This window comes from Staphylococcus sp. EG-SA-17 (genome assembly GCF_017151845.1).
Classification (GTDB): domain Bacteria; phylum Bacillota; class Bacilli; order Staphylococcales; family Staphylococcaceae; genus Staphylococcus; species Staphylococcus aureus.
The window spans coordinates 1-48781 of record NZ_JACVZO010000020.1 but is presented as its reverse complement, the minus strand read 5'-3'; the positions used below and the strand labels follow the sequence as shown (position 1 = coordinate 48781).

Sequence of the window (48781 nt, the reverse complement as noted above, 5' to 3'; positions counted from 1 at the left end):
TTATTATAGGTTTAATAGTATTTTTACCACATTTTATAGCGTTATTTTAGGGAGGCATATATGAGTTATCAACCTCATTATTTTCAAGAAGTTAGAAAAGCACAACAAGAATCATATTCGCCATACAGTCAATTTAAAGTAGGGGCTTATTTAAAAACGAAAGACGGTAGAACTTTTTATGGTACCAATGTAGAAAATGCTTCTTATCCATTATCGATATGTGCTGAACGAGCTAGTTTGGTATCGGCAATTTCTCAAGGATACAGACCAGGTGATTTTGAATCAATAACTGTAACCGTAGATGCAGATAAACCGTCATCACCTTGTGGTGCATGTCGTCAAGTTTTGAAGGAATTATGTGATGATGATATGCCTGTGTATATGACAAATCATAAAGGAGATATGGTTATGATGACAGTCGCAGAGTTACTACCATTTGGATTTTCAGGAAAGGATTTAGAATAAATGACAGAACATAAATCAGGATTTGTTTCAATTATAGGTAGACCAAATGTAGGAAAGTCAACATTTGTTAATAGAGTGATCGGCCATAAAATAGCAATCATGTCCGATAAAGCTCAAACAACTAGAAATAAAATTCAAGGTGTTATGACAAGAGATGACGCGCAAATTATATTCATTGATACGCCAGGTATTCATAAACCTAAACACAAATTAGGTGACTATATGATGAAAGTCGCTAAAAATACATTATCTGAGATAGATGCAATCATGTTTATGGTTAATGCCAATGAGGAAATTGGACGAGGCGATGAATATATTATAGAAATGTTGAAAAATGTTAAGACACCAGTATTTTTAGTATTAAATAAAATAGATTTAGTGCATCCAGATGAATTAATGCCAAAGATTGAAGAATATCAAAGTTATATGGACTTTACAGAGATTGTACCTATTTCAGCATTAGAAGGGCTAAATGTCGATCATTTTATTGATGTTTTAAAGACGTATTTACCCGAAGGACCTAAATATTATCCAGATGATCAAATTTCAGACCATCCTGAACAATTTGTAGTGGGTGAAATCATTCGTGAAAAAATCCTTCATCTTACAAGTGAAGAAATCCCTCATGCGATTGGTGTTAATGTGGACCGTATGGTTAAAGAAAGCGAAGATCGCGTTCATATCGAAGCAACTATATATGTTGAAAGAGATTCGCAAAAAGGAATTGTCATTGGAAAAGGCGGTAAAAAGTTAAAAGAAGTAGGAAAACGTGCGAGACGTGATATAGAAATGCTTCTAGGCTCTAAAGTTTACTTAGAATTATGGGTCAAAGTTCAAAGAGACTGGCGAAACAAAGTTAACTTTATTCGCCAAATTGGTTATGTTGAAGACCAAGATTAATCTTAAAAGTGGTGAAGATAATTGTTAATGCGCCAAAAAGGGATTATCATCAAAGCAGTTGATTATGGTGAATCTGATAAAATTATCACGATTTTAAATGAGCATGGTGCAAAAGTACCACTTATGGCAAGGCGTGCTAAAAAAGTTAAGACGGGTTTACAAGCGCAAACGCAATTGTTTGTTTATGGTTTGTTTATTTACAATCAGTGGCGAGGTATGGGAACGTTAAATTCTGTAGATGTTATTAGTCAACATTATAAATTACAAATGGACCTTTACGTAAGCAGTTATGCCTCTCTGGCAGCTGAAACTATTGAGCGCTCAATGGATGAAGGTGACATTGCACCATATAACTATCAATTATTACAATTTGTTCTTGAAAAAATAGAATCAGGTACATCTGCACAGTTAATGTCAGTCGTAGTTATGTTAAAGTGTATGAAACGATTTGGTTTTACTGCATCATTTAATCGCTGTGCTGTGAGTGGTAATGACACACAAGCAGATTTAATAGGTTATAGTTTTAAGTTTGACGGTGCGATTTCAAGGCAAGAGGCTTCTAAAGATGTACATGCAGTTATATTATCGAATAAAACACTATATTTATTAGATGTATTACAAAAATTACCAATAGATAAAATGAATTCATTGAATATCCATCAAGAAATTATTGATGAAATGTCAGATATCATTTTAATGTTATATCGTGAATATGCAGGTATGTTTTTTAAAAGTCAGAAACTAATCAACCAATTAAAAAGATTGGAACAATAACATAAAATAATAAAAGGTATTCAAGTAGCCACATAGATGTGTTTATTTGAATACCTTTTTCGAATAGAAAAGAGATACTGGCAATTTTACTAACCAGTATCTCTTTTTATAAATTATATAGCCACCACATATGGTGGAGAGTCTTTTTAATTAGAATTTTGTTTTTTCAGTTAAGAAAGCTTCTAACTCTGAGATTGGCATACGAACTTGTTCCATTGAATCTCTGTCACGTACTGTAACTTGATTATCTTCTAATGAATCAAAGTCGAATGTTACACAATAAGGTGTACCGATTTCATCTTGACGACGGTATCTTTTACCGATAGATTGTGATTCATCGAAATCGATTGAGAATTTAGAACTTAATTGCTCAAAAATCTTAATCGCTTCGCCAGATAATTTCTTACTTAAAGGTAAAATCGCTGCTTTATATGGTGCTAATGCAGGATGGAAGTGTAAAACTGTACGTGCATCTTTACTACCTTCAACGCCTTCTTCATCATATGCATCACATAAGAAAGCTAATGTTACACGATCTGCACCAAGTGATGGCTCGATACAATATGGAATATATTTTTCATTCGTTTCTGGATCATGGTATCTGAAATCTTCACCAGAGTGTTCAGCATGTTTACGTAAGTCGAAGTCTGTACGACTTGCGATACCCCATAACTCACCCCAACCAAATGGGAATTTATATTCAATATCAGTTGTTGCATTTGAGTAATGAGATAATTCATCTTCATCATGATCACGTAAACGCATATTTTCACTGCTCATATTTAAGCTTGTTAACCAGTCACTTGCAAAAGTTTTCCAATAATTTTGCCATTCGATTTCTTCTCCAGGTTTACAGAAGAATTCAAGTTCCATTTGTTCAAATTCTCTTGTTCTGAAAATGAAGTTACCTGGAGTGATTTCATTACGGAATGATTTACCAATTTGACCGATACCAAATGGTAATTTTTTACGCATTGAACGTTGCACGTTTTTATAGTTTACAAAAATACCTTGTGCTGTTTCAGGACGTAAGAAAATTTCATTTGTAGAATCTTCAGTTACACCTTGGAATGTTTTAAACATTAAATTGAATTGGCGAATTTCAGTCCAGTTAGCAGTTTTACTTACAGGACAAACAATACCTTCATCGTCAATAATTTTTTTCATTTGTTCAAAACTTAAACCATCGGCAATGAAGTTTTCATCACCTTTAACATCCTGCATATAATCTTCAATTAATTTATCAGCGCGATATCGAATTTTACTATCTTTATTATCAATCATTGGGTCGTTGAAGTTGTTTAAGTGTCCTGAAGCTTCCCATACTTTTGGATTCATTAAGATTGCAGCATCGATACCAACGTTAAACGGTGATTGTGTAATGAATTTTTGCCACCAAGCTTTTTTAACATTATTCTTTAATTCAACACCTAAAGGACCATAATCCCATGTGTTTGATAAACCACCGTAAATATCACTACCAGGGAACACAAAACCTCTGTGTTTTGCTAATGAAACAATTGTATCCATATCTTTTGCCATAATTACCTCTCCTCATACATGAAAACGCCCCATGGAAAATAACAGCATAGTAAATATGCTTTACTTCCATGGGACGAGTTAATATTTTAAATTGTATATAATACAAAATAAGTTACGTATTTAACCCGCGGTTCCACCCAAATTAGTGTAGTCACTCGCTTTTATTTTAAAATGATTCGTTGCGCCAATCTTATTGTTAAGCTTACACTATCCTTAACTCGCTGTACGTTTATTCTAATTGATAGATTATTTAAAGGCAAGTAAAATTAATGTGTTTGTGACATGAAAGAAATATCGGTATAATAATAAGTGAATAAAAAAGGGGTGAAGACCTATAGAACTCAGTCAAAGACAAGAACGAATCATCGAAATTGTTAAAACTAAAGGACCCATTACTGGTGAACAAATAGCAGATAAGTTGAATTTAACAAGAGCAACGCTTAGACCAGATTTAGCGATATTAACAATGTCAGGTTTTTTAGAAGCGCGTCCCCGAGTTGGATATTATTATTCAGGTAAATCAAAAGGTAAATTTTTTAATGAAAAACTTCGACAATTTGAGGTTAAGGACTATATGTCTCAACCTGTTGTGCTAAGAGAGAATACAACAGTTTATGACGCTATTTGTACAATTTTTTTAGAAGATGTAAGTACATTATTTATTATTAATGAAGATAACGATTTTGTTGGTGTGTGTTCAAGAAAAGATTTATTAAGAGCTTCAATGATTGGAGCAGATATTCATACAGTACCTATCAGTGTAAATATGACACGTATGCCTAATGTCACTTATTTAGAGGAAAGCGAATTAGTCATATACGCAGCAGATAGAATGATTGAAAAAGAAATTGATTCGATTCCAATTGTAAGAAAAAAAGATAATCAAAAGTATGAAGTAATTGGAAGAATTTCCAAAACAACAATAGCTAAGTTATTAGTAGCATTATATAAAGAATAGGTGAGAAGTAATGGAAAAAATTAAAATTATCGTAGCTTCAGATTCTATAGGTGAAACGGCAGAGTTAGTTGCTAGGGCAGGTATTTCACAATTCAATCCTAAGCAATGTAAAAATGAATTATTAAGATATCCATATATTGAATCTTTTGAAGATGTTGATGAAGTGATTCAAGTTGCAAAAGATACAAATGCTATCATTGTTTATACACTTATTAAACCTGAAATGAAGCAATATATGAGTGAGAAAGTAGCAGAATTCCAATTGAAGTCTGTCGATATCATGGGGCCATTAATGGATTTATTATCAGCTTCGGTTGAAGAAAAACCTTATAATGAGCCAGGTATCGTTCATAGATTAGATGATGCATATTTCAAGAAAATTGATGCGATAGAGTTTGCAGTTAAATATGATGATGGTAAAGATCCTAAAGGATTACCTAAAGCTGATATTGTTTTACTTGGTATTTCGAGAACTTCAAAGACACCATTATCTCAGTATTTAGCGCATAAGAGTTACAAAGTTATGAATGTACCGATTGTACCAGAAGTGACACCGCCAGATGGCTTATATGATATTGATCCAAAGAAATGTATCGCACTTAAAATAAGTGAAGAAAAATTAAATCGCATTAGAAAAGAGCGACTAAAACAATTAGGACTAGGTGACACAGCTCGATATGCAACAGAAGCACGAATTCAAGAAGAATTGAATTACTTTGAAGAAATCGTAAGTGAAATTGGATGTCCTGTCATTGATGTTTCTCAAAAAGCAATCGAAGAAACAGCAAACGATATAATCCATTATATTGAACAAAATAAATCGAAATGATTTCATTTTTGTCGAAAATTAGGTATAATAGTATAACTAATGCTTAATAGGTGATTTAATTTGCGAATAGATCAATCGATCATTAATGAAATAAAAGATAAAACCGACATTTTAGACTTGGTAAGTGAATATGTAAAATTAGAAAAGAGAGGACGCAATTATATAGGTTTGTGTCCTTTTCATGATGAAAAGACACCTTCATTTACAGTTTCTGAAGATAAACAAATTTGTCATTGTTTTGGTTGTAAAAAAGGTGGCAATGTTTTTCAATTTACTCAAGAAATTAAAGACATATCATTTGTTGAAGCGGTTAAAGAATTAGGTGATAGAGTTAATGTTGCTGTAGATATTGAGGCAACACAATCTAACTCAAATGTTCAAATTGCTTCTGATGATTTACAAATGATTGAAATGCATGAGTTAATACAAGAATTTTATTATTACGCTTTAACAAAGACAGTCGAAGGCGAACAAGCATTAACATACTTACAAGAACGTGGTTTTACAGATGCGCTTATTAAAGAGCGAGGCATTGGCTTTGCACCCGACAGCTCACATTTTTGTCATGATTTTCTTCAAAAAAAGGGTTACGATATTGAATTAGCATATGAAGCCGGATTATTATCACGTAACGAAGAAAATTTCAGTTATTACGATAGATTTCGAAATCGAATTATGTTTCCTTTGAAAAATGCGCAAGGAAGAATTGTTGGATATTCAGGTCGAACATATACCGGTCAAGAACCAAAATACTTAAATAGTCCTGAAACGCCTATCTTTCAAAAAAGAAAGTTGTTATATAACTTAGATAAAGCACGTAAATCAATTAGAAAATTAGATGAAATTGTATTACTAGAAGGTTTTATGGATGTTATAAAATCTGATACTGCTGGCTTGAAAAACGTTGTTGCAACAATGGGTACACAGTTGTCAGATGAACATATCACCTTTATACGAAAGTTAACATCAAATATAACATTAATGTTTGATGGGGATTTTGCGGGTAGTGAAGCAACACTTAAAACAGGTCAACATTTGTTACAGCAAGGGCTAAATGTATTTGTTATACAATTGCCATCTGGCATGGATCCGGATGAATACATTGGTAAGTATGGCAACGACGCATTTACTACTTTTGTGAAAAATGACAAAAAGTCATTTGCACATTATAAAGTAAGTATATTAAAAGATGAAATTGCACATAATGACCTTTCATATGAACGTTATTTGAAAGAACTGAGTCATGACATTTCACTTATGAAGTCATCAATTCTGCAACAAAAGGCTATAAATGATGTTGCGCCATTTTTCAATGTTAGTCCTGAGCAGTTAGCTAACGAAATACAATTCAATCAAGCACCAGCCAATTATTATCCAGAAGATGAGTATGGCGGTTATGATGAGTATGGAGGTTACATTGAACCTGAGCCAATTGGTATGGCACAATTTGACAATTTGAGCCGTCAAGAAAAAGCGGAGCGAGCATTTTTAAAACATTTAATGAGAGATAAAGATACATTTTTAAATTATTATGAAAGTGTTGATAAGGATAACTTCACAAATCAGCATTTTAAATATGTATTCGAAGTCTTACATGATTTTTATGCGGAAAATGATCAATATAATATCAGTGATGCTGTACAGTATGTTAATTCAAATGAGTTGAGAGAAACACTAATTAGCTTAGAACAATATAATTTGAATGACGAACCATATGAAAATGAAATTGATGATTATGTCAATGTTATTAATGAAAAAGGACAAGAAACAATTGAGTCATTGAATCATAAATTAAGGGAAGCTACAAGGATTGGCGATGTAGAATTACAAAAATACTATTTACAGCAAATTGTTGCTAAGAATAAAGAACGCATGTAGCATGTGATTTTAAAGAATAATACGAATAATGATTATGTCAAAATGTATAAGGGTAAATGATAGTTACCGCATTTAAACAACACTATTGAAAAATAAATATTGGGATTAGTTCCAATTTGTAAAATAAAATTAAAAATATGGATGAATTAATTAAGAATTTAGTTTAAAATAGCAATATTGAATAAATTTCGAATGTTCATATTTAAAATCGGGAGGCCGTTTCATGTCTGATAACACAGTTAAAATTAAAAAACAAACAATTGATCCGACATTAACATTAGAAGATGTTAAGAAGCAATTAATTGAAAAAGGTAAAAAAGAGGGTCATTTAAGTCATGAAGAAATTGCTGAAAAACTTCAGAATTTTGATATCGACTCTGATCAAATGGATGATTTCTTTGATCAATTAAATGATAATGATATTTCACTAGTTAATGAAAAAGATAGTTCAGATACTGACGAGAAACTGAATCCAAGTGATCTTAGTGCCCCTCCAGGTGTTAAAATAAATGACCCAGTTCGTATGTACCTTAAAGAAATTGGGCGTGTTAACTTATTAAGTGCACAAGAAGAAATCGAATTAGCCAAACGTATTGAACAAGGTGATGAAGTAGCAAAATCAAGACTTGCAGAAGCGAACTTACGTTTAGTTGTAAGTATTGCTAAAAGATACGTAGGTCGTGGTATGTTATTCCTTGATTTAATCCAAGAAGGTAATATGGGTCTTATTAAAGCTGTTGAAAAATTTGACTTTAACAAAGGATTTAAGTTTTCAACATATGCAACATGGTGGATTAGACAAGCAATCACTCGTGCAATTGCTGACCAAGCACGTACGATTCGTATCCCTGTGCATATGGTAGAAACAATTAATAAATTAATTCGTGTTCAACGTCAATTATTACAGGACTTAGGTCGAGATCCAGCACCAGAAGAAATTGGTGAAGAAATGGATTTACCAGCAGAAAAAGTTCGTGAAATTTTAAAAATTGCGCAAGAACCTGTTTCATTAGAAACACCAATTGGTGAAGAAGATGATAGTCATTTAGGAGACTTTATTGAGGATCAGGAAGCACAAAGTCCTTCAGATCATGCTGCTTATGAATTATTAAAAGAGCAATTAGAAGATGTGCTTGATACATTAACTGATAGAGAAGAAAATGTATTACGATTAAGATTTGGTCTTGATGACGGCAGAACAAGAACACTTGAAGAAGTTGGTAAAGTTTTCGGTGTTACACGTGAACGTATTCGACAAATTGAAGCAAAAGCACTTAGAAAATTAAGACATCCAAGTCGTAGTAAACGTTTGAAAGACTTTATGGATTAATTTATATCAATTTTAATGATTGATACCAAGACATGAATAAGCGCTTATTTATTTTTAGATTAAGATTTAACTTGAGTGAGGTTGGTACATTGAATAATGTTCAACCTCTTTTTTCATAAAGGAGAATAAAATGATTTCGTTAAATAACCGATTAACGACGGTAAGTCGATTTTTAAAACAAGGTACAATCGCGGATATTGGCTCAGATCATGCTTATTTGCCAATCTATGCAATTCAAAACCATTTATGCGAATGCGGTATTGCAGGAGAAGTTATTCAAGGCCCCTTTCAAGCTGCAGTGAAAAATGTAGCTGCAAATCAATTAGAAGATAGAATTGATGTACGTTTAGGGGATGGCTTAAGTGTTATTCATCCCGAGGACGTAATCGATAATATCACAATTTGTGGTATGGGCGGACCACTTATTGCTAAAATTTTAAAAGATGGGCAAGATAAGTTAAGTCAACATCCAAGGTTGATTTTACAAAGTAATATCCAAACTGAAAATTTAAGACAAACATTACAACAATTGAATTATGAAATAATTGATGAAATAATAATGGAAGAAAAAGGCCATATTTATGAAATTGTTGTAGCAGAATATTCTACACAATTAATAGAGCTATCATCTGATGAATTGAAATTCGGACCAAAATTGCTGAACAACAAAAATGAATATTTTATAAAAAAATGGCAAAGAGAGTTAGAAGCACTTTATCATATTAAATCGAAACTCAATACTGAACAACATCATCAACGTTTAGCTCAAATTAATGACGAAATTGCTGTAATTGAAAGGGTGTTATAGTAATGAAAATAGCTGATTTAATGACATTGTTAGATCATCATGTGCCATTTAGTACTGCTGAATCTTGGGATAATGTAGGATTGTTAATAGGTGATGAAGATGTTGAAGTTACTGGTGTTTTAACAGCATTAGACTGTACGTTGGAAGTAGTAAATGAAGCAATCGAAAAAGGTTATAATACTATTATTAGTCATCATCCTCTAATCTTTAAAGGCGTAACATCATTAAAAGCTAATGGTTATGGTTTGATTATTAGAAAACTAATTCAACATGACATTAATTTAATAGCGATGCATACAAATTTAGATGTAAATCCGTATGGTGTCAATATGATGTTGGCGAAGGCGATGGGTTTGAAGAACATTTCAATAATCAATAATCAACAAGATGTATACTATAAAGTTCAAACATATATACCTAAGGATAATGTTGGACCATTTAAAGATAAGCTTAGTGAAAATGGATTAGCACAAGAAGGTAATTATGAATATTGTTTCTTTGAAAGTGAAGGAAGAGGGCAATTCAAACCAGTTGGTGAAGCTAATCCAACAATAGGACAAATTGATAAAATTGAATATGTAGATGAAGTTAAAATTGAATTTATGATAGATGCATATCAAAAGTCAAGGGCTGAGCAATTAATTAAACAATACCATCCATATGAAACACCGGTATTTGATTTTATTGAGATAAAACAAACATCCCTTTATGGACTTGGCGTTATGGCAGAAGTGGATAATCAAATGACATTGGAAGATTTCGCAGCTGATATTAAATCTAAATTAAATATCCCAAGTGTCCGTTTTGTTGGTAAGTCTAATCAGAAAATTAAACGTATTGCAATTATTGGTGGTTCAGGTATTGGATATGAATATCAAGCTGTCCAACAAGGCGCAGATGTCTTTGTTACAGGTGATATTAAACATCATGATGCCTTAGATGCTAAAATTCATGGTGTGAACTTAATTGATATTAATCATTACAGCGAATATGTGATGAAAGAAGGTTTAAAAACGTTACTAATGAATTGGTTCAATACAGAAAAAATAAATATAGATGTTGAAGCATCTACAATTAATACAGATCCATTTCAATATATTTAAACTAAAATCTCGGGATTTCTAAATTTTGAAATTTCGAGGTTTTAATATTTTTATTTAAAATAGCACATTTATACTTTATAATAGTAAAGATGAACATATAAGGAGGCCAAATCATGGCAAAACATCCATTCGAACAATTTAATCTAGAATCTAGTTTAATTGACGCTGTGAAAGACCTTAATTTTGAAAAACCAACTGAAATTCAGAATCGAATTATTCCAAGAATACTAAAGAGAACAAATTTAATTGGTCAATCTCAAACGGGTACAGGGAAATCTCATGCATTTTTATTACCATTAATGCAGTTAATTGATAGTGAAATAAAAGAACCACAAGCAATCGTAGTTGCACCAACAAGAGAACTTGCACAACAACTATACGATGCAGCGAACCATTTAAGCCAATTTAAAGCTGGCGTTTCAGTTAAAGTTTTTATTGGTGGTACAGATATAGAGAAAGATAGACAACGTTGTAATGCACAACCACAATTGATTATAGGCACCCCTACTAGAATTAATGACTTAGCTAAAACGGGACATTTACATGTGCACTTAGCATCATATTTAGTTATTGATGAAGCGGATCTTATGATTGACTTAGGATTAATTGAAGATGTAGATTACATTGCTGCAAGATTGGAAGATAATGCAAATATTGCGGTGTTTAGTGCTACAATTCCACAACAGTTACAACCATTTTTAAATAAATATTTAAGTCATCCAGAATATGTAGCTGTCGACAGTAAAAAACAAAATAAAAAGAACATCGAATTCTTTTTAATACCTACTAAAGGTGCAGCTAAAGTTGAAAAGACTTTAAATTTAATTGATATACTAAATCCATACTTATGTATTATTTTCTGTAATAGTAGAGATAATGCAAATGATTTAGCACGTTCACTAAATGAAGCTGGTATTAAAGTTGGTATGATTCATGGTGGTTTAACGCCACGTGAACGTAAACAACAAATGAAACGTATACGTAATTTAGAATTCCAATACGTTATTGCCAGCGATTTAGCATCTCGTGGTATTGATATTGAAGGTGTTAGTCATGTCATCAATTTTGATGTGCCAAATGATATTGACTTCTTTACACATAGAGTCGGACGAACTGGTCGTGGGAATTATAAAGGTGTAGCAATAACGCTTTATAGTCCTGATGAAGAACACAATATTTCATTAATAGAAAATCGCGGTTTTGTTTTCAATACTGTTGATATTAAAGATGGTGAGTTAAAAGAAGTTAAAGCGCACAATCAGCGTCAAGCAAGAATGCGCAAAGATGACCATTTAACTAATCAAGTGAAGAACAAAGTTCGAAGTAAAATTAAAAACAAAGTTAAACCAGGTTATAAGAAGAAATTTAAGCAAGAAGTTGAAAAAATGAAACGTCAAGAGCGTAAACAATTTAGTAAGCAGCAAAATAGACAAAAACGTAAGCAAAACAAAAAAGGTTAGGTGTGTTTTATGTTATTAGGATCACATGTTTCAATGAGTGGTAAAAAGATGTTAGAAGGTTCTGCTATAGAAGCGCATGAATATGGTGAAACAACATTTATGATTTATACTGGTGCACCTCAAAATACGCGCCGTAAAAGTATTGAAGATTTAAATATAACTAAAGGTCATGAAGTGATGGAAAAATATGGCTTATCTAATATTGTTGTTCATGCACCATACATCATTAATATTGCAAATACAACCAAACCAGAAACGTTTAATCTTGGTGTAGATTTCTTGCAACAAGAAATTGAAAGAACGCAAGCTATAGGCGCTAAAGATATTGTATTACATCCAGGTGCGCATGTTGGAGCTGGTGTTGATGCCGGAATTAATAAGATTATTGAAGGATTAAATGAAGTTTTAACGAATGACAATAATGTACGTATTGCGCTTGAAACGATGGCAGGTAAAGGTACTGAGATTGGTCGCTCGTTTGAAGAGTTAGCACGTATTATTGATGGAGTTCATAATAACGAACGTTTATCAGTATGTTTTGATACATGTCATACGCATGATGCTGGATATAATGTGAAAGAGGACTTTGATGGCGTATTAAATGAATTTGATAAAATCATTGGAGTCGACAGAATCAAAGTTGTTCATGTCAATGATTCTAAAAATGACCGTGGCGCTCAAAAAGACCGACATGAAAATATTGGCTTCGGTTACATTGGTTTTGATGCATTAAATTACATTGTGCATCATGATAGTTTTAAAGATATTCCGAAAATCTTAGAAACACCTTATGTTGGTGAAGATAAGAAAAATAAAAAACCGCCATATAAACTTGAAATTGAAATGTTGAAACAACAGCAATTTGACCCAGAATTAAAAAATAAGGTTATGCAACAATAAAATGATAATGCTCTCTTCAAGAAATGCGATAAATAAAACTTGAAGGGGGCATATCTCTTTATTTTGTCTTATTTTGAGTCGTAAACATTACTGTTTACATATGTTACTAGGAGTTGTATAGTTGAATGCGAGGTGAGAATACGATGACACCAGTCTTTGAATTGAAGAATGTCAATTACTACTATGATCATAAAAAAGTGTTAGAAAATATAAACATTAAAATAAATAAAGGTGAATTTTTAGCAATTGTTGGACCAAATGGTGCTGGTAAATCAACATTATTGAAGTTGATTCTAGGATTATTACCTTTACAAAGTGGTGAGATTTTTGTTGAAGGTATTGATTTTAAAAATAAGAAAACATCAATTAAATTAAGCTATGTATCACAAAAAGCAAATGCCTTTAATTCAGGTTTCCCAGCAAGTGTTAAAGAAGTTGTTTTAAGCGGATTAACAAAGACAAAACGTCTTTTCCAAACATTTAATAGCAAAGATAATGAAAAAGTGATTAAAGTACTAGAAAGACTGAATATAAGTGATTTAATTCATAAAAATATAGCAGAATTATCAGGTGGTCAACAACAACGTGTAATGATTGCTCGAGCATTGATTTCAGAACCTGCAGTATTAGTACTTGATGAACCGACGAATGGTATTGATGCAAAACATGTAAGTGAATTTTATAATACTTTAGATCAATTAAAACAAGAAGGTATCACTATTATCTTAGTTACTCATGATATTGGTGTTGTAGCAGATACTGCTACTGAAGTAGCATGTTTAAATAAGCATTTGCATTTCCATGGTACAACTGATGAGTTTAAATCACTTGATGAAGTTGAAATTTCAAAAATTTATGGACATCCTGTACGTTTTGTCGATCATCAGCATAATCGAGAATGTTGTAATTAATAAAGATTTGAGTTTATATAAAATGGAAAGGCGTGTCACAATTGATAGATGCATTATTGAATTTTGATTTTATGAGGTACTCTTTAATTAGTGGTATCTTGATAGGTTTTATTGCGCCTCTAATCGGTGCTTTTATCGTTGTTAGACGACTATCACTTATAGCTGATGCTCTAAGTCATGTAACTTTAGGTGGTATATCCTTCGGTATGTTTTTACTTACTATTATGCCAACACTAGTATTTATTAATCCAATGTGGTTTGGAATCTTATTCGCAATAGTAGGTGCGCTTCTAATTGAAAAATTAAGAACGTCATACACTGCTTACCAAGAAATTGCTATTCCAATTATAATGAGTGCTGGTATCGCCTTGAGTGCAATCTTCATTTCATTAGCTGATGGGTTCAATCAAGAAATTGTTGGATTGCTATTTGGCTCAATAAGCGCAGTGAATATAAGTGATTTAACAACGATTATTGTCATTGCCATCATAGTTGTTCTGTTTATTACATTGTTTTATAAAGAATTATTTATATTGTCATTTGATGAGGAATATAGTAAAGTCATTGGCATTCCTAAATGGATTCAATTTTTATTTATTGTTATTGTAGCGATGGTTATTTCTGCCTCAATGCGTGTTGTAGGGATACTGTTAGTAAGTGCGTTAATCACGTTACCAATTGCAATAAGTATGCGAATAACAAAAAGTTTTAAGCAATTGATATTACTAAGTGTATTTTTAGGTGAATTATCAGTAATATTAGGCTTAGTCCTAGCTTTCTATATGGACATTTCTCCGGGTGGTGTAATTGTAGTTCTACTGGTTATTTTACTTATGATTACAATGGCTTATCAGAAAATGCGAATGAAGTTTAAAAAGGGAGCTAATATCAATGAATACAAATGATGCTATTAAAATTTTAAAAGAGAACGGTTTAAAATATACAGATAAACGTAAAGATATGTTAGATATTTTTGTCGAAGAAGATAAGTATATAAACGCAAAGTATATACAACAAGTTATGGATGAAAATTATCCTGGAATTTCATTCGACACAATATATAGAAACCTGCACTTATTTAAAGATTTAGGGATTATTGAAAATACAGAACTTGATGGTGAAATGAAATTTAGAATCGCTTGTACAAACCATCATCATCATCATTTTATCTGTGAAAAGTGTGGAGATACAAAGGTAATAGATTATTGTCCAATAGATCAGATAAAATTATCACTACCTGGTGTTAATATTCACAAACACAAACTTGAAGTTTATGGTGTATGTGAGTCTTGCCAAGATTAATATAAAGAAATGAGATTTATACACATTAGGTCAGATGTATGCATAAATCTCATTTTTTAAATTATAGAAGATAAAGGTTCATTTCATACTCCGTTCGTATGATTTTATGGCAAATCTGTTAACTTTTTATATACAAAATGTTTAATTATTTTTGATTTGAGTTATATTAAATGAGTAGAGAAAATAATAAGTAGTAGTATTTAAGCAAATTCTTTGTTGAACCAGTCACTGCTTGTTATTATTTACTTACAGACATTTTAGGAGGATGATTATTTATGGCTTTTGAATTACCAAAATTACCATACGCATTTGATGCATTAGAACCACATTTTGACAAAGAAACTATGGAAATTCACCATGACAGACATCATAACACTTATGTTACGAAATTAAATGCTGCAGTAGAAGGTACAGATTTAGAATCTAAATCTATTGAAGAAATTGTTGCTAATTTAGACAGTGTACCAGCTAACATCCAAACTGCTGTACGTAATAATGGCGGTGGACATTTAAACCATTCATTATTCTGGGAGTTACTTTCACCAAACTCAGAAGAAAAAGGTACTGTTGTAGAAAAAATTAAAGAACAATGGGGTTCTTTAGAAGAATTTAAAAAAGAATTTGCTGACAAAGCAGCTGCACGCTTTGGTTCAGGTTGGGCTTGGTTAGTCGTAAACAATGGCCAGTTAGAAATTGTGACTACACCAAACCAAGATAATCCATTAACTGAGGGTAAAACACCTATTTTAGGTTTAGACGTATGGGAACACGCTTATTACCTAAAATATCAAAACAAACGCCCTGACTACATTGGCGCATTTTGGAATGTAGTTAACTGGGAAAAAGTTGACGAATTATATAATGCAACAAAATAAAGTATGATTACTTGTTCGGTCTCTTAAATGAGACCGTTATTTTTTTGTCAAAAAGATAGAAATAATTTCTAAATTCATATATGATTTAAAGTGAAAGACTTTGAATAGAGGTAGGTAGTTTTGTTAAAAAGACTAAAAGAAAAATCAAATGATGAAATCGTTCAAAATACAATTAACAAGAGAATTAACTTTATATTTGGTGTGATTGTATTTATTTTTGCAGTACTAGTACTACGTTTAGGTTATTTACAAATCGCACAAGGCTCACATTATAAACAAATTATAAAAAATGATGAAAACATTACAGTGAATGAGTCTGTGCCAAGAGGTCGTATTTTAGACAGAAATGGGAAAGTTTTAGTTGATAATGCTTCTAAAATGGCTATTACATATACTAGGGGTCGAAAAACAACACAATCGGAAATGTTGGATACGGCTGAAAAGTTATCAAAGCTAATCAAGATGGATACTAAGAAGATTACAGAACGTGATAAAAAAGATTTCTGGATTCAGTTGCATCCTAAAAAAGCAAAAGCAATGATGACAAAAGAACAAGCTATGTTAGCAGATGGAAGTATTAAACAAGATCAATATGATAAACAACTGTTATCGAAAATCGGAAAATCACAATTAGATGAATTGTCTTCTAAAGATTTACAAGTTTTAGCCATTTTTCGAGAGATGAATGCAGGAACAGTTTTAGATCCACAAATGATAAAAAATGAAGATGTCAGTGAAAAAGAGTATGCAGCAGTTTCTCAGCAACTTTCCAAATTACCAGGTGTTAACACGTCTATGGATTGGGATAGAAAATATCCATATGGCGACACATTAAGAGGTATATTCGGAGATGTATCGACACCTGCTGAAGGTATTCCAAAAGAATTGACAGAACATTACTTATCCAAAGGATATTCACGCAATGATCGTGTTGGAAAATCTTACCTAGAATATCAATATGAAGATGTATTGCGTGGTAAGAAGAAAGAAATGAAATACACAACGGACAAATCTGGTAAAGTTACATCTTCAGAAGTGTTAAATCCTGGCGCTCGCGGTCAAGATTTGAAATTAACGATCGATATAGATCTTCAAAAAGAAGTAGAAGCATTATTAGATAAACAAATTAAGAAGCTTCGCAGCCAAGGTGCAAAAGATATGGATAATGCTATGATGGTTGTACAAAATCCTAAAAATGGAGACATTCTTGCGCTTGCCGGAAAGCAGATTAATAAGAGTGGTAAAATGACTGATTATGACATTGGTACGTTTACTTCTCAATTTGCAGTTGGATCTTCTGTAAAAGGTGGAACATTATTAGCTGGTTATCAGAATAAAGCTATCAAAGTTGGAGAAACAATGGTCGATGAACCATTACATTTCCAAGGTGGTTTGACAAAACGATCATACTTTAATAAAAACGGGCATGTATCTATTAATGATAAGCAAGCTTTGATGCATTCATCAAACGTATATATGTTTAAAACAGCATTAAAATTAGCGGGAGACCCTTATTATTCTGGTATGGCTTTACCATCAGACATAAGTTCACCTGCCCAAAAGCTAAGAAGAGGATTGAATCAAGTAGGCTTAGGTGTGAAAACAGGTATAGATTTACCAAATGAAACAAAAGGTCAAATCGAACCATTAACAAATAATCCAGGTAATTATCTAGATTTATCAATTGGTCAATATGATACCTATACACCATTACAATTATCACAATATGTTTCAACTATAGCGAATGATGGTTATAGAATACAACCACACATTGGATTAACGATTCATGAATCAACTAATAAAGATGAGGTTGGTCCACTCAAGAAGAAAATTAATGGCACCGTCTTGAACAAAGTTAATAATACTGAAAATGAAATCAAACAAATTCAAGAAGGGTTCAAAATGGCGTTTAATGATAAAGATGGTACTGGATATGTTAGTTTTAAAGATACAGTAGTGCCTACTGCTGGTAAAACTGGTACCGCTGAAGTGTTCCAAAACGGAGAGCCAAGAGTTAACTCTACTTATATAGGATACGCGCCAATTGATGATCCAAAATTAGCGTTTTCAATTGTATATACAAATCAGCCTGTACCACCACCATGGTTAACAGGTGGAGACTTAGGTAGAGATGTAATTAACTACTACTTTAAGCAGTTAGGTAAAGATGATAAAAATAAAGATAAAGATAAATAAAATTTAACCTGACGATTGTGTAGCGCATGGTTGTAAAATTTTAACTTTGCAAATATTATAGATGTTGGTATAATAATAAAGTCGTATTTAGAAATGATAAGGAGGAATAACCATGCGCGTAAACGTAACTTTAGCTTGTACGGAATGTGGTGACAGAAACTACATTACAACTAAGAACAAAAGAAATAATCCAGAACGTGTTGAAATGAAGAAATTCTGTTCACGTGAAAACAAACAAACTTTACACCGTGAAACAAAATAATCATTAAAATTAAATTTAAATTAACAATAAAAAAGGTGAAATCTCAAAATAAGAGGTTTCACCTTTTTAATTGTGCACACGTATGAAATGATAAAAGATTTTCAATTGAAATAATAAATTTTAGAATTGTCGCATAATTCATCATGACAACATAATGACATGTATTGTTATTAACGATATAATAGAATTGAATAAAGTGGGTGATAATGTGACTAAAAATGAGATTAGAAAATACATTTTACATAAAATGAAGAATTTTAATAAGGCTGAAAAGCGAAAAGCAGACACATGGTTAAGAAATCAATTTTTTGCAACTGAAGAATATAAAGAAGCAAACGCAATTGCGCTAGTTCTTTCTTTTAATCATGAAGTAGATACTTTTTCTATTATTGAACAAGCCTTAATGGATCATAAACGTATTTTTGTACCGAAAATGGATTATTTAAATCATCAAATGACTTTTAAAGAGATATTTAATCTCAAAGATATTGATGTCGATAATAAGGGGGTTTACTATCCAACTTCAAAAGGTGAAACAACGAATAACCTAGATTTAATTGTTGTTCCTGGTGTTGGATTTCAAGACGATGGATATAGAATTGGGTATGGTGGTGGCTATTACGACAGGTTTTTAGCTAATTATCAGACAAAGACAATAAGCTTATTATACGATTTTCAAATAACATCATTTGAACCGGAATCATTCGATCAACCAGTCGATAAATTGATTATATATCAATCAGCATAGTGGAGGACTAAATGAACATAGACAAACAATTTTGGAAAACAATATATTATTGGATTAGGTACTTGAATTTTGATATTGTCAGTAGGGAAAAAGATGACCAAGAAATTTGGTTAGCCCATAAAAGAAAAAAACAAGTAGTCATTTTTAAACAACATATCAAGTCTACCCAAGAAATACGTTTTGACAAAGCGAAAGTGCTTGAACACAAAGATGAAATAGCAAATTTTATTTCTTTCGAACCACAAAGTTTTGAATTTTATTATTTTACAGAATCGGAATTTTCAGAAGAACAATTAAATGAAGTTTCGCCAATTAGAATTAAATTCAATGTTATAAGACACACAAAAGATTTGGTAAAGCATATGCCGAATATATTTTTGGCTAGACTTATTTCAGAAGATAATGATAAAAAGACATATATGTTCTATAAACGCAAAGTATTAACCGATAACTTTTTAGATAAATATATGCAGAAATTTTCACCGGCAACATACACAATAATATTTGTAAATGTCTTAATATGGTTATGTATGATTTTATATTTAAATAATTTTTCGGATGTAAAATTATTAGATGTTGGCGGGTTAGTGCATTTTAATGTCGTACATGGTGAATGGTATCGAATTGTTACATCGATGTTTTTACATTTTAGTTTTGAACATATACTTATGAATATGCTTTCATTATTTATTTTTGGTAAAATAGTCGAAGCAATTATTGGTTCATGGCGGATGTTAACTGTATACTTTATTGCAGGGTTGTTTGGAAACTTTGTATCACTATCATTTAATACGACTACAATTTCAGTTGGGGCTAGTGGTGCTATATTTGGTCTGATTGGATCAATTTTTGCGATGATGTATGTTTCAAAAACATTTAACAAAAAAATGTTAGGGCAGTTATTAATTGCATTAGTGATATTAGTTGGTGTTTCTCTGTTTATGTCAAATATAAATATTGTGGCGCATATTGGAGGATTCATTGGTGGTTTATTAATAACTTTAATTGGCTATTACTATAAAGTGAATCGTAATATTTTTTGGATTTTACTAATTGGTATGCTTGTTATATTTATTGCACTTCAAATTAGAATTTTTACAATTAAAGAAGATAATATTTATAATAAATTGATCAAAGATGATATGACTAGTGGTAATTATGATAATGCTCAAAATATTGTGAAGCAGACAATAAATAAAAATTATGCCGATGATCAAACATATTATTTAAGTGGTATGATTATGGCTACTATCAATTCTAAGTCTGAAGGTATGACAGAATGGGAGCGAGGACTTAGAATGTTTCCTAAATCAGGTTTATTAAATTTTGAGTTAGCGATAGCAAATCGTTCATTAAATGATGATGAAAAAGCATTAAAATATGTGCGTAAAGCATTAAATACAGACCCTAAAAATACAGATTATATTAACTTAGAAAAAGAGTTGACTAAATCAAATGAGTCGAAAAATAAATAACTTTTATGATGTACAACAGTTATTGAAAAGTTACGGTTTTCTAATATATTTTAAAAATCCAGAAGATATGTACGAAATGATTCAACAGGAGATTTCATCATTGTATCAATATGAACTGTTATCTAAGGAAGAATATTTGAAATGTACGTTGATAATTAATCAGAGAAGGAATGAACAGAAATGACAAAAATTATTTTAGCAGCTGATGTAGGCGGGACGACTTGTAAATTAGGTATTTTCACACCTGAATTAGAACAATTACATAAATGGTCTATTCACACTGATACATCTGATAGTACAGGATATACACTTTTGAAAGGAATTTATGATTCGTTTGTTGAAAAAGTAAATGAAAATAATTATAATTTTTCAAATGTACTTGGCGTAGGTATTGGTGTTCCAGGTCCTGTTGACTTTGAAAAAGGTACAGTAAATGGAGCAGTAAACTTATATTGGCCAGAAAAAGTTAATGTACGTGAGATTTTTGAACAATTCGTTGATTGTCCAGTGTATGTAGATAATGATGCTAACATAGCTGCTTTAGGGGAGAAACACAAAGGTGCTGGTGAAGGTGCCGATGATGTTGTTGCCATCACACTTGGTACAGGTCTAGGTGGAGGAATTATTTCAAATGGTGAAATCGTACATGGTCATAATGGCTCTGGCGCAGAAATAGGTCATTTTAGAGCAGACTTCGATCAACGATTTAAATGTAATTGTGGTCGTTCTGGATGTATTGAAACAGTTGCTTCAGCGACAGGCGTTGTTAACTTAGTTAACTTCTACTATCCGAAGTTGACGTTTAGATCTTCTATATTAGAATTGATTAAAGAAAATAAGGTTACAGCAAAAGCTGTTTTTGATGCGGCAAAAGCTGGTGACCAATTCTGTATTTTCATTACTGAAAAGGTTGCAAACTATATTGGATATTTATGTAGTATTATTAGTGTTACAAGTAATCCGAAATATATCGTTTTAGGTGGAGGAATGTCTACTGCAGGACCTATTTTAATTGAAAATATTAAAACAGAATATCATAATTTAACATTTACACCTGCTCAATTTGAAACTGAAATTGTTCAAGCGAAATTAGGTAATGATGCAGGTATTACAGGAGCAGCAGGATTAATCAAGACCTATGTATTAGATAAAGAGGGGGTAAAATAATGGCTATTGTTGATGTGGTTGTTATTCCAGTTGGAACGGAAGGTCCGAGTGTTAGTAAATATATTGCAGATATTCAGAAAAAACTTCAAGAATATAAAGCGATGGGTAAAATTGACTTTCAATTAACACCAATGAATACTCTAATTGAAGGTGAATTAAGCGATGTATTAGAAGTTGTGCAAGTGATACATGAATTACCTTTTGATAAAGGTTTAAGTAGAGTTTGTACAAATATCCGTATTGATGACCGACGAGACAAATCTAGAAAAATGAATGATAAACTAACATCAGTACAAAAACATTTAGAAAATAGTGGTGAAAACCTATGAGGATTTCAAGCTTAACTTTAGGCTTAGTTGATACTAATACGTATTTCATCGAAAATGACAAAGCTGTTATTCTGATTGACCCTTCAGGTGAAAGTGAAAAAATTATTAAAAAATTAAACCAAATAAATAAACCGTTAAAAGCTATTTTATTAACACATGCACACTTTGATCATATCGGAGCAGTCGATGATATAGTTGATCGATTCGATGTCCCGGTTTATATGCATGAAGCAGAGTTTGATTTTCTAAAAGATCCCGTTAAAAATGGGGCAGATAAATTTAAGCAATATGGATTACCAATTATTACAAGTAAGGTAACTCCTGAAAAGTTAAACGAAGGTAGCACAGAAATAGAAGGATTTAAGTTTAATGTGTTACACACACCTGGACATTCACCAGGAAGTTTAACATATGTGTTCGATGAATTCGCAGTTGTTGGAGATACATTATTTAATAATGGAATTGGACGTACAGATTTATATAAAGGTGATTATGAAACTCTAGTTGATTCTATTCTAGATAAAATATTTGAATTAGAAGGCGATTTACCTTTATTCCCTGGACATGGTCCATATACGACGGTTGATGATGAACAATTAAATCCATTTTTACATGGTTAAATTGAAGTAATAAAAACACCTCCTACGTGATTATATGTAGGAGGTGTTTTTTTGAAGATTCTATTTCAAGAAATAATTAATAAAGCGATAGAAATGAAAGCGAGTGATGTACATTTTATTCCAGTTAAAAATGAAGTAAGTATTAAATTTAGAATTAATGATAACTTGGAGCAGTATGAACAAATTGGGAATGGCATTTATCAAAAGTTATTAGTTTATATGAAGTTTCAAGCTGGGCTTGATGTTTCTACACAGCAAGTCGCACAGAGCGGTCGATATAGTTACCATTTCAATAAAATTTATTTTTTGAGAATATCAACATTACCATTGTCACTTGGCCAAGAAAGTTGTGTTATCAGAATTGTACCTCAATTTTTTCAACAACAGAAATCAACTTATAAATTCAATGATTTTAAACACCTCATGAACAAGAAACAAGGATTACTATTGTTTAGTGGACCAACTGGTTCAGGAAAGAGTACATTAATGTATCAAATGGTCTCATACGCGAATAAAGCCTTGAATTTAAATGTAATTTCTATAGAGGATCCTGTAGAGATGCAAATTCCTGGTATTGTTCAAATTAATGTGAATGATAAAGCTGGCATTAACTATGTAAATTCGTTTAAAGCTATTTTAAGATGTGATCCCGATGTTATTTTAATAGGTGAAATCAGAGATAAAGATGTTGCCAAGTGTGTTATACAGGCTAGTTTAAGTGGTCACCTTGTTCTGACTACATTGCATGCAACTGATTGTAAAGGTGCTATTTTAAGGCTATTAGAAATGGGTGTTTCTGTACAAGAATTGATACAGGCAACTAACTTAATTATAAACCAACGACTTGTAACTACTATTAAGCAACAGCGACAATTAGTATGTGAAATTCTATCTCAGCAACAACTCCGATATTTCTTTTCCCATAATCATTCATTACCATCATCATTTAAGAACTTAGAAGATAAACTTGATGATATGACAAAAGCAGGTGTCATTTGTGAAACTACAATGGATAAATACATTTAAACTACATTCTAAGAAGCGACAATTAAGTAAGGCCCAACAAATCGATTTACTTTTAAATTTATGTAATTTGTTGAAATATGGTTTCACTCTGTATCAAAGTTTTCAATTTTTAAATCTTCAAATGACATATAAAAATAAGCAATTAGGCACCACCATTCTAAGTGAAATTTCAAATGGTGCACCATGCAACCAGATATTATCACTGATAGGTTATAGCGATACTATCGTCATGCAAGTATATTTGGCAGAAAGATTTGGCAATATCATAGACGTTCTAGAAGAAACCGTAAATTATATGAAAGTGAATAGAAAGTCAGAACAACGATTGTTAAAGACACTGCAATACCCCTTAATACTAGTTTCGATTTTTATTGCTATGATTATTATATTAAACCTCACAGTAATTCCACAGTTTCAATAATTATATACTTCTATGAATATTCAACTATCTTCTTTTCAAAAAACATTGTCTTTTTTCATTACCAGCTTACCTACTATAATTGTAGTAATGCTCATAATAGTATCTATGTTGGCTATTATTATGAAATTAATTTATAACAAATTAAATATGCTCAATAAGATAAACTTTGTGATGAAACTACCGCTAATATCGGGCTATTTCCAATTATTTAAAACTTATTTTGTAACTAATGAATTAGTGTTATTTTATAAAAATGGTATTACACTTCAATCAATAGTAGACGTTTATATTAACCATAGTAGTGATCCATTTAGACAGTTTCTAGGTAAATACTTATTAACTTATTCAGAAATGGGATATGGTTTACCTCAAATTTTAGAAAAACTAAAATGCTTTAAGCCTCAATTAATTAAGTTTGTGCTACAAGGTGAAAAGAGAGGAAAGCTAGAAGTAGAACTAAAGTTATATTCGCAAATATTAGTAAAACAAATAGAAGATAAAGCGATAAAACAGACTCAGTTTTTACAGCCTATTTTATTTTTGATTTTAGGTTTATTTATTGTCGCAATTTATTTGGTAATTATGTTACCAATGTTTCAAATGATGCAAAGTATAAAATAATGGAGGTTAATATATGTTTAAATTTCTTAAGAAAACTCAAGCGTTTACATTGATAGAGATGCTATTAGTGTTATTAATCATCAGTTTATTATTAATTTTAATCATTCCAAATATTGCTAAACAAACTGCTCACATACAATCAACAGGTTGTAATGCACAGGTAAAAATGGTTAATAGTCAAATTGAAGCGTATGCATTGAAACATAATAGAAATCCATCGTCTATTGAAGACTTAATTGCAGATGGTTTTATAAAAGAAGCACAAAAGACATGTAAATCAGGAGAGACAATCACAATTAGTAATGGAGAAGCAGTTGCAAATTAGAAAGCAGTCAGCATTTACTATGATTGAGATACTTGTGGTAATGATGTTAATCAGTATATTTTTACTTTTGACAATGACATCTAAAGGATTAAGCAATCTTAGAGTAATAGATGACGAGGCAAATATCATTTCTCTTATTACTGAATTGAATTATATTAAATCGCAAGCTATAGCAAATCAAGGATATATCAATGTTAGATTTTATGAAAACAGTGACACTATTAAAGTAATAGAGAATAATAAAATACGATTTCTAAAATTAAAAGTAGGCAAAATAATTAATGTTGCAAAAGTTGATATTATTGCCTTTGATAAAAAAGGGAATATCAATAAATTTGGTAGCATAACAATTGACAATAACAATTCAATTTATAGAATAATATTCCATATTGAAAAAGGAAGAATTCGTTATGAAAAGCTATAAGTGTAAAGGATCATTCTTAATAGATAGTATGGCTGGATTTTTGCTAATTGGATTGATTACATTACTATTGATACCAATGATGAATCAAATGCAAGCGAGTATAAACCATAAACTACAAACAATTGATGCTTCTAAAGTAATTTTGACGACTGTATCTAAAATTAATAAAGAAGAACTTAAGAAGGGGGTAACTATAGGGAAATATGATATTAAGCAAAGTGACCAACAAATTTGTGCTATTTCAAAAAATACCACTTCTTATCAAAAGACATGTATACAGTATTAATGTCAAAGCTTTTTCGCTTATTGAAATGTTAGTAGCGATGATGGTTATAAGTATAACTTTACTAATTGTTCCAGACTTAATTAGACTTAGCAAAACTTTTCTAATTGAAAGTAGGGAATTAACAACTGTAGATTTCGAATTTTTCTCAAGAGATATTCTAGAGGATTTTAGAGGTGTAGATAGAAACGATATTGAAATTAGGCAACAGCGTATCATTTTACATAAAGGTGAAGAAATGATCGAATACAAATTAATAAATAATAAAATTATTAAAGTTGTAAATGACAGAGGAAATATAACAATGATTAATAATGTTACAGCATTTACTGCAAATATCTACTATAAATCTATTATTAAAATAACGATAACAGTTAAAGTCGGTACAAATGTGCAGACTAAAACTATTTATGTATAACTTACTAGAATTTAAATGAGTACTATTAAAAAGGATGTGAAATAATTTATTAATTTTGATTTATATAAAGAAAAAGGATATGTTACGCCGTTCTTATTGATGCTAACAGCAATTTATTTTTCCATTTTCACTTTTTATATCAGTCAATATAGTTTAAAATTAAAGACATTATATAATATTGAAACTGACTATAACTATAAGATTGTTTTGTTATTGAAAGAAGGGAAAACGCATGAATCATGATAAATCACCAATAATTTTAATTGGTTTCATGGGTACCGGTAAATCTACGATTGGTAAATACGTTGCAGATGAGCAAAATTTATCATTTATTGATATAGATTCATATATCGAAGAAAAGTATAAGTTAACAATACCAGAAATATTTAGTAAACATGGTGAACAATATTTCAGGAATTTAGAGTTCACATGTTTGCAAGAATGTATTAACACTGCAGATATAATTGCTACTGGTGGTGGTATTATTGAAAGTGAAGAGGCATTTAATTTTTTGAAAAATCAAAAAAACATTATTTGGTTAGATTGTAATATTGATATTATATATAGTCGAATCAATGATGACCCACATCGACCTAATGCAAATAATAAGACAATCATGCAGTTAAATGACTTGTATTGCTCGCGGATTTTAAGATATAATGAAATCGCATTCAAGAAATTTGATAGTCATTTGCTATCAATTTCAGAAATATATTATGAATTGCTAAATTTAATAAAAGCGAGTGATCAGTATTAGAGAGAATAGAGCGTTAAGACTCTATCGCCGAAGGTGCAAGTAATTTATTACGAAACTCTCAGGCAAAAGGATAATACTGTAACGCGTTCCTGAATTGGTGATTTATAAACAGGGTAGCGATTGCTATCCTGTTTTTATAATTTTAAGGGGGTATTTCAATGTCAAGTGATTTAAAACAAACACCTTTATATCAAAATTATGTTGATAGAGGTGCAAAAATTGTGGAATTCGGAGGATGGGCGATGCCTGTTCAATTTTCTAGTATTAAAGAGGAACATAATGCTGTTCGATACGAAATAGGCCTGTTTGATGTTAGTCATATGGGTGAAATTGAAGTAACAGGTAAAGATGCTAGTCAGTTTGTGCAATATTTATTATCAAATGATACTGATAATTTAACTACTTCAAAAGCATTATATACTGCTTTATGTAATGAAGAAGGCGGTATTATTGATGATTTAGTAATATATCAATTAGCTGACGACAATTATTTATTAGTTGTTAATGCTGCTAATACTGAAAAAGATTTTAATTGGATTTTAAAACACAAAGAGAAATTTGATGTTGAAGTACAAAATGTATCAAACCAATATGGTCAATTAGCAATACAAGGACCAAAAGCTAGAGATTTAATTAATCAATTAGTTGATGAAGATGTAACTGAAATGAAAATGTTTGAATTTAAACAGGGTGTCAAATTATTTGGAGCAAACGTCATTTTATCTCAGTCAGGTTACACAGGTGAAGATGGGTTTGAAATTTATTGTAATATCGATGATACTGAAAAAATTTGGGATGGTTTATTAGAGTATAATGTTATGCCATGTGGATTAGGCGCTCGTGATACATTAAGATTAGAGGCTGGATTGCCATTACATGGTCAAGATTTAACTGAATCAATTACACCATATGAAGGTGGTATCGCTTTTGCAAGTAAACCATTAATTGATGCTGATTTTATTGGTAAATCTGTATTAAAAGATCAAAAAGAAAATGGTGCACCAAGAAGAACAGTGGGATTAGAATTACTTGAAAAAGGAATTGCAAGAACTGGTTATGAAGTTATGGATTTAGATGGAAATATTATTGGAGAAGTAACTTCAGGAACACAGTCTCCATCATCAGGAAAATCAATTGCACTTGCAATGATAAAAAGAGATGAGTTTGAAATGGGTAAAGAGTTGCTTGTTCAAGTTCGTAAGCGTCAATTAAAAGCGAAAATTGTTAAGAAAAATCAAATTGATAAATAATTAAAAAGGGGTGTGCATTGTGAGTCATCGTTATATACCTTTAACTGAAAAAGACAAGCAAGAAATGTTACAAACAATTGGTGCAAAATCTATAGGAGAATTATTCGGTGATGTACCAAGTGACATTTTATTAAATAGAGATTTAAATATTGCTGAAGGCGAAGCGGAAACAACGTTACTTAGAAGATTAAATCGCATTGCAAGCAAGAATATCACTAAAGAAACGCATACATCATTTTTGGGTGCTGGTGTTTATGATCATTACGCGCCATCAGTTGTGGATGCTATGATTTCAAGATCAGAATTTTACACAGCATATACGCCATATCAACCGGAAATTTCTCAAGGTGAATTACAAGCCATTTTTGAGTTCCAAACTTTAATTTGTGAATTAACAGATATGGATGTAGCAAATTCTTCTATGTATGATGGGATGACTAGCTTTGCTGAAGCATGTATTTTAGCATTTAGTCAAACAAAGAAAAATAAAATTGTAGTCTCAAAAGGTTTACATTATCAAGCATTACAAGTACTTCATACTTATGCTAAGACACGCAAGGAATTCGAAGTAGTGGAAATCGATTTAGATGGCACTGTTACAGATTTAAAAAAATTAGAAGCAGCAGTGGATGATGAAACAGCAGCTGTTGCAGTACAATATCCAAACTTCTACGGTTCAATTGAAGATCTTGAAAAGATTCATAGCTTTATTGAAGATAAAAAAGCATTATTTATCGTATATGCAAATCCATTAGCATTGGGATTACTTACACCTCCAGGTTCATTTGGTGCAGATATTGTTGTAGGTGATACTCAGCCATTCGGAATTCCTGCTCAATTCGGTGGGCCACATTGTGGGTATTTTGCAACGACGAAAAAGTTAATGCGTAAAGTGCCAGGTAGATTAGTCGGTCAAACACAAGATGATGAAGGTAATCGTGGCTTTGTATTAACACTACAAGCACGTGAACAACATATTCGACGCGATAAAGCGACATCTAATATTTGTTCTAACCAAGCATTAAATGCTCTAGCGTCATCAATTGCAATGTCAGCACTTGGTAGACAAGGTATCTATGATATTGCAGTTCAAAATATAGAACATGCTAACTATGCTAAACAACAATTTATTAAAAAAGGTTTTGAAGTATTAGATGGTACATCTTTCAATGAGTTTGTAGTCAAATTTGACAAACCAATTCAACAAGTTAACGAGGAATTAGTGAAGTACAATATTATCGGTGGTTTTGATTTAGGTGTTGTTTCAGACGACTTTAAAAATCATATGTTAATAGCTGTAACTGAATTAAGAACAAAAGATGAAATCGATACATTTGTAGAAAAGGCTGGTGAGTTAAATGACTAGTAAATCAAGTCCATTAATTTTTGAAAGATCTCGTGAAGGCAGATATGCATATTCATTACCAAAAAGTGATATTAAAACAAATTCTGTTGAGTCATTGTTAGATGATAAATTTATTCGTAAAAACAAAGCGGAGTTTCCAGAAGTTGCTGAACTAGACTTAGTACGTCATTATACTGAACTTTCAAATAAAAATTTCGGTGTAGATAACGGATTTTATCCATTGGGTTCATGTACGATGAAGTATAACCCTAAAATTAATGAAAAGGTTGCTAGAATACCAGGATTCAGTGAATCACATCCATTACAAGATGAAGACCAAGTACAAGGTTCATTAGAAATTATTTATAGTTTGCAAGAAGAATTAAAAGAAATTACTGGTATGGATGAGGTAACATTACAACCAGCTGCTGGTGCACATGGTGAATGGACTGCATTGATGATATTTAAAGCTTATCATGAGAATAATGGTGAAGGTCATCGTGATGAAGTCATTGTGCCAGATTCTGCGCATGGTACGAATCCAGCCTCAGCTTCATTTGCAGGATTTAAATCAGTTACTGTAAAATCAAACGAACGTGGCGAAGTTGATATTGATGACTTGAAACGTGTTGTAAATGAAAATACAGCAGCTATTATGTTAACTAATCCAAACACTTTAGGTATTTTCGAAAAAAATATTATGGAAATCCGTGAAATCGTCCATAATGCTGGTGGTCTATTATATTATGATGGTGCGAATTTAAACGCTATTATGGACAAAGTTCGCCCAGGAGATATGGGATTTGATGCTGTTCATTTAAACTTGCATAAAACATTTACTGGTCCACATGGTGGTGGCGGTCCTGGTTCAGGTCCAGTCGGTGTAGTAAAAGAACTAGCAAGTTACTTACCAAAGCCAATGGTTATTAAAGATGGCAACAAATTTAAATATGATAATGACATTAAAAATTCTATCGGACGTGTAAAACCATTTTATGGTAACTTTGGTATTTACTTAAGAGCTTATACGTATATTAGAACTATGGGAGCAACTGGACTTAAAGAGGTTTCTGAAGCAGCGGTTCTTAATGCGAATTATATTAAAGCACGTTTATCTGAACACTTTGAAATACCTTATAAACAATATTGTAAACACGAGTTTGTGTTAAGTGGTGTGCGTCAAAAAGAATTTGGTGTACGTACTTTAGACATGGCTAAGCGATTATTAGATTTCGGTGTACATCCACCAACAATCTACTTCCCATTAAATGTTGAAGAAGGTATGATGATTGAACCGACTGAGACAGAGTCTAAAGAAACACTTGATTATTTTATCGATACATTAATTAGTATTGCTGAAGAAGCTAAAAATGATCCTGATAAAGTGTTAGAAGCACCACATACAACTGTGATTGATCGATTAGACGAAGCTACAGCTGCTCGTAAACCAATATTAAAATTTGAAAATCTTAAACAGGAAAAATAAAGTATTAAACACATATTCCGAGAATTATTATTCTAACTTTGTATGAAGATTTAAGGATAATGGTTTCAAAATCAATTGAAAAAGACAATTTCTATTTGAACAAGAAAACTAAACCGAAGTAATAACTCTTAGGGTTTGGTATTATTCTTTCATAGAAATTGTCTTTTCATTTTTTAGATTGCGGTAATTGAATCGTATTGAAAATGAGCTGAACTTTCTTTATTATGCTGAAACTAAGTTTAATGATCAGTGAAGCTAGAGAAATATAGTAACAGACTTTGTTAAAAAATTAAAATCTGAGTATTGTTATTGATGATCAATTAACACTCAGATTTTATTAAATCGTATATTAAATTTACAAAAACTATTTTTTAGACTTTATTTTTCCAGTCCATTTTTTATAGCCGCCTTTTAACATATAGATATCTGTATATCCATTCTTTTTCAAAATACGAGCGGCTCTATAGCTAGCAATCCCATTGGCATCACATAAGTATACCGGTTGGTCTTTTCTTAATCCTTGGAATCGTTGCCTGAACATTGTCATAGGAATATTGCGAGACCCATTAATGTGACCGTAGTCATAGTCAACTTTCTCTCTAACATCGATGACTTGAGCTTTTCTAATCCCATTATGGAATTCATTTTGATCTAATTCTTTAACAGCTCGCTTGTTAAGAATTTGTTGAACAATCATATAAGCAATAATTGCTATAACTAAAATTATTGCGATGTACAAACTAGCACTCATCTTGCATCCTCCCTAATTAAACGATAATATAATTATAAGACTGTTAGGTCAAATTATCAAAATATTTCACTAAAGAATTGCAATTATTATTCATTTAGTTAAATTGATTAATTAGCGAATCAAATATTATACATTTTGCTGATAGGAGTTCTTGAATATGACTGAAACTTGGAATTTTATTAATACAGGAAGTAAAGACCCATATTATAATATGGCAATGGATGAAGCGTTATTAAATTTTGTCTCTAGAGGTGAAATTGATCCAGTTATACGTTTTTACACATGGAATCCTGCAACATTATCAATAGGGTATTTCCAAAGGTTACAAAAGGAAATTGATATAGATAAGGTTAAAGAGAAAGGTTTTGGTCTCGTAAGGCGTCAAACTGGTGGCCGTGGGGTGCTACATGATAAAGAGTTAACTTACAGTGTGATTGTGCCTGAATCGCATCCGAATATGCCTTCTACAGTTACAGAAGCGTACAGAGTGATTTCACAAGGATTATTAGAAGGATTTAAAAACTTAGGATTTGATACTTATTTTGCGGTACCTAAAACGCCTGAAGAGCGTCAAAAATTAAAACAACCTCGAAGTTCAGTGTGTTTTGATGCACCAAGTTGGTATGAGCTAGTTGTTGAAGGCCGTAAGATTGCTGGGAGTGCTCAAACGAGACAAAAGGGCGTAATCCTCCAACACGGTTCGATTTTACAAGATATTGATATTGATGAACTGTTTGATATGTTTATTTATAAAAATGAAAGATTAAAATTAAAAATGAAAGAGGCATTCGTTGAAAAAGCAGTTGCCATCAATGATATTTCAGATAAACACATTACTATTAGTCAAATGGAAGAAGCTTTCGAGAAAGGTTTTAAGAAAGGTTTAAATATAGAATTAAAGCCACTTGAATTAACAGAAGCTCAATTGGCAGAAGTGGAAGAATTAACTGAAAAATATCGTTCAGATGAATGGATGTTTAGAAAGTAGTTTTTAGAATGAAAAATGGAAGCACGTAGACTATTTTACCTACAAGTGCTTCCATTTTTTTATCTATTTTCTTCTTTGATTTCTTTTATACTTACGCATTGCTTTACGGTATTTACGTTGATCTTCAGTTAAAATGAAGAAATAATATATAAGATAAATAATACCAGCTATTACAGCAAAGCTGACTAACATTCTGACGATTGAAAAAATAAAGGCATCTAGATTCATTACTAATCCAATCGCAGCAATAATAAGTACAAGATAAAATATTATATTACGCATTAACAGACTCCTATCATGATTTTGCATTTAAGTTTAATTTTGACAACGCTTGTTGTCCTTTTGTAAGTTGTTTTTTATCTTTATTTTGATAGCCATTTTTAATATCATCAAATGCATGATTCAAATCAGAGTTTAATTTATCGATATTTTTAGACGTTTTTTTATCATCATCACTAAGTGATAAACCATCGATAGCATCTTTGTATGAAGTGTGAGCACTTTGAATATCATTAGAAATTTGATTTAATTTCGATGGAACATTCTTATCGCCTTTGTTTTTACTTACATCTTTCTCAATATCGTTATAGGATTTCAAAGCTTTAGCAACTTTGTCGTAGTATGTTGATGTAACATTCATCAATTTAATTTTCGTATTATTAGATGCAGTTTTTTTACTGTTTTCTTTATCCTTTTCAAGCCCTTTAATTTTAGATTTAGAATCACTAATTTGTTGATTAAGTTCTTGAATATCTAGTTTGAGTTGATGATTATCTTCTCTTAAATCTGTTGTTTTTTCTTCTAATGGTGCTAAATTTTGTGATCCACATCCAGCTAACAATAATGTTGCGCCAACAATTGAAACCAATTTTTTCATTACTATCTCCCTAAAATCAATATCTATTATTTTTTATCCTTATTATGATATTATTTTAATGTATAAAGTTGAAATGCACAAACGTTTCACTAGGAGGTCATAAGATGAGCAGAATAACACAAGTACATCGTATTTTAGAACAAAAACATTTAGATGCAATAATCATACTTTCAGATTACAATAGAAGATATTTGTCAGGATTTACTGGGACTAGCGGTGCGCTAATCATATCTAAAGATAAACAATATTTGATAACAGACTTTAGATATATTGATCAAGCAACTAAGCAGGCGCCAAATTATGAAATTATTAATCGTAAATCTACTATTATTGGTGAGATTAAAGAATTGCTACACCAAGAAAATTTTGAAAATGTAGGTTTTGAGGGGCACCATGTAAGTTATGATACATACCTTGAATTAAATAAAAGCCGTATATCATTAATAAGCATTTCTAATACTGTAGATAAAATTAGAGACGTCAAAGATGCTGACGAAATTGCTTTAATTCAAAAAGCAGCTAATATTGTTGATGAAACATATGAATATATTTTAACTGTTGTAAAAGCAGGTATGACTGAAAAAGAATTAAAGGCAATATTAGAAAGTAAAATGCTAGAATTAGGAGCAGATGGACCATCATTCGATACGATTGTAGCATCTGGTCATAGAGGTGCATTACCACATGGTGTTGCAAGTGATAAAATTATTGAAAAAGGCGACATGATTACATTAGATTTTGGCGCGTATTATAACGGCTATTGTTCAGATATTACTAGAACATTTGCTATTGGAGAACCAGATCCTAAACTGAAAGAAATATATCAAATAGTACTTGAATCTCAAATGAAAGCAATTAATGAGATTAGACCTGGCATGACTGGTGCAGAAGCTGATGCCATTTCAAGAAACTATTTAGAGTCAAAAGGGTATGGAAAAGAATTTGGACATTCACTAGGACATGGTATTGGTTTAGAAATCCATGAAGGGCCAATGCTGGCTCGTACGATACAAGATAAACTTCAAGTTAACAACTGTGTTACAGTAGAACCTGGTGTTTATATAGAAGGTTTGGGCGGTATAAGAATAGAAGATGATATTTTAATTACAGAAAATGGTTGTCAAGTCTTTACTAAATGCACAAAAGACCTTATAGTTTTAACATAAGCGTGTAAAATGAGGAGGAAACTGAATGATTTCGGTTAATGATTTTAAAACAGGTTTAACAATTTCTGTTGATAACGCTATTTGGAAAGTTATAGACTTCCAACATGTAAAGCCTGGTAAAGGTTCAGCATTCGTTCGTTCAAAATTACGTAATTTAAGAACTGGTGCAATTCAAGAGAAAACGTTTAGAGCTGGTGAAAAAGTTGAACCAGCAATGATTGAAAATCGTCGCATGCAATATTTATATGCTGACGGAGATAATCATGTATTTATGGATAATGAAAGCTTTGAACAAACAGAACTTTCAAGTGATTACTTAAAAGAAGAATTGAATTACTTAAAAGAAGGTATGGAAGTACAAATTCAAACATACGAAGGTGAAACTATCGGTGTTGAATTACCTAAAACTGTTGAATTAACAGTAACTGAAACAGAACCTGGTATTAAAGGTGATACTGCAACTGGTGCTACTAAATCGGCAACTGTTGAAACAGGTTATACATTAAATGTACCTTTATTTGTAAACGAAGGTGACGTTTTAATTATCAACACTGGTGATGGAAGCTACATTTCAAGAGGATAATCTCTAATTTGTTAACAAATAGCTTGTATACACTATACTGATTTAACGTAAGATATTCCAAATAAGTCTCATAAAGCTATTGCCTAAAATGATTATAGGTTATATGCTGATATGAGGCTTTTTATTTTTAAAATAATTTTTAAAATATAAAACGAATCGTCTAATTGGTAGTGAAAAAACATAGACATGAGTAAAGGTATATATCTACATATCATATTGTTGAGGATTAAACATAATAGCTAATAAAAATAACATTGATATGTTTAACTGAATGCATAAAATTTTTAATCAAGAGTTAAGATGAGTCAATGTTAAGTAATAAATACACAAGTGTTTTTAATTTAAAATGTGTTTTTATTATAACTTTGGGATAGACTTATAATGTCGCCAGCAATATGAACATGCTTGAATTGAAGAGTTGTCTCAAGTAAAATAGACGGGTAGATGAAAACAAACTGAAGGAGTCAGTAATAATGAACTTTAAAGAAATCAAAGAATTAATTGAAATTCTGGATAAATCAACTTTAACGGAAATCAATATTGAAGATACTAAAGGCAAAGTGACGCTTAAGAAAGAAAAAGAAACTGAGATTATCACGCCACAAATTTCACAAATGCCAGTTGAAGCTGCGGCAATGCCTATGCCTCAAGTACAATCAACTGATAGCAATAAAACTGAAGCTCCAAAGCCAACTTCAGATAATCACAAAACAATTAATGCACCTATGGTAGGTACATTTTACAAATCGCCTTCTCCAGACGAAGAAGCATATGTGCAAGTTGGGGACACTGTTTCAAATGAAACAACAGTGTGTATTTTAGAGGCAATGAAACTATTTAATGAAATTCAAGCAGAAATTTCAGGTGAAATTGTTGAAATCTTAGTAGAAGACGGACAAATGGTAGAGTATGGCCAACCGTTATTTAAGGTGAAATAATGAAAAAGGTTTTAATTGCAAACCGCGGTGAAATCGCAGTTAGGATTATTCGCGCTTGTCGTGATTTAGGCATCCAAACTGTTGCAATCTATTCTGAAGGGGATAAAGATGCGCTACATACTCAAATTGCTGATGAAGCATATTGCGTAGGTCCCACTTTGTCTAAAGATTCATATTTAAATATTCCGAACATCTTATCTATTGCAACTTCTACAGGTTGTGATGGCGTTCATCCGGGTTATGGCTTTTTAGCTGAAAATGCTGACTTTGCAGAATTATGCGAAGCATGCCAATTGAAGTTCATTGGACCAAGTTATCAATCTATCCAAAAAATGGGTATCAAAGATGTTGCTAAGGCAGAAATGATCAAAGCCAATGTTCCAGTTGTTCCTGGTAGTGACGGTTTAATGAAAGACGTCTCAGAAGCTAAGAAAATCGCCCAAAAAATTGGCTATCCGGTCATCATTAAAGCTACTGCTGGCGGTGGCGGAAAAGGTATCCGTGTTGCTCGTGATGAAAAAGAACTTGAAACTGGCTTCCGAATGACAGAACAAGAAGCTCAAACTGCATTTGGTAATGGTGGACTTTATATGGAGAAATTCATCGAAAACTTCCGCCATATTGAAATCCAAATTGTTGGGGACAGCTATGGTAATGTAATTCATTTAGGAGAACGTGATTGTACAATTCAAAGACGTATGCAGAAATTAGTGGAAGAAGCACCTTCCCCAATTTTAGATGATGAAACACGTCGTGAAATGGGAAATGCCGCAGTGCGTGCAGCGAAAGCTGTAAATTATGAAAATGCGGGAACAATTGAGTTTATATATGATTTAAATGATAATAAATTTTATTTTATGGAAATGAATACACGTATTCAAGTAGAACATCCTGTAACTGAAATGGTAACAGGAATTGATTTAGTTAAATTACAATTACAAGTTGCTATGGGTGAAGTGTTACCATATAAACAAGAAGATATTAAATTAACAGGACACGCAATTGAATTTAGAATTAATGCTGAAAATCCTTACAAGAACTTTATGCCATCACCAGGTAAAATTGAGCAATATCTTGCACCAGGTGGATATGGTGTTCGAATAGAGTCAGCATGTTATACTAATTATACGATACCGCCATATTATGATTCGATGGTAGCGAAATTAATCATACATGAACCGACACGAGATGAAGCGATTATGGCTGGCATTCGTGCATTAAGTGAATTTGTGGTTCTTGGTATTGATACAACTATTCCATTCCATATTAAATTATTGAATAACGATATATTTAGAAGCGGTAAATTTAATACAAACTTTTTAGAGCAAAATAGCATTATGAATGATGAAGGTTAATAGGAGGTCAATCCATGGTCAAAGTAACTGATTATCCAAATTCAAAATTAGGTAAAGTAGAAATAGCGCCAGAAGTGCTATCTGTTATTGCAAGTATAGCTACTTCGGAAGTCGAAGGCATCACTGGCCATTTTGCTGAATTAAAAGAAACAAATTTAGAAAAAGTTAGTCGTAAAAATTTAAGCCGTGATTTAAAAATCGAGAGTAAAGAAGATGGCATATATATAGATGTATATTGTGCATTAAAACATGGTGTTAATATTTCAAAAACTGCAAACAAAATTCAAACGTCAATTTTTAATTCAATTTCTAATATGACAGCGATAGAACCTAAGCAAATTAATATTCACATTACACAAATCGTTATTGAAAAGTAATGTCATACCTAATTCAGTAATTAAATAAAGAAAAATACAAACGTTTGAAGGAGTTAAAAATGAGTCGTAAAGAATCCCGAGTGCAAGCTTTTCAAACTTTATTTCAATTAGAAATGAAGGACAGTGATTTAACGATAAATGAAGCGATAAGCTTTATTAAAGACGATAATCCAGATTTAGACTTCGAATTTATTCATTGGCTAGTTTCTGGCGTTAAAGATCACGAACCTGTATTAGACGAGACAATTAGTCCTTATTTAAAAGATTGGACTATTGCACGTTTATTAAAAACGGATCGTATTATTTTAAGAATGGCAACATATGAAATATTACACAGTGATACACCTGCTAAAGTTGTAATGAATGAAGCAGTTGAATTAACAAAACAATTCAGTGATGATGATCATTATAAATTTATAAATGGTGTATTGAGTAATATAAAAAAATAAAATTGAGTGATGTTATATGTCAGATTATTTAAGTGTTTCAGCTTTAACGAAATATATTAAATATAAATTTGATCAAGATCCACATCTCCAATCTGTATTGATTAAAGGTGAGCTTTCAAATTTCAAAAAGCATTCAAGTGGTCATTTATACTTTAATGTGAAAGATAAAGAAAGCGTTATAAGTGCCATGATGTTCAAAGGTAGTGCTTCTAAATTAAACTTCGAACCTAAAGAAGGAGATGAAGTCTTATTAGAAGCACGTGTTTCTGTTTTTGAACGTCGTGGAAACTATCAAATTTATGTAAATAAAATGCAATTAGATGGTATAGGGAACTTATATCAAAAATTAGAAGCATTAAAGAAAAAATTAACTGAAGAAGGTTGTTTTGATAAAGCGAATAAGAAATCAATACCTAAGTTTCCAAAAAAAATTGCAGTTTTAACAGCGAGTACAGGTGCCGCAATTCGAGATATCCATTCAACGATAAATAGTCGTTTCCCATTAGCTGAACAAATACAAATTAGTACTTTGGTTCAAGGTGAAAAAGCAAAGGACGACATTATTGAAAAAATTGAATATGCAGATAGTTTAGGTGTAGATACCATTATTGTAGGTCGAGGCGGTGGATCCATAGAAGATTTATGGAATTTTAACGAAGAAGCTGTCGTCCGTGCAATATATAATTGTAAGACACCGATTATATCAGCAGTAGGTCATGAAACAGACTTTACATTAAGTGATTTTGCTGCAGACATCAGAGCTGCGACTCCAACTCAAGCTGCTGTTATTGCAACACCAGACCAATATGAATTGCTGCAACAAATACAGCAATATCAGTTTACATTGACTCGTTTCATCAAGAAACATTTAGAACAACAACGTAAACATGTTGAACATTTGTCATCGTATTACAAGTTTAAACAACCAACTTTATTGTATGATCAACAGATACAACGTCGAGATGATTTAGAAAAGAGACTGAAACAACAAATTCAGGCAACTTTTGAACAACAGAGACATCGATTAATGCTGTTGCAACAACGCTATAATTTAAAAGCGTTACTAAGTAGTGTTAATCAAGAACAACAAAATAATCTTCAATTGACAAACCAACTTGTTAAATTATTGAATTCTAAGATATTAAGTTATAAAAATGATTTGAAAAATAAAGTAGAAAACTTAAACAATTTAAGTCCAACTAATACAATGTTGCGTGGATATGCAATTGTTAATAAAAAAGACGAAGTCATTACGAGTACTAAAGATTTAACAGAAAATGATCAATTGACGTTAACAATGAAAGATGGCTTAGTAGATGCAAAAGTTACGAAAGTAAGGTGTAATAATGACTAAAGAAACGCAAAGTTTTGAAGAAATGATGCAAGAATTAGAGCAAATTGTTCAAAAATTAGATAATGAAACAGTATCTTTAGAGGAATCATTAGATTTATACCAACGTGGTATGAAACTATCAGCAGCTTGTGACACAACTTTAAAAAATGCCGAAAAAAAGGTGAATGACTTAATAAAAGAAGAAGCTGAGGATGTAAAAAATGACGAATCTACCGATGAATAAATTAATAGATGAAGTCAATAATGAATTATCGGTTGCGATAAATAAATCAGTAATGGATACTCAGCTAGAAGAAAGTATGTTGTATTCATTAAATGCTGGAGGTAAACGCATCCGACCAGTTCTGTTATTACTCACTTTAGATTCACTAAATACCGAGTATGAGTTAGGTATGAAGAGCGCAATTGCACTAGAAATGATTCATACATATTCACTTATTCATGATGACCTACCAGCGATGGATAATGATGATTATCGACGAGGGAAATTAACAAATCATAAAGTATATGGTGAGTGGACTGCGATATTAGCAGGTGATGCTTTATTAACTAAAGCATTTGAACTTATTTCAAGTGATGATAGATTAACTGATGAAGTAAAAATAAAAGTTCTACAACGGCTGTCAATAGCAAGTGGTCATGTTGGAATGGTCGGTGGACAAATGTTAGATATGCAAAGCGAAGGCCAACCAATTGATCTTGAAACTTTGGAAATGATACACAAAACAAAAACAGGTGCACTATTAACTTTTGCGGTTATGAGTGCAGCAGATATCGCTAATGTCGATGATGCAACTAAAGAACATTTAGAAAGTTATAGTTATCATTTAGGTATGATGTTTCAGATTAAAGATGATTTATTAGACTGCTATGGTGATGAAGCGAAGTTAGGTAAAAAAGTGGGCAGCGATCTTGAAAATAATAAAAGTACGTACGTGAGTTTATTAGGAAAAGATGGCGCAGAAGATAAATTGACTTATCATAGAGACGCAGCAGTGTATGAACTAACGCAAATTGATGAACAATTCAATACAAAACACTTATTAGAAATCGTTGATTTATTTTATAGCAGGGATCACTAAAAGCAAATATATCGATTAGCAACAATTGTAAAGTTTGAAATGTCTCAAAAGGCATATTCAACTGACGTTGTTTGTTAATCGATTTTTCTCATGTTGAAACTTAAAATTATGTTGAAGTCTTTCATTTAAAAATAGAATTTTCAATTTCTATACGACAATATTCGCATCTGTGATATCAATGTGATTTTAATTAAATATGTTCAAACAATTGACGCTTATTAAATCTAATAATTAGCAAGTTTATTACACATATATTCATTTTTATACATATTTTAAGCAATTGTTATGCGTAATATGAAAAATATTTATAAATAGATAACCAAGATAGATAAACCATGTTTACCCTTTTTACGTAAAGGTGTTTAGTAGTCGTAAATCAGTGCATGTGTTAAAATAAATGTATAAATATTCGTAATCAGAGGTGTTTACTGTGCCCAAAAAATCGGTTAGGCATATAAAAATTAGAGAAATTATTTCAAATGAACAGATAGAGACACAAGATGAATTAGTTAAACGATTAAACGATTATGATTTAAATGTCACTCAAGCAACTGTTTCTCGTGATATTAAAGAACTACAACTTATTAAAGTACCTATACCTTCAGGTCAATATGTTTATAGTTTACCAAATGATAGAAAATTCCATCCTTTAGAAAAATTGGGACGTTATTTAATGGATTCCTTTGTTAATATAGATGGTACTGATAATTTACTTGTTCTAAAAACATTACCTGGTAATGCACAATCTATTGGAGCTATATTAGACCAAATCAATTGGGAAGAAGTACTAGGCACAATTTGTGGTGATGATACTTGTTTAATTATTTGTCGAAGCAAAGAGGCAAGTGATGAAATCAAGTCAAGAATTTTCAATTTGTTATAAGGATGCGATGAGTTTATGTTACAAACCTTATCAATCAAGCAATTTGCTATTATTGAAGAGTTAGAAATTCAATTTTCTGATGGTTTAACTGTTTTAAGTGGTGAAACGGGTTCAGGTAAGTCAATTATTATAGATGCAATTGGACAATTAATTGGAATGAGAGCTTCATCTGATTTTGTAAGACATGGTGAAAAAAAGGCTGTCATCGAAGGTATATTTGATATTGACGAGAGTAAAGATGCTATACATATATTGAAAAATATGGATATTGATGTAGATGAAGATTTTTTATTAGTTAAACGGGAAATTTTTAGCTCTGGTAAAAGTCTTTGTAAAATTAATAATCAAACAGTTACTTTACAAGATTTACGAAAAGTTATGCAAGAATTATTAGATATTCATGGCCAACATGAAACGCAGTCTTTGTTGAAACAAAAATACCATTTAACATTATTGGATAATTACGCAGAATCACGTTATCAAGATTTGTTGGATAAATATCACCAAACTTTTCAAAATTATAAAGCCAAAAAGCAAGAGTTAGAAGATTTAGAATCAGCAGACCAAGCATTGCTGCAGCGTTTAGATTTAATGAAATTTCAATTAGAAGAATTGTCTGAAGCACACCTAAAAGAAGGTGAAATAGAGCAACTTGAAATTGATATTAAACGCATTCAAAACTCTGAAAAATTAAGCTTAGCACTTAATAACGCACATATGACATTAACGGATGAAAATGCTATCACTGATCGTTTGTATGAACTAAGCAACCATTTGTTAACAATAAACGATATAGTTCCAAACAAATATGACAAATTAAAAGAAGATATTGATCAATTTTATTACATTTTAGAAGATGCAAAACATGAGTTATATGATGAAATGGCTAATACAGAATTCGACGAACAAGTGTTAAACGAGTATGAATCTCGTATGAATTTGCTGAATAATTTAAAACGCAAATATGGAAAAGATATTTCAGAATTAATCTCATATCAAGAAAAACTTAATAATGAAATCAATAAAATTGAAAACTATGAACAAAGTACATCGCAGTTACGAGAAGAAATAAATGCATTGTATAATCAAGTTATAGAGGTTGGACAAGCGCTATCAAAGCAGCGTCGTATAGTCGCTAGGGAGTTAAGAGACCACATTGTATCGGAAATTCAAAACTTACAAATGAAAGATGCAAATCTTGAGATTTCATTTAAAAAATTAGAAGAACCGAATATTGATGGAATCGAATTTGTAGAATTTTTAATCAGTCCTAATAAAGGGGAACCATTAAAAAGTTTAAATAAAATTGCGTCAGGTGGAGAACTTTCTAGAATTATGTTAGCGTTAAAAAGTATTTTTGTTAAATCGAGAGGTCAAACTGCAATTTTATTCGATGAGGTTGACTCAGGTGTATCTGGACAAGCTGCACAAAAAATGGCAGAGAAAATGCGAGATATAGCAGAATATATACAAGTTATTTGTATTTCTCACTTGCCACAAGTTGCATCGATGAGCGACCATCATTTATTAATTTCGAAATCATCAAAAGATGATCGTACAACAACACAAGTTCAAGAGTTAATTGGCGATGATAAAGTAGATGAAATTGCACGAATGATTTCAGGTGCAAGTGTTACTGATTTAACTCGAGAAAATGCAAGAGAAATGATACAACACAATCAAAGACGTAGATAATTTCCAAAGTGTGTTGAATACTCATTTGTGGACTTATTTATGTGCATTCAAACTAAATAGACAATCATGTAAAATAGGTAATTAATGGACATGAAAACTATGTATTAATAAATTTTCAATGGATATATATCATTAGTTAGGAGTAAGAACATGTCAGAGAAACAATATGATTTAGTCGTTCTCGGTGGAGGTACTGCAGGATATGTTGCTGCGATACGTGCGTCTCAATTAGGTAAGAAAGTGGCAATAGTAGAACGACAACTATTAGGAGGTACTTGTCTCCATAAAGGTTGTATTCCTACTAAATCACTGCTTAAGTCAGCAGAAGTATTTCAAACAGTAAAACAGGCAGCAATGTTTGGCGTTGATGTCAAAGATGCTAATGTTAATTTTGAAAATATGTTGGCACGAAAAGAAGACATTATTAATCAAATGTATCAAGGTGTAAAGCATTTAATGCAACACAATCACATTGACATTTATAATGGCACGGGACGTATTCTAGGTACATCTATATTTTCACCTCAAAGTGGCACAATTTCTGTCGAATATGAAGATGGTGAATCAGACTTATTACCCAACCAATTTGTATTAATTGCAACTGGTTCTTCGCCTGCAGAGTTGCCATTTTTATCATTTGATCATGATAAAATTTTATCTAGCGATGATATATTATCATTAAAGACGTTACCATCAAGTATTGGTATTATTGGTGGTGGTGTTATCGGAATGGAATTTGCATCATTGATGATAGATTTAGGTGTTGACGTAACAGTTATAGAAGCAGGTGAAAGAATTTTACCAACTGAAAGTAAACAAGCTTCACAACTATTAAAAAAATCATTATCAGCACGTGGTGTTAAATTCTATGAGGGAATAAAACTTTCTGAAAATGATATAAATGTTAACGAAGATGGTGTTACATTTGAAATTTCCTCAGACATAATTAAAGTAGATAAAGTGTTGCTATCGATTGGTAGAAAACCTAACACATCAGATATTGGTTTAAACAACACTAAAATAAAACTTTCAACATCAGGACATATTTTAACGAACGAATTTCAACAAACTGAAGATAAACATATTTATGCAGCTGGTGATTGTATTGGAAAATTACAATTGGCACATGTTGGATCAAAAGAAGGTGTTGTGGCCGTCGATCATATGTTTGAAGGGAACCCAATCCCAGTAAACTATAACATGATGCCTAAGTGTATTTATTCACAACCTGAAATTGCTTCTATCGGTTTAAACATTGAGCAAGCAAAGGCAGAGGGAATGAAAGTTAAAAGTTTTAAAGTACCATTTAAAGCAATTGGTAAAGCAGTGATTGATAGCCATGATGCAAACGAAGGGTATAGCGAAATGGTGATTGATCAATCAACTGAAGAAATTGTGGGTATTAATATGATTGGTCCACATGTAACAGAATTGATTAATGAGGCATCACTGTTACAGTTCATGAATGGCTCGGCATTAGAATTAGGACTAACAACACACGCACATCCTTCCATCTCTGAAGTGTTGATGGAATTAGGATTGAAAGCAGAAAGTAGAGCTATTCACGTATAAATAGGAGGATTTAACATGATTGATTATAAATCATTAGGCCTTAGCGAAGAAGACCTAAAAGTAATATATAAATGGATGGATTTAGGTAGAAAAATAGATGAAAGACTGTGGTTATTGAACCGTGCAGGTAAAATTCCATTTGTTGTAAGTGGTCAAGGACAAGAAGCAACTCAGATTGGGATGGCATACGCATTAGAAGAAGGTGATATTACTGCGCCTTATTATAGAGATCTAGCTTTCGTTACTTATATGGGTATATCAGCGTATGATACGTTTTTATCAGCGTTTGGAAAGAAAGACGATGTTAACTCTGGTGGAAAACAAATGCCATCACACTTTAGTAGTAGAGCTAAGAATATTTTGTCACAAAGTTCACCGGTAGCAACTCAAATACCCCATGCTGTTGGTGCTGCTTTAGCTATAAAAATGGATGGTAAGAAGAAAATTGCAACAGCAACTGTTGGTGAAGGTAGCTCAAACCAAGGTGACTTCCATGAAGGTTTAAACTTCGCGGGTGTACACAAACTTCCTTTTGTATGTGTCATTATAAATAATAAATATGCAATTTCAGTACCTGATTCATTACAATACGCAGCTGAAAAATTATCGGATAGAGCACTTGGTTACGGTATACATGGTGAACAAGTAGATGGTAATGATCCATTAGCAATGTATAAAGCGATGAAAGAAGCAAGAGATCGAGCTATTTCTGATCAAGGTTCAACTTTGATTGAAGCAGTAACAAGTCGTATGACAGCTCATTCATCAGATGATGACGACCAATATCGTACGAAAGAAGAGCGTGAAGCGCTTAAAAAAGCAGACTGCAATGAAAAGTTCAAAAAAGAGTTGCTTTCAGCTGGCATTATCGATGATGCTTGGTTGGCAGAAATAGAAGCGGAGCATAAAGACATCATCAATAAAGCGACAAAGGCTGCTGAAGACGCGCCATATCCAAGTGTCGAAGAAGCCTATGCATTTGTGTACGAAGAAGGGAGTCTTAACTAATGGCTAAATTATCTTATTTAGAGGCGATACGCCAGGCACAAGACTTAGCATTACAACAAAATAAAGATGTGTTTATTCTTGGTGAAGATGTTGGTAGAAAAGGTGGCGTATTTGGTACTACTCAAGGACTGCAACAAAAATATGGTGAAGACAGAGTTATCGATACGCCATTAGCTGAGTCAAATATTGTTGGAACTGCCATTGGTGCAGCTATGGTAGGTAAAAGACCAATTGCAGAAATTCAATTTGCAGATTTTATTTTACCTGCGACAAATCAAATTATTAGTGAAGCTGCGAAAATGCGTTATCGTTCAAATAATGATTGGCAATGCCCATTAACGATTCGTGCACCATTTGGTGGCGGTGTTCACGGAGGACTATATCATTCACAAAGTATTGAAAGTATATTTGCTTCATCACCAGGTTTAACAATTGTTATTCCTTCCACACCGTATGATGCTAAAGGTCTATTATTATCTTCAATTGAATCAAATGATCCTGTTTTATACTTTGAGCATAAAAAAGCTTATCGTTTCTTAAAGGAAGAAGTGCCAGAAGAATATTACACTGTACCTTTAGGAAAAGCAGATGTTAAACGTGAAGGTGAAGATTTAACAGTATTTTGTTATGGATTAATGGTCAATTATTGCTTACAAGCCGCTGATATTTTAGCTGCAGACGGTATCAATGTTGAAGTCGTAGATTTACGAACTGTTTATCCATTAGATAAAGAAACAATTATTGATCGTGCTAAACATACAGGTAAAGTTTTACTTGTAACTGAAGATAATTTAGAAGGTAGCATTATGTCAGAAGTGTCAGCGATTATTGCAGAGCATTGCTTGTTCGATTTAGATGCACCAATCATGCGTTTAGCTGCTCCAGATGTACCATCTATGCCATTTTCTCCTGTATTAGAAAATGAAATTATGATGAATCCAGAAAAAATCTTAAATAAAATGCGTGAATTAGCAGAATTCTAGGGAGGGAAAGTCATGGAAATAACAATGCCTAAGTTAGGTGAGAGTGTTCATGAAGGCACCATTGAACAATGGTTAGTTTCTGTTGGTGATCATATTGATGAATATGAACCATTATGTGAAGTTATTACAGATAAAGTGACAGCTGAAGTCCCTTCCACGATATCAGGAACAATTACAGAAATTTTAGTTGAAGCGGGGCAGACAGTAGCTATTGATACAATTATCTGTAAAATTGAAACTGCTGATGAAAAGACAAATGAAACAACTGAAGAGATACAAGCAAATGTGGATGAGCATACTCAGAAATCTACTAAAAAAGCTAGTGCAACAGTGGAACAGACATCTACTGCTAAACAAAATCAACCACGTAATAATGGTCGCTTTTCACCTGTTGTATTTAAACTCGCTTCAGAGCATGACATTGATTTATCACAAGTTGTAGGTAGTGGATTTGAAGGTCGTGTAACTAAGAAGGATATAATGTCAGTTATTGAAAATGGTGGTACCACAGCTCAATCTGACAAACAAGTTCAAACACAATCAACATCAGTAGATACATCAAGTAACCAATCATCTGAAGACAATAGTGAAAACAGCACAATACCAGTAAATGGTGTGCGTAAAGCAATTGCGCAAAATATGGTTAATAGTGTAACAGAGATTCCACATGCATGGATGATGATTGAAGTAGATGCTACAAATCTTGTGAATACGAGAAATCATTATAAAAACAGCTTTAAAAATAAAGAAGGATATAATCTAACGTTTTTTGCTTTCTTTGTAAAAGCTGTAGCAGATGCTTTAAAAGCATATCCTTTATTAAATAGTAGCTGGCAAGGAAATGAAATTGTCTTACATAAAGACATTAATATTTCAATTGCTGTTGCTGATGAAAATAAATTATACGTACCTGTGATTAAGCATGCAGACGAAAAGTCAATCAAAGGTATAGCTAGAGAAATTAATACTTTAGCAACAAAAGCGCGTAATAAGCAATTGACAGCTGAAGATATGCAGGGCGGTACATTTACGGTAAATAATACTGGTACGTTTGGTTCTGTATCATCAATGGGTATTATAAATCACCCTCAAGCAGCGATTTTACAAGTAGAATCAATCGTTAAAAAGCCAGTAGTAATTAATGATATGATTGCAATTCGTAACATGGTTAATTTATGTATTTCAATTGATCATCGTATTTTAGATGGTTTACAAACAGGTAAATTTATGAATCATATTAAACAGCGTATCGAACAGTATACTTTAGAAAATACAAATATATATTAGTGATAACATAGATGCATCTATCGACAACTTGTTTTATCTTGTTCTTGTCGATGGATGTATTTTTTTGGGCAATAAAATATGTGCAATATATTCAAAAAAAGATAAAGAACAATAATCATGTAAATGGCGGTTATAAAATGTAGGAAAATGGCGAAATGAAAATGCTGTTTTTCCTACATTTTTTCTTTTTTAAATTATATAATCATGTCTTAACTCAATCTTCGATTGGAGGTTATTTGATTGAG

The 48781-nt window shown here is 31.8% G+C and carries 53 protein-coding genes, 1 pseudogene and 1 riboswitch; of the genes and pseudogenes, 50 read left to right on the top strand and 4 right to left on the bottom strand.

Going from position 1 to position 48781, the window contains the following annotated elements; genetic code table 11:
• Positions 1–60: 60 nt before the first annotated feature.
• The 3 genes from cdd to recO are packed head-to-tail and all read left to right on the top strand — an operon-like array spanning position 61 to position 2139.
• Positions 61–465 carry a cytidine deaminase gene (gene cdd, locus IDG65_RS09820; protein WP_000121875.1) on the top strand — a complete coding sequence of 135 codons (405 nt, stop codon included), beginning with the start codon at positions 61–63 and terminating at the stop codon, positions 463–465.
• Positions 466–1365, top strand: coding sequence for a GTPase Era (era, locus tag IDG65_RS09815; protein ID WP_000134765.1), 900 nt, complete (start codon positions 466–468; stop codon positions 1363–1365).
• A gap of 27 nt (positions 1366–1392) precedes the next feature.
• The gene (gene recO, locus IDG65_RS09810; RefSeq protein ID WP_001557361.1) at positions 1393–2139 is read left to right on the top strand and encodes a DNA repair protein RecO; all 747 of its coding nucleotides are present in this window, start codon (positions 1393–1395) and stop codon (positions 2137–2139) included.
• Between the two features lie 150 nt (positions 2140–2289).
• On the opposite strand, the gene IDG65_RS09805 is transcribed toward recO, so the two are convergent.
• Positions 2290–3681, bottom strand: coding sequence for a glycine--tRNA ligase (locus IDG65_RS09805; RefSeq protein WP_001030080.1), 1392 nt, complete (start codon positions 3679–3681; stop codon positions 2290–2292).
• A gap of 334 nt (positions 3682–4015) precedes the next feature.
• Here IDG65_RS09805 and ccpN point away from each other — a divergent pair, with 334 nt between their 5' ends.
• The 31 genes and pseudogenes from ccpN (at position 4016) to gcvPB (ending at position 31188) form a co-directional block, all read left to right on the top strand.
• Positions 4016–4639 carry a transcriptional regulator CcpN gene (ccpN, locus tag IDG65_RS09800; protein WP_001797828.1) on the top strand — a complete coding sequence of 208 codons (624 nt, stop codon included), beginning with the start codon at positions 4016–4018 and terminating at the stop codon, positions 4637–4639.
• A gap of 10 nt (positions 4640–4649) precedes the next feature.
• Entirely contained in the window at positions 4650–5468 is an 819-nt protein-coding gene (locus IDG65_RS09795) for a pyruvate, water dikinase regulatory protein (protein WP_000411298.1), read from the top strand.
• Positions 5469–5528: 60 nt separating this feature from the next.
• The gene (gene dnaG, locus IDG65_RS09790; RefSeq protein ID WP_001217257.1) at positions 5529–7346 is read left to right on the top strand and encodes a DNA primase; all 1818 of its coding nucleotides are present in this window, start codon (positions 5529–5531) and stop codon (positions 7344–7346) included.
• A gap of 223 nt (positions 7347–7569) precedes the next feature.
• Complete coding sequence (rpoD, locus tag IDG65_RS09785; RefSeq protein WP_001283055.1) at positions 7570–8676, top strand: RNA polymerase sigma factor RpoD; 1107 nt, start codon at positions 7570–7572, stop codon at positions 8674–8676.
• A gap of 130 nt (positions 8677–8806) precedes the next feature.
• Complete coding sequence (locus IDG65_RS09780) at positions 8807–9484, top strand: TrmK family tRNA methyltransferase (protein WP_000624578.1); 678 nt, start codon at positions 8807–8809, stop codon at positions 9482–9484.
• 2 nt (positions 9485–9486) lie between these two features.
• Positions 9487–10587, top strand: coding sequence for a Nif3-like dinuclear metal center hexameric protein (locus IDG65_RS09775; protein WP_000683934.1), 1101 nt, complete (start codon positions 9487–9489; stop codon positions 10585–10587).
• A 113-nt stretch (positions 10588–10700) separates the two neighbouring features.
• A complete protein-coding gene (locus IDG65_RS09770; protein WP_001062179.1) occupies positions 10701–12047 on the top strand; it encodes a DEAD/DEAH box helicase in 1347 nt (448 codons plus the stop codon).
• Positions 12048–12056: 9 nt separating this feature from the next.
• On the top strand, positions 12057–12947 hold the full coding sequence (locus IDG65_RS09765; protein ID WP_000924214.1) for a deoxyribonuclease IV: 891 nt from the start codon (positions 12057–12059) through the stop codon (positions 12945–12947).
• 125 nt (positions 12948–13072) lie between these two features.
• Complete coding sequence (locus IDG65_RS09760; RefSeq protein ID WP_001213908.1) at positions 13073–13858, top strand: metal ABC transporter ATP-binding protein; 786 nt, start codon at positions 13073–13075, stop codon at positions 13856–13858.
• Between the two features lie 41 nt (positions 13859–13899).
• Entirely contained in the window at positions 13900–14763 is an 864-nt protein-coding gene (locus IDG65_RS09755) for a metal ABC transporter permease (protein ID WP_000564316.1), read from the top strand.
• Positions 14750–15160: a Fur family transcriptional regulator gene (locus IDG65_RS09750; protein WP_001095260.1), complete on the top strand. Its 411-nt coding sequence runs from the start codon at positions 14750–14752 to the stop codon at positions 15158–15160. The genes IDG65_RS09755 and IDG65_RS09750 overlap by 14 nt, the downstream gene beginning before the upstream one ends.
• 275 nt (positions 15161–15435) lie before the next feature.
• Positions 15436–16035 (top strand): superoxide dismutase, encoded by a 600-nt coding sequence (locus IDG65_RS09745; RefSeq protein WP_000863556.1) that lies wholly within the window; start codon positions 15436–15438, stop codon positions 16033–16035.
• Positions 16036–16155: 120 nt separating this feature from the next.
• Positions 16156–18231 (top strand): peptidoglycan D,D-transpeptidase FtsI family protein, encoded by a 2076-nt coding sequence (locus IDG65_RS09740; RefSeq protein WP_000919768.1) that lies wholly within the window; start codon positions 16156–16158, stop codon positions 18229–18231.
• 112 nt (positions 18232–18343) lie between these two features.
• On the top strand, positions 18344–18493 hold the full coding sequence (gene rpmG / locus IDG65_RS09735) for a 50S ribosomal protein L33 (RefSeq protein ID WP_001265709.1): 150 nt from the start codon (positions 18344–18346) through the stop codon (positions 18491–18493).
• Between the two features lie 208 nt (positions 18494–18701).
• Positions 18702–19241: a 5-formyltetrahydrofolate cyclo-ligase gene (locus tag IDG65_RS09730; RefSeq protein WP_000164551.1), complete on the top strand. Its 540-nt coding sequence runs from the start codon at positions 18702–18704 to the stop codon at positions 19239–19241.
• Between the two features lie 11 nt (positions 19242–19252).
• On the top strand, positions 19253–20716 hold the full coding sequence (locus IDG65_RS09725) for a rhomboid family protein (RefSeq protein WP_001017872.1): 1464 nt from the start codon (positions 19253–19255) through the stop codon (positions 20714–20716).
• The gene (locus IDG65_RS09720) at positions 20697–20900 is read left to right on the top strand and encodes a YqgQ family protein (RefSeq protein WP_000087561.1); all 204 of its coding nucleotides are present in this window, start codon (positions 20697–20699) and stop codon (positions 20898–20900) included. Before IDG65_RS09725 ends, IDG65_RS09720 begins: the two co-directional genes overlap by 20 nt.
• Complete coding sequence (locus IDG65_RS09715) at positions 20897–21883, top strand: ROK family glucokinase (RefSeq protein WP_000161315.1); 987 nt, start codon at positions 20897–20899, stop codon at positions 21881–21883. Before IDG65_RS09720 ends, IDG65_RS09715 begins: the two co-directional genes overlap by 4 nt.
• Entirely contained in the window at positions 21883–22212 is a 330-nt protein-coding gene (locus IDG65_RS09710; RefSeq protein ID WP_001018871.1) for an MTH1187 family thiamine-binding protein, read from the top strand. Before IDG65_RS09715 ends, IDG65_RS09710 begins: the two co-directional genes overlap by 1 nt.
• Complete coding sequence (locus tag IDG65_RS09705; RefSeq protein ID WP_001223006.1) at positions 22209–22832, top strand: MBL fold metallo-hydrolase; 624 nt, start codon at positions 22209–22211, stop codon at positions 22830–22832. The genes IDG65_RS09710 and IDG65_RS09705 overlap by 4 nt, the downstream gene beginning before the upstream one ends.
• A gap of 51 nt (positions 22833–22883) precedes the next feature.
• A complete protein-coding gene (gene comGA, locus IDG65_RS09700; RefSeq protein WP_000697215.1) occupies positions 22884–23858 on the top strand; it encodes a competence type IV pilus ATPase ComGA in 975 nt (324 codons plus the stop codon).
• Positions 23830–24900: pseudogene (comGB, locus tag IDG65_RS09695) on the top strand (competence type IV pilus assembly protein ComGB). The gene comGA and the pseudogene comGB overlap by 29 nt, the downstream one beginning before the upstream one ends.
• 13 nt (positions 24901–24913) lie before the next feature.
• Positions 24914–25225, top strand: coding sequence for a competence type IV pilus major pilin ComGC (gene comGC, locus IDG65_RS09690; RefSeq protein ID WP_000472256.1), 312 nt, complete (start codon positions 24914–24916; stop codon positions 25223–25225).
• Positions 25203–25649 (top strand): competence type IV pilus minor pilin ComGD, encoded by a 447-nt coding sequence (gene comGD / locus IDG65_RS09685; RefSeq protein WP_075583651.1) that lies wholly within the window; start codon positions 25203–25205, stop codon positions 25647–25649. Before comGC ends, comGD begins: the two co-directional genes overlap by 23 nt.
• Complete coding sequence (locus IDG65_RS09680) at positions 25636–25935, top strand: hypothetical protein (protein ID WP_000844413.1); 300 nt, start codon at positions 25636–25638, stop codon at positions 25933–25935. Before comGD ends, IDG65_RS09680 begins: the two co-directional genes overlap by 14 nt.
• Positions 25853–26350 (top strand): competence type IV pilus minor pilin ComGF, encoded by a 498-nt coding sequence (locus IDG65_RS09675; RefSeq protein WP_029697681.1) that lies wholly within the window; start codon positions 25853–25855, stop codon positions 26348–26350. Before IDG65_RS09680 ends, IDG65_RS09675 begins: the two co-directional genes overlap by 83 nt.
• A 96-nt stretch (positions 26351–26446) precedes the next feature.
• A complete protein-coding gene (locus tag IDG65_RS09670; protein ID WP_001789879.1) occupies positions 26447–26593 on the top strand; it encodes a hypothetical protein in 147 nt (48 codons plus the stop codon).
• Entirely contained in the window at positions 26583–27107 is a 525-nt protein-coding gene (locus IDG65_RS09665) for a shikimate kinase (RefSeq protein ID WP_001015122.1), read from the top strand. Before IDG65_RS09670 ends, IDG65_RS09665 begins: the two co-directional genes overlap by 11 nt.
• A riboswitch (glycine riboswitch) is annotated at positions 27094–27191 on the top strand. (Overlaps the previous gene by 14 nt.)
• Positions 27192–27265: 74 nt before the next feature.
• On the top strand, positions 27266–28357 hold the full coding sequence (gene gcvT, locus IDG65_RS09660) for a glycine cleavage system aminomethyltransferase GcvT (RefSeq protein ID WP_000093355.1): 1092 nt from the start codon (positions 27266–27268) through the stop codon (positions 28355–28357).
• A 19-nt stretch (positions 28358–28376) separates the two neighbouring features.
• Positions 28377–29723 (top strand): aminomethyl-transferring glycine dehydrogenase subunit GcvPA, encoded by a 1347-nt coding sequence (gene gcvPA / locus IDG65_RS09655; RefSeq protein ID WP_000019688.1) that lies wholly within the window; start codon positions 28377–28379, stop codon positions 29721–29723.
• Positions 29716–31188, top strand: coding sequence for an aminomethyl-transferring glycine dehydrogenase subunit GcvPB (gene gcvPB / locus IDG65_RS09650; protein WP_000202191.1), 1473 nt, complete (start codon positions 29716–29718; stop codon positions 31186–31188). The genes gcvPA and gcvPB overlap by 8 nt, the downstream gene beginning before the upstream one ends.
• A gap of 364 nt (positions 31189–31552) precedes the next feature.
• On the opposite strand, the gene IDG65_RS09645 is transcribed toward gcvPB, so the two are convergent.
• Positions 31553–31939, bottom strand: a complete 387-nt coding sequence (locus tag IDG65_RS09645) for a rhodanese-like domain-containing protein (protein WP_001276571.1) — start codon at positions 31937–31939, stop codon at positions 31553–31555.
• Between the two features lie 157 nt (positions 31940–32096).
• Here IDG65_RS09645 and IDG65_RS09640 point away from each other — a divergent pair, with 157 nt between their 5' ends.
• Positions 32097–32927 carry a lipoate--protein ligase family protein gene (locus IDG65_RS09640; RefSeq protein WP_000141112.1) on the top strand — a complete coding sequence of 277 codons (831 nt, stop codon included), beginning with the start codon at positions 32097–32099 and terminating at the stop codon, positions 32925–32927.
• A gap of 63 nt (positions 32928–32990) precedes the next feature.
• Here IDG65_RS09640 and IDG65_RS09635 read toward each other — a convergent pair whose 3' ends face one another.
• On the bottom strand, positions 32991–33209 hold the full coding sequence (locus IDG65_RS09635) for an SA1362 family protein (protein ID WP_001244301.1): 219 nt from the start codon (positions 33207–33209) through the stop codon (positions 32991–32993).
• A gap of 13 nt (positions 33210–33222) precedes the next feature.
• A complete protein-coding gene (locus tag IDG65_RS09630) occupies positions 33223–33804 on the bottom strand; it encodes a hypothetical protein (RefSeq protein WP_206174083.1) in 582 nt (193 codons plus the stop codon).
• A gap of 104 nt (positions 33805–33908) precedes the next feature.
• Here IDG65_RS09630 and IDG65_RS09625 point away from each other — a divergent pair, with 104 nt between their 5' ends.
• From IDG65_RS09625 to IDG65_RS09555, 15 genes are all read left to right on the top strand, one after another.
• A complete protein-coding gene (locus IDG65_RS09625) occupies positions 33909–34970 on the top strand; it encodes a M24 family metallopeptidase (RefSeq protein WP_000087107.1) in 1062 nt (353 codons plus the stop codon).
• 25 nt (positions 34971–34995) lie between these two features.
• Positions 34996–35553 (top strand): elongation factor P, encoded by a 558-nt coding sequence (gene efp, locus IDG65_RS09620; RefSeq protein ID WP_000626504.1) that lies wholly within the window; start codon positions 34996–34998, stop codon positions 35551–35553.
• 473 nt (positions 35554–36026) lie between these two features.
• Entirely contained in the window at positions 36027–36491 is a 465-nt protein-coding gene (accB, locus tag IDG65_RS09615) for an acetyl-CoA carboxylase biotin carboxyl carrier protein (RefSeq protein WP_001009520.1), read from the top strand.
• On the top strand, positions 36491–37846 hold the full coding sequence (gene accC, locus IDG65_RS09610) for an acetyl-CoA carboxylase biotin carboxylase subunit (RefSeq protein WP_000756620.1): 1356 nt from the start codon (positions 36491–36493) through the stop codon (positions 37844–37846). Before accB ends, accC begins: the two co-directional genes overlap by 1 nt.
• Before the next feature lie 14 nt (positions 37847–37860).
• Entirely contained in the window at positions 37861–38223 is a 363-nt protein-coding gene (locus tag IDG65_RS09605; protein ID WP_206174080.1) for an Asp23/Gls24 family envelope stress response protein, read from the top strand.
• Positions 38224–38282: 59 nt separating this feature from the next.
• Positions 38283–38672 carry a transcription antitermination factor NusB gene (nusB, locus tag IDG65_RS09600; RefSeq protein ID WP_000087385.1) on the top strand — a complete coding sequence of 130 codons (390 nt, stop codon included), beginning with the start codon at positions 38283–38285 and terminating at the stop codon, positions 38670–38672.
• 16 nt (positions 38673–38688) lie between these two features.
• Positions 38689–40026, top strand: a complete 1338-nt coding sequence (xseA, locus tag IDG65_RS09595) for an exodeoxyribonuclease VII large subunit (RefSeq protein WP_001286928.1) — start codon at positions 38689–38691, stop codon at positions 40024–40026.
• On the top strand, positions 40019–40249 hold the full coding sequence (locus IDG65_RS09590) for an exodeoxyribonuclease VII small subunit (RefSeq protein ID WP_000159865.1): 231 nt from the start codon (positions 40019–40021) through the stop codon (positions 40247–40249). Before xseA ends, IDG65_RS09590 begins: the two co-directional genes overlap by 8 nt.
• Positions 40227–41108: a polyprenyl synthetase family protein gene (locus IDG65_RS09585; RefSeq protein ID WP_000183376.1), complete on the top strand. Its 882-nt coding sequence runs from the start codon at positions 40227–40229 to the stop codon at positions 41106–41108. Before IDG65_RS09590 ends, IDG65_RS09585 begins: the two co-directional genes overlap by 23 nt.
• Before the next feature lie 430 nt (positions 41109–41538).
• Positions 41539–41991, top strand: a complete 453-nt coding sequence (gene ahrC / locus IDG65_RS09580; protein WP_001124985.1) for a transcriptional regulator AhrC/ArgR — start codon at positions 41539–41541, stop codon at positions 41989–41991.
• 15 nt (positions 41992–42006) lie between these two features.
• Complete coding sequence (gene recN, locus IDG65_RS09575) at positions 42007–43686, top strand: DNA repair protein RecN (RefSeq protein WP_000942213.1); 1680 nt, start codon at positions 42007–42009, stop codon at positions 43684–43686.
• Between the two features lie 150 nt (positions 43687–43836).
• Positions 43837–45258: a dihydrolipoyl dehydrogenase gene (lpdA, locus tag IDG65_RS09570; protein WP_001291533.1), complete on the top strand. Its 1422-nt coding sequence runs from the start codon at positions 43837–43839 to the stop codon at positions 45256–45258.
• Between the two features lie 15 nt (positions 45259–45273).
• Positions 45274–46266, top strand: coding sequence for a thiamine pyrophosphate-dependent dehydrogenase E1 component subunit alpha (locus IDG65_RS09565; RefSeq protein ID WP_052997591.1), 993 nt, complete (start codon positions 45274–45276; stop codon positions 46264–46266).
• Positions 46266–47249: an alpha-ketoacid dehydrogenase subunit beta gene (locus tag IDG65_RS09560; RefSeq protein WP_001096642.1), complete on the top strand. Its 984-nt coding sequence runs from the start codon at positions 46266–46268 to the stop codon at positions 47247–47249. Before IDG65_RS09565 ends, IDG65_RS09560 begins: the two co-directional genes overlap by 1 nt.
• A 12-nt stretch (positions 47250–47261) precedes the next feature.
• Entirely contained in the window at positions 47262–48536 is a 1275-nt protein-coding gene (locus IDG65_RS09555; RefSeq protein ID WP_000406858.1) for a dihydrolipoamide acetyltransferase family protein, read from the top strand.
• Positions 48537–48781: the final 245 nt, after the last annotated feature.

Bases quoted from the DNA above. Each gene is read 5' to 3' on its own strand.
- cdd (WP_000121875.1), top strand. From the start codon at position 61: ATGAGTTATCAACCTCATTATTTTCAAGAAGTTAGAAAAGCACAACAA.
- era (WP_000134765.1), top strand. From the start codon at position 466: ATGACAGAACATAAATCAGGATTTGTTTCAATTATAGGTAGACCAAAT.
- recO (WP_001557361.1), top strand. From the start codon at position 1,393: ATGCGCCAAAAAGGGATTATCATCAAAGCAGTTGATTATGGTGAATCT.
- IDG65_RS09805 (WP_001030080.1), bottom strand. From the start codon at position 3,681: ATGGCAAAAGATATGGATACAATTGTTTCATTAGCAAAACACAGAGGT.
- IDG65_RS09795 (WP_000411298.1), top strand. From the start codon at position 4,650: ATGGAAAAAATTAAAATTATCGTAGCTTCAGATTCTATAGGTGAAACG.
- rpoD (WP_001283055.1), top strand. From the start codon at position 7,570: ATGTCTGATAACACAGTTAAAATTAAAAAACAAACAATTGATCCGACA.
- IDG65_RS09780 (WP_000624578.1), top strand. From the start codon at position 8,807: ATGATTTCGTTAAATAACCGATTAACGACGGTAAGTCGATTTTTAAAA.
- IDG65_RS09775 (WP_000683934.1), top strand. From the start codon at position 9,487: ATGAAAATAGCTGATTTAATGACATTGTTAGATCATCATGTGCCATTT.
- IDG65_RS09770 (WP_001062179.1), top strand. From the start codon at position 10,701: ATGGCAAAACATCCATTCGAACAATTTAATCTAGAATCTAGTTTAATT.
- IDG65_RS09765 (WP_000924214.1), top strand. From the start codon at position 12,057: ATGTTATTAGGATCACATGTTTCAATGAGTGGTAAAAAGATGTTAGAA.
- IDG65_RS09760 (WP_001213908.1), top strand. From the start codon at position 13,073: ATGCGAGGTGAGAATACGATGACACCAGTCTTTGAATTGAAGAATGTC.
- IDG65_RS09750 (WP_001095260.1), top strand. From the start codon at position 14,750: ATGAATACAAATGATGCTATTAAAATTTTAAAAGAGAACGGTTTAAAA.
- IDG65_RS09745 (WP_000863556.1), top strand. From the start codon at position 15,436: ATGGCTTTTGAATTACCAAAATTACCATACGCATTTGATGCATTAGAA.
- rpmG (WP_001265709.1), top strand. From the start codon at position 18,344: ATGCGCGTAAACGTAACTTTAGCTTGTACGGAATGTGGTGACAGAAAC.
- IDG65_RS09725 (WP_001017872.1), top strand. From the start codon at position 19,253: ATGAACATAGACAAACAATTTTGGAAAACAATATATTATTGGATTAGG.
- IDG65_RS09720 (WP_000087561.1), top strand. From the start codon at position 20,697: ATGAGTCGAAAAATAAATAACTTTTATGATGTACAACAGTTATTGAAA.
- IDG65_RS09715 (WP_000161315.1), top strand. From the start codon at position 20,897: ATGACAAAAATTATTTTAGCAGCTGATGTAGGCGGGACGACTTGTAAA.
- IDG65_RS09710 (WP_001018871.1), top strand. From the start codon at position 21,883: ATGGCTATTGTTGATGTGGTTGTTATTCCAGTTGGAACGGAAGGTCCG.
- IDG65_RS09705 (WP_001223006.1), top strand. From the start codon at position 22,209: ATGAGGATTTCAAGCTTAACTTTAGGCTTAGTTGATACTAATACGTAT.
- comGC (WP_000472256.1), top strand. From the start codon at position 24,914: ATGTTTAAATTTCTTAAGAAAACTCAAGCGTTTACATTGATAGAGATG.
- comGD (WP_075583651.1), top strand. From the start codon at position 25,203: ATGGAGAAGCAGTTGCAAATTAGAAAGCAGTCAGCATTTACTATGATT.
- IDG65_RS09680 (WP_000844413.1), top strand. From the start codon at position 25,636: ATGAAAAGCTATAAGTGTAAAGGATCATTCTTAATAGATAGTATGGCT.
- IDG65_RS09675 (WP_029697681.1), top strand. From the start codon at position 25,853: ATGATATTAAGCAAAGTGACCAACAAATTTGTGCTATTTCAAAAAATA.
- IDG65_RS09665 (WP_001015122.1), top strand. From the start codon at position 26,583: ATGAATCATGATAAATCACCAATAATTTTAATTGGTTTCATGGGTACC.
- gcvT (WP_000093355.1), top strand. From the start codon at position 27,266: ATGTCAAGTGATTTAAAACAAACACCTTTATATCAAAATTATGTTGAT.
- gcvPB (WP_000202191.1), top strand. From the start codon at position 29,716: ATGACTAGTAAATCAAGTCCATTAATTTTTGAAAGATCTCGTGAAGGC.
- IDG65_RS09645 (WP_001276571.1), bottom strand. From the start codon at position 31,939: ATGAGTGCTAGTTTGTACATCGCAATAATTTTAGTTATAGCAATTATT.
- IDG65_RS09640 (WP_000141112.1), top strand. From the start codon at position 32,097: ATGACTGAAACTTGGAATTTTATTAATACAGGAAGTAAAGACCCATAT.
- IDG65_RS09635 (WP_001244301.1), bottom strand. From the start codon at position 33,209: ATGCGTAATATAATATTTTATCTTGTACTTATTATTGCTGCGATTGGA.
- IDG65_RS09630 (WP_206174083.1), bottom strand. From the start codon at position 33,804: ATGAAAAAATTGGTTTCAATTGTTGGCGCAACATTATTGTTAGCTGGA.
- IDG65_RS09625 (WP_000087107.1), top strand. From the start codon at position 33,909: ATGAGCAGAATAACACAAGTACATCGTATTTTAGAACAAAAACATTTA.
- efp (WP_000626504.1), top strand. From the start codon at position 34,996: ATGATTTCGGTTAATGATTTTAAAACAGGTTTAACAATTTCTGTTGAT.
- accB (WP_001009520.1), top strand. From the start codon at position 36,027: ATGAACTTTAAAGAAATCAAAGAATTAATTGAAATTCTGGATAAATCA.
- accC (WP_000756620.1), top strand. From the start codon at position 36,491: ATGAAAAAGGTTTTAATTGCAAACCGCGGTGAAATCGCAGTTAGGATT.
- IDG65_RS09605 (WP_206174080.1), top strand. From the start codon at position 37,861: ATGGTCAAAGTAACTGATTATCCAAATTCAAAATTAGGTAAAGTAGAA.
- nusB (WP_000087385.1), top strand. From the start codon at position 38,283: ATGAGTCGTAAAGAATCCCGAGTGCAAGCTTTTCAAACTTTATTTCAA.
- xseA (WP_001286928.1), top strand. From the start codon at position 38,689: ATGTCAGATTATTTAAGTGTTTCAGCTTTAACGAAATATATTAAATAT.
- IDG65_RS09590 (WP_000159865.1), top strand. From the start codon at position 40,019: ATGACTAAAGAAACGCAAAGTTTTGAAGAAATGATGCAAGAATTAGAG.
- IDG65_RS09585 (WP_000183376.1), top strand. From the start codon at position 40,227: ATGACGAATCTACCGATGAATAAATTAATAGATGAAGTCAATAATGAA.
- recN (WP_000942213.1), top strand. From the start codon at position 42,007: ATGTTACAAACCTTATCAATCAAGCAATTTGCTATTATTGAAGAGTTA.
- lpdA (WP_001291533.1), top strand. From the start codon at position 43,837: ATGTCAGAGAAACAATATGATTTAGTCGTTCTCGGTGGAGGTACTGCA.
- IDG65_RS09565 (WP_052997591.1), top strand. From the start codon at position 45,274: ATGATTGATTATAAATCATTAGGCCTTAGCGAAGAAGACCTAAAAGTA.
- IDG65_RS09560 (WP_001096642.1), top strand. From the start codon at position 46,266: ATGGCTAAATTATCTTATTTAGAGGCGATACGCCAGGCACAAGACTTA.
- IDG65_RS09555 (WP_000406858.1), top strand. From the start codon at position 47,262: ATGGAAATAACAATGCCTAAGTTAGGTGAGAGTGTTCATGAAGGCACC.